The sequence below is a fragment of the Aeromonas caviae genome (assembly GCF_000819785.1).
GTDB lineage: Bacteria > Pseudomonadota > Gammaproteobacteria > Enterobacterales > Aeromonadaceae > Aeromonas > Aeromonas caviae.
On record NZ_CDBK01000047.1, the window covers coordinates 1 to 57260 of the forward strand.

50 protein-coding genes and 1 pseudogene (1 of these 51 running past the window's edge) are annotated in these 57260 nt (G+C 62.1%); 29 read left to right on the forward strand and 22 right to left on the reverse strand.

Annotated features, from left to right (window positions below; translation table 11 throughout):
* Window positions 1-321: 321 nt before the first annotated feature.
* The 3 genes from BN1120_RS07950 to BN1120_RS07960 form a co-directional block, all read right to left on the reverse strand.
* On the reverse strand, window positions 322-558 hold the full coding sequence (locus BN1120_RS07950) for a DUF2789 domain-containing protein (RefSeq protein ID WP_039039420.1): 237 nt from the start codon (window positions 556-558) through the stop codon (window positions 322-324).
* A 59-nt stretch (window positions 559-617) separates the two neighbouring features.
* Window positions 618-914 carry a DUF3301 domain-containing protein gene (locus BN1120_RS07955; protein ID WP_039039421.1) on the reverse strand — a complete coding sequence of 99 codons (297 nt, stop codon included), beginning with the start codon at window positions 912-914 and terminating at the stop codon, window positions 618-620.
* 68 nt (window positions 915-982) lie between these two features.
* The gene (locus BN1120_RS07960) at window positions 983-2011 is read right to left on the reverse strand and encodes a DUF3549 family protein (RefSeq protein ID WP_039039422.1); all 1029 of its coding nucleotides are present in this window, start codon (window positions 2009-2011) and stop codon (window positions 983-985) included.
* A gap of 197 nt (window positions 2012-2208) precedes the next feature.
* Between BN1120_RS07960 and BN1120_RS07965 the strand changes: the two genes are divergently transcribed.
* From BN1120_RS07965 to BN1120_RS07975, 3 genes are all read left to right on the forward strand, one after another.
* The gene (locus tag BN1120_RS07965) at window positions 2209-2544 is read left to right on the forward strand and encodes a YqcC family protein (protein WP_010673392.1); all 336 of its coding nucleotides are present in this window, start codon (window positions 2209-2211) and stop codon (window positions 2542-2544) included.
* The gene (truC, locus tag BN1120_RS07970; RefSeq protein ID WP_324046314.1) at window positions 2544-3320 is read left to right on the forward strand and encodes a tRNA pseudouridine(65) synthase TruC; all 777 of its coding nucleotides are present in this window, start codon (window positions 2544-2546) and stop codon (window positions 3318-3320) included. The genes BN1120_RS07965 and truC overlap by 1 nt, the downstream gene beginning before the upstream one ends.
* Before the next feature lie 184 nt (window positions 3321-3504).
* Entirely contained in the window at window positions 3505-3945 is a 441-nt protein-coding gene (locus tag BN1120_RS07975) for a flavodoxin (RefSeq protein ID WP_039039423.1), read from the forward strand.
* Between the two features lie 71 nt (window positions 3946-4016).
* Here BN1120_RS07975 and BN1120_RS21205 read toward each other — a convergent pair whose 3' ends face one another.
* A complete protein-coding gene (locus BN1120_RS21205) occupies window positions 4017-4157 on the reverse strand; it encodes a hypothetical protein (protein WP_154109896.1) in 141 nt (46 codons plus the stop codon).
* Between the two features lie 315 nt (window positions 4158-4472).
* Between BN1120_RS21205 and BN1120_RS07980 the strand changes: the two genes are divergently transcribed.
* The 4 genes from BN1120_RS07980 to ptsG all read left to right on the forward strand — a co-directional run bounded on the left by BN1120_RS07980 (window position 4473) and on the right by ptsG (window position 8723).
* Window positions 4473-5795 (forward strand): maltoporin, encoded by a 1323-nt coding sequence (locus BN1120_RS07980; protein WP_041214686.1) that lies wholly within the window; start codon window positions 4473-4475, stop codon window positions 5793-5795.
* 90 nt (window positions 5796-5885) lie between these two features.
* The gene (locus BN1120_RS07985; RefSeq protein ID WP_042015533.1) at window positions 5886-6860 is read left to right on the forward strand and encodes a MalM family protein; all 975 of its coding nucleotides are present in this window, start codon (window positions 5886-5888) and stop codon (window positions 6858-6860) included.
* 151 nt (window positions 6861-7011) lie between these two features.
* A complete protein-coding gene (locus BN1120_RS21690) occupies window positions 7012-7242 on the forward strand; it encodes a hypothetical protein (protein ID WP_145983737.1) in 231 nt (76 codons plus the stop codon).
* Window positions 7243-7289: 47 nt separating this feature from the next.
* Window positions 7290-8723 (forward strand): PTS glucose transporter subunit IIBC, encoded by a 1434-nt coding sequence (ptsG, locus tag BN1120_RS07990; protein ID WP_010673398.1) that lies wholly within the window; start codon window positions 7290-7292, stop codon window positions 8721-8723.
* A 164-nt stretch (window positions 8724-8887) separates the two neighbouring features.
* Here ptsG and BN1120_RS07995 read toward each other — a convergent pair whose 3' ends face one another.
* From BN1120_RS07995 to map, 4 genes are all read right to left on the reverse strand, one after another.
* Window positions 8888-9271, reverse strand: coding sequence for a DUF3461 family protein (locus BN1120_RS07995; protein WP_039039426.1), 384 nt, complete (start codon window positions 9269-9271; stop codon window positions 8888-8890).
* A 276-nt stretch (window positions 9272-9547) separates the two neighbouring features.
* The gene (gene dapD / locus BN1120_RS08000; protein ID WP_010673400.1) at window positions 9548-10375 is read right to left on the reverse strand and encodes a 2,3,4,5-tetrahydropyridine-2,6-dicarboxylate N-succinyltransferase; all 828 of its coding nucleotides are present in this window, start codon (window positions 10373-10375) and stop codon (window positions 9548-9550) included.
* 178 nt (window positions 10376-10553) lie between these two features.
* Window positions 10554-13196 carry a bifunctional uridylyltransferase/uridylyl-removing protein GlnD gene (gene glnD, locus BN1120_RS08005; protein ID WP_042015535.1) on the reverse strand — a complete coding sequence of 881 codons (2643 nt, stop codon included), beginning with the start codon at window positions 13194-13196 and terminating at the stop codon, window positions 10554-10556.
* A 64-nt stretch (window positions 13197-13260) separates the two neighbouring features.
* Complete coding sequence (map, locus tag BN1120_RS08010) at window positions 13261-14049, reverse strand: type I methionyl aminopeptidase (protein WP_042015536.1); 789 nt, start codon at window positions 14047-14049, stop codon at window positions 13261-13263.
* Between the two features lie 358 nt (window positions 14050-14407).
* Here map and rpsB point away from each other — a divergent pair, with 358 nt between their 5' ends.
* From rpsB to accA, 17 genes are all read left to right on the forward strand, one after another.
* Window positions 14408-15136: a 30S ribosomal protein S2 gene (gene rpsB, locus BN1120_RS08015; protein ID WP_010673403.1), complete on the forward strand. Its 729-nt coding sequence runs from the start codon at window positions 14408-14410 to the stop codon at window positions 15134-15136.
* A gap of 104 nt (window positions 15137-15240) precedes the next feature.
* Window positions 15241-16122 carry a translation elongation factor Ts gene (gene tsf / locus BN1120_RS08020; protein WP_010673404.1) on the forward strand — a complete coding sequence of 294 codons (882 nt, stop codon included), beginning with the start codon at window positions 15241-15243 and terminating at the stop codon, window positions 16120-16122.
* Between the two features lie 71 nt (window positions 16123-16193).
* Complete coding sequence (gene pyrH, locus BN1120_RS08025; protein ID WP_010673405.1) at window positions 16194-16928, forward strand: UMP kinase; 735 nt, start codon at window positions 16194-16196, stop codon at window positions 16926-16928.
* A gap of 95 nt (window positions 16929-17023) precedes the next feature.
* On the forward strand, window positions 17024-17581 hold the full coding sequence (frr, locus tag BN1120_RS08030) for a ribosome recycling factor (protein WP_010673406.1): 558 nt from the start codon (window positions 17024-17026) through the stop codon (window positions 17579-17581).
* A 72-nt stretch (window positions 17582-17653) separates the two neighbouring features.
* Complete coding sequence (uppS, locus tag BN1120_RS08035; protein ID WP_039039427.1) at window positions 17654-18430, forward strand: polyprenyl diphosphate synthase; 777 nt, start codon at window positions 17654-17656, stop codon at window positions 18428-18430.
* Window positions 18431-18457: 27 nt separating this feature from the next.
* A complete protein-coding gene (locus BN1120_RS08040) occupies window positions 18458-19315 on the forward strand; it encodes a phosphatidate cytidylyltransferase (protein WP_039039428.1) in 858 nt (285 codons plus the stop codon).
* A 67-nt stretch (window positions 19316-19382) separates the two neighbouring features.
* On the forward strand, window positions 19383-20579 hold the full coding sequence (gene ispC / locus BN1120_RS08045; RefSeq protein WP_042015541.1) for a 1-deoxy-D-xylulose-5-phosphate reductoisomerase: 1197 nt from the start codon (window positions 19383-19385) through the stop codon (window positions 20577-20579).
* Window positions 20580-20655: 76 nt separating this feature from the next.
* Entirely contained in the window at window positions 20656-22008 is a 1353-nt protein-coding gene (gene rseP / locus BN1120_RS08050) for a sigma E protease regulator RseP (protein ID WP_039039430.1), read from the forward strand.
* A gap of 34 nt (window positions 22009-22042) precedes the next feature.
* The gene (bamA, locus tag BN1120_RS08055; protein ID WP_041214690.1) at window positions 22043-24466 is read left to right on the forward strand and encodes an outer membrane protein assembly factor BamA; all 2424 of its coding nucleotides are present in this window, start codon (window positions 22043-22045) and stop codon (window positions 24464-24466) included.
* Window positions 24467-24613: 147 nt separating this feature from the next.
* Window positions 24614-25126, forward strand: coding sequence for an OmpH/Skp family outer membrane protein (locus tag BN1120_RS08060; RefSeq protein ID WP_029313943.1), 513 nt, complete (start codon window positions 24614-24616; stop codon window positions 25124-25126).
* 3 nt (window positions 25127-25129) lie between these two features.
* Window positions 25130-26149, forward strand: a complete 1020-nt coding sequence (lpxD, locus tag BN1120_RS08065; RefSeq protein WP_039039449.1) for a UDP-3-O-(3-hydroxymyristoyl)glucosamine N-acyltransferase — start codon at window positions 25130-25132, stop codon at window positions 26147-26149.
* A 24-nt stretch (window positions 26150-26173) separates the two neighbouring features.
* Complete coding sequence (gene fabZ / locus BN1120_RS08070; RefSeq protein ID WP_010673414.1) at window positions 26174-26635, forward strand: 3-hydroxyacyl-ACP dehydratase FabZ; 462 nt, start codon at window positions 26174-26176, stop codon at window positions 26633-26635.
* Between the two features lie 2 nt (window positions 26636-26637).
* A complete protein-coding gene (gene lpxA / locus BN1120_RS08075) occupies window positions 26638-27429 on the forward strand; it encodes an acyl-ACP--UDP-N-acetylglucosamine O-acyltransferase (protein ID WP_010673415.1) in 792 nt (263 codons plus the stop codon).
* Window positions 27422-28561, forward strand: a complete 1140-nt coding sequence (lpxB, locus tag BN1120_RS08080) for a lipid-A-disaccharide synthase (protein WP_042015544.1) — start codon at window positions 27422-27424, stop codon at window positions 28559-28561. The genes lpxA and lpxB overlap by 8 nt, the downstream gene beginning before the upstream one ends.
* A gap of 78 nt (window positions 28562-28639) precedes the next feature.
* On the forward strand, window positions 28640-29230 hold the full coding sequence (gene rnhB, locus BN1120_RS08085) for a ribonuclease HII (RefSeq protein ID WP_039039433.1): 591 nt from the start codon (window positions 28640-28642) through the stop codon (window positions 29228-29230).
* A 53-nt stretch (window positions 29231-29283) separates the two neighbouring features.
* Window positions 29284-32763: a DNA polymerase III subunit alpha gene (gene dnaE, locus BN1120_RS08090; RefSeq protein ID WP_042015569.1), complete on the forward strand. Its 3480-nt coding sequence runs from the start codon at window positions 29284-29286 to the stop codon at window positions 32761-32763.
* A gap of 16 nt (window positions 32764-32779) precedes the next feature.
* Window positions 32780-33730 (forward strand): acetyl-CoA carboxylase carboxyl transferase subunit alpha, encoded by a 951-nt coding sequence (gene accA / locus BN1120_RS08095; RefSeq protein ID WP_010673419.1) that lies wholly within the window; start codon window positions 32780-32782, stop codon window positions 33728-33730.
* Window positions 33731-33810: 80 nt separating this feature from the next.
* On the opposite strand, the gene BN1120_RS08100 is transcribed toward accA, so the two are convergent.
* Window positions 33811-35202, reverse strand: coding sequence for an MATE family efflux transporter (locus BN1120_RS08100; protein ID WP_042015547.1), 1392 nt, complete (start codon window positions 35200-35202; stop codon window positions 33811-33813).
* Between the two features lie 106 nt (window positions 35203-35308).
* On the reverse strand, window positions 35309-36214 hold the full coding sequence (locus tag BN1120_RS08105; protein ID WP_039039436.1) for a LysR family transcriptional regulator: 906 nt from the start codon (window positions 36212-36214) through the stop codon (window positions 35309-35311).
* A gap of 495 nt (window positions 36215-36709) precedes the next feature.
* Here BN1120_RS08105 and BN1120_RS08110 point away from each other — a divergent pair, with 495 nt between their 5' ends.
* Window positions 36710-38002: an HAAAP family serine/threonine permease gene (locus tag BN1120_RS08110; RefSeq protein ID WP_039039437.1), complete on the forward strand. Its 1293-nt coding sequence runs from the start codon at window positions 36710-36712 to the stop codon at window positions 38000-38002.
* 125 nt (window positions 38003-38127) lie between these two features.
* The gene (yjeH, locus tag BN1120_RS08115; RefSeq protein WP_042015548.1) at window positions 38128-39408 is read left to right on the forward strand and encodes an L-methionine/branched-chain amino acid transporter; all 1281 of its coding nucleotides are present in this window, start codon (window positions 38128-38130) and stop codon (window positions 39406-39408) included.
* Between the two features lie 43 nt (window positions 39409-39451).
* Here yjeH and BN1120_RS08120 read toward each other — a convergent pair whose 3' ends face one another.
* From BN1120_RS08120 to BN1120_RS08135, 4 genes are all read right to left on the reverse strand, one after another.
* Entirely contained in the window at window positions 39452-39988 is a 537-nt protein-coding gene (locus BN1120_RS08120) for a GNAT family N-acetyltransferase (RefSeq protein ID WP_042015550.1), read from the reverse strand.
* A gap of 72 nt (window positions 39989-40060) precedes the next feature.
* Window positions 40061-41788: an ABC-F family ATP-binding cassette domain-containing protein gene (locus BN1120_RS08125; protein WP_042015551.1), complete on the reverse strand. Its 1728-nt coding sequence runs from the start codon at window positions 41786-41788 to the stop codon at window positions 40061-40063.
* 350 nt (window positions 41789-42138) lie between these two features.
* A complete protein-coding gene (locus BN1120_RS08130; RefSeq protein ID WP_010673427.1) occupies window positions 42139-42576 on the reverse strand; it encodes a PliI family lysozyme inhibitor of I-type lysozyme in 438 nt (145 codons plus the stop codon).
* A 112-nt stretch (window positions 42577-42688) separates the two neighbouring features.
* The gene (locus BN1120_RS08135) at window positions 42689-44719 is read right to left on the reverse strand and encodes a M13 family metallopeptidase (protein WP_042015552.1); all 2031 of its coding nucleotides are present in this window, start codon (window positions 44717-44719) and stop codon (window positions 42689-42691) included.
* A gap of 129 nt (window positions 44720-44848) precedes the next feature.
* On the opposite strand from BN1120_RS08135, the gene tilS reads away from it, so the two are divergent.
* Window positions 44849-46183 carry a tRNA lysidine(34) synthetase TilS gene (tilS, locus tag BN1120_RS08140; protein ID WP_042015554.1) on the forward strand — a complete coding sequence of 445 codons (1335 nt, stop codon included), beginning with the start codon at window positions 44849-44851 and terminating at the stop codon, window positions 46181-46183.
* 42 nt (window positions 46184-46225) lie between these two features.
* Here the strand turns inward: tilS and BN1120_RS08145 are convergent, their stop codons facing one another.
* Window positions 46226-47152: a GGDEF domain-containing protein gene (locus BN1120_RS08145; protein WP_041214696.1), complete on the reverse strand. Its 927-nt coding sequence runs from the start codon at window positions 47150-47152 to the stop codon at window positions 46226-46228.
* A gap of 187 nt (window positions 47153-47339) precedes the next feature.
* Between BN1120_RS08145 and BN1120_RS08150 the strand changes: the two genes are divergently transcribed.
* The gene (locus BN1120_RS08150) at window positions 47340-49292 is read left to right on the forward strand and encodes a monovalent cation:proton antiporter family protein (protein WP_042015556.1); all 1953 of its coding nucleotides are present in this window, start codon (window positions 47340-47342) and stop codon (window positions 49290-49292) included.
* Between the two features lie 27 nt (window positions 49293-49319).
* On the opposite strand, the gene BN1120_RS08155 is transcribed toward BN1120_RS08150, so the two are convergent.
* The 5 genes and pseudogenes from BN1120_RS08155 to BN1120_RS08170 all read right to left on the reverse strand — a co-directional run bounded on the left by BN1120_RS08155 (window position 49320) and on the right by BN1120_RS08170 (window position 53135).
* Window positions 49320-50480, reverse strand: a complete 1161-nt coding sequence (locus BN1120_RS08155) for a patatin-like phospholipase family protein (RefSeq protein WP_042015557.1) — start codon at window positions 50478-50480, stop codon at window positions 49320-49322.
* 117 nt (window positions 50481-50597) lie between these two features.
* A complete protein-coding gene (locus tag BN1120_RS08160) occupies window positions 50598-51455 on the reverse strand; it encodes an alpha/beta hydrolase (protein WP_042015571.1) in 858 nt (285 codons plus the stop codon).
* A 72-nt stretch (window positions 51456-51527) separates the two neighbouring features.
* Window positions 51528-52109 (reverse strand): TetR/AcrR family transcriptional regulator, encoded by a 582-nt coding sequence (locus tag BN1120_RS08165; RefSeq protein WP_042015559.1) that lies wholly within the window; start codon window positions 52107-52109, stop codon window positions 51528-51530.
* Between the two features lie 159 nt (window positions 52110-52268).
* Window positions 52269-52372 (reverse strand): annotated as a pseudogene (locus tag BN1120_RS21950) (DNA-binding response regulator); the annotation flags it as partial.
* Window positions 52373-52490: 118 nt separating this feature from the next.
* A complete protein-coding gene (locus tag BN1120_RS08170) occupies window positions 52491-53135 on the reverse strand; it encodes a response regulator transcription factor (RefSeq protein WP_010673435.1) in 645 nt (214 codons plus the stop codon).
* A gap of 158 nt (window positions 53136-53293) precedes the next feature.
* On the opposite strand from BN1120_RS08170, the gene BN1120_RS08175 reads away from it, so the two are divergent.
* Window positions 53294-53920: a glutathione S-transferase gene (locus tag BN1120_RS08175; protein WP_042015561.1), complete on the forward strand. Its 627-nt coding sequence runs from the start codon at window positions 53294-53296 to the stop codon at window positions 53918-53920.
* A 63-nt stretch (window positions 53921-53983) separates the two neighbouring features.
* Here BN1120_RS08175 and BN1120_RS08180 read toward each other — a convergent pair whose 3' ends face one another.
* Together BN1120_RS08180 and BN1120_RS08185 are read right to left on the reverse strand one after the other, a co-directional pair.
* Window positions 53984-56107 (reverse strand): alpha-amylase, encoded by a 2124-nt coding sequence (locus BN1120_RS08180; protein ID WP_042015563.1) that lies wholly within the window; start codon window positions 56105-56107, stop codon window positions 53984-53986.
* Between the two features lie 207 nt (window positions 56108-56314).
* Window positions 56315-57260 carry the 3' portion of a membrane protein gene (locus BN1120_RS08185; protein ID WP_029313951.1) on the reverse strand. Its footprint extends 221 nt past the window's final position, so only the last 946 of its 1167 coding nucleotides appear in the window; the start codon falls outside the window, past its right edge — the gene reads right to left on this strand; its stop codon occupies window positions 56315-56317.

The window sequence follows — 57260 nt, forward strand, 5'->3', positions numbered from 1 at the left end:
CTGTCGACGCGGGCTGGGGTTGTTGCTTCCACTGGCTCAACACCTTGAGCAGCTCGGCCATGGGCACGGGATGGCTGAGGCGGGCCTTGACCATGGCGGTAGAGGGGGTGATCCCCCTGGCACTGAGTTCGTTGGCTATCTGGATGATCTCTTGGGCTGACATCTTGGCTCCTGCACGGCCGTCTTGCTGCGGGTGGATAGTGGCACAGAGCTTAATCAAAGCCTGTCCATCAGGAAAGCGGAGCGAAGGGCGTGGGTGGCGAGAGGGAGGGGATTGGCGGCTCCGCGTCTACCCAACGCTGGCCGCCGGGAGTGCGGGGATCAGGTCCCCTGGCGCAGCATCACATCCAGCTGGTCGATGGCTTCCGCCCAGTCGGCGTCGTGGCTGAGGGCATCGCGCAGAAAGCCTGCCTGGGAAGGAGTCCAGAACGGCGCGTCGGGCAACTGGGTATGGCGATCGATGGGATGGTCGCGGATAAAACGCTGCTGGCTGATGTCGTCACTGGCCAGCCCCAGCTGGGCAAACAGGGCGGCCATGTCATGGGTGAGCAATTCCATGTTGGTACTCCTTGGAAGGGGGCTGTGGAAGAGTATAGCCAGCCCCCGTGCTCTCAAATCTAGGAGGGGAGACGATGGGGTGGCAGCTCGACACCGGCGACATGCAGCCCCTGCATGCAGAGCTGTCCCTGATAATGGCTCTCTCCGTCGCTGGAGAACTCGAACTGGTAGTAGGTGAGCAGGCGCAGGGGCTTGTGCCCCAGGGCGCGGTGTGTCCGCGCCAGCGACAGCAGTTGCAGGTCATGGTGCTGGCAGTAGCGGCGCATGTATTGCCAGGCCAGCTCCGCCTGGCGGCGCTGTTGCCAGAAGGCCCAGCCAACGAGGCCGAGCAGCAAGATCCCAAGCATTTCTCCCATCAGCGGGTTCCTTCTGTGATGTGTGTGGGGCCCTGTTCACCCCAGGCAACAGGGCCGTCGTGCCGGGCCTAGGTGGCAGCGAACAGGCGACCGATGGCCAGACCCAGGGCCTCGCTGCGTTCGGGGTCACGCAGTTTTGCCAGCATATCATTGCGCAAGGCCGGTAGCGTGACGAGCTCGGCAAATACCTGGTTGAAGAACTGGGTGGGTTGCAGGGCGAGCTGCTCCAGAAACAGGCCGAGCAGTTCGGGGTGTTTCAGATCGGGCCAGAGGCGGCCAGCGATGGCGAGGAGCAGGGAGGGACTTGGCCGGGTTTGCAGCAGGGTCAGCAGCTTGTTGGTGCGCAGTCCGTTGCCCGGGCAGGAGGCCAGTGCCCGGCACAGATAGGCCAGGGTTTCGGGGTCAGGCTCGGCGCACTCCTGCTCCTTGCCGATGCGCTCCAGCAATGCGCCTTGCAGGGCAGGAGGCAGGGGGGCGTTCTCCAGGCTCTGGCACAGGGCGTAAAGAGGGGCCTGCGGCAGCATGGGCAAGGCCTTGCAGACCAGTGCCAGGTTGCGTTCAACCTGCAGCCGCTCAGCGAGATCTGCAAACCCTTGCAGTCCCAGGGCCTGCCACCCCTCTTCCCCCGGCGCCGCCAGATAGTGGCAGAGGGCCTCGTAGTAAGCGGAAGGGGCTTGTTCCAGCTGGCGGGCCAGCTTGGCGTGCACACTGGCCATCTTGGCCTCGGCCGGACGGAAGGTGTAGGGGTTGTCCGCCAGACGCTGGGCCTTCTCTTCGTCCAGTTCACCGGTGAGCTTGTAGCCCAGAGTCTCTACCACCTGATCCATGAAATGCTTGGGGCCGCTGGAGATGAGCAGGCCGCGCTCATCGAGGGCGAACTTGAGGAACCAGAGGTAGTGCCTGGATTCGGTGGGCTGGAAGAAGTGCACGCCGAGCCAGGCGTGCTGCTGCAACGGCCAGGGGTAGGGCTCCTGCTGCTGCTCGATGCGCACGAAGAGGTCGCTGGGGAGCGGGCGCACCTGGCGGCCCAGATCGAACAGCTGAAACTGGGTATCGGCCTGGGTCAGAAACTCGGTCAGGGTGTTGATGGAAGACATGAAGAGATCCCGCTTGAAGATAATGCGGGCGATTATAAGGGGGCTGCACCAGATAGCCAGAGGCGGTGATGCAGGGTATGAAGGTGACGGCAACATGGCAGCCATTGCGGGGTCGGTGTATAGTAGCGCCCCTTTTTGATGGCCGTATTGAGTGGGGCCCCGTCGCAGACCGGGCCCGCGATGAGGAAGTGAGCGAGATGAATCAATATCTGCTGGTTGCCGGTCTGCTGGGAGAGCTGACTGCCGAGTTGCAACGTCTGGAACGCTGGCAAGCCGACCATCCGGGGAGCGAGGCGCTGGCAAGCGAGCTGCCGTTCTGTGTCGATACCCTGAGTTTCGATCAGTGGCTGCAGTTCGTGCTGATCCCGCGCATGGAGCAGCTGGTGCTGCTGCAGGCGCCGCTGCCGACCAGCGTCTCCCTCTATCCCATGGCGAGTGAGGTCTATAAAGAGGAGCTGGCGGAGGTCGAGGCCCTGCTTCGTCTGATCGCCCGTTTCGATCTGCTGCTCTCCGGCAAAGTGGTCGAACAATGATGGACGAGCAGACCCGGACAGCGGATGCCTTGCAGCCGACTCTGCTCTATCAGGATGACTGGCTGGTGGCGGTGAACAAACCGTCCGGTCTCCTGGTGCACCGCAGTTGGCTCGACAAGGCCGAGACCCGTTTCGCCATGCAGATGACCCGGGATCTGATCGGGGGTCGTCATGTCTACCCCGTGCACCGACTGGACAGGCCCACTTCGGGTGTGCTGCTGTTTGCTCTCGATCCTGCCGTGGCCCGCACCCTGACCGAGGCCTTTGCTGCCCGTCAGGTCCACAAGGAGTACCTGGCACTGGTGCGGGGATGGGCCCCCGAAGAGGGGCTCATCGACTATCCGCTCAAGGAGCAGCTGGACAAGATTGCCGATGCCTTCAGCGACCCGGATCGCCCCGCCCAGGAGGCTGTGACCGCGTTTCGTCGTCTGCATCAGGTCGAGCTGCCCTTCGCCGTCTCCAAGAAGCATCCCACCAGTCGCTACAGCCTGGTCCGCCTCTTTCCCAAGACGGGGCGCAAGCACCAGCTGCGCCGCCATCTGGATCACCTGTTCCACCCCATCGTTGGTGATACCACCCACGGGGATGGCCGGCACAACCGCTTCTTTCGCGAGCACTACGGGTGCGACCGCCTGCTGTTGATCGCGCACCGTCTGAGCTTCGAGCATCCGGTGCTCAAGGTGCCGATGCGGATCCAGGCGCCCCTGGGCCCCGAGGTGCTGGGTCTGTTCGCCCGTCTGGGCTGGCCTGCCAGCGAGCAAGACTACGGCGCCTGAGCCTCTTTCCATCTGTTGCCTCTGACCGGGCTGTGGCATGCTGTAGCCCAGGTACGTCAGAGGAATGACTTATGGCTCAACGAGATATCGCCTGCGCAATCGCGTGCCCCCCGCCTGTTCAGGGGGGCTCTTCCTACCCATCCCGGTCTTGCCGGGTCCAATATCTGTCCCTGAGGAGTCGCTGATGGCCGAGATCGATATCCTGGTCGGCACCGTCTACGGCTCTGCCATGCTGGTGGCCGAGACCCTCTGTGACCACCTGCAAGCCAATGGCCATGTTTGCCAGATCTTCGATGACGCGGCGCTGACCGACATCGATGCCTCCCGCTTTCTGCTCATCGTGACCGCCACCACGGGGCAGGGGGATATACCGCCCAATTTGCAGCCCTTTGCCAGTGCCCTGGCCGATCGTGCTCCTTATATGAAGGGATGGCGCTATGCCCTCATCGCCATGGGAGACAGCAGCTATGAACACTTCTGCGGAGCGGGGCGAACGCTGGATGCTCTGTTGCAGGAGCTGGCTGCCGAGCCACTGGTTGTGCGCCTGGAAATCGATGCGACGGTAGAAGATGAGCCTGAAGTGGCAGCGCTTGCCTGGTTGAAAACCTGGGAAAATAGACTGTAGCCAGACCCTTCTCTCCGAGAATAAATTCACCTCCGTGAGTGTGCTGACGGGGGTGTTTTATTTTTGGGGCGTCACGCCTCAGCCTCCAAATATATCCTCTCTTTCGTCCGGTTATTTTTCTCGCCAATGATGATAACCGGTTGGCCATATTCATCATCACCCACGACAAATTGAAAAATTAAAAGTTCCGCATTGAAAGCGATTTCAGTCATGTTTTTGCTACTGCGACACGGATTTATCACTTAACTCTCGTCGCGAATTAATATTTGAAAGCGCTTTCTTTGGTTGTTGTTTTTCTTTTTTGTGCTTTTCATGGGTGATTGTCGCCAACAAATGCAAATTTATTGACCTGTTGTTGCTGTAGTCGTGGGTGGCGTGCGATTTGTCATCGTTTTGTGAATCAGCTCATGTTTGCAGGGAATTTGGGTACATATAATCGACCTCGGTTATCACCAAAACGTTTTTCCGGTGATAAGAACTTGAATATCAGGATCACACTCCTCTCAGCGGGAATAAGGAAAATGAAAATGAAAGCAAAGTGGCTCCCGATCGCTGCAGCAGTAACCGCAGCCCTGGCTTCCCAAGCCGCCTTCGCCGTTGATTTCCACGGCTACTTCCGTTCAGGTGTCGGTGTTTCCGGTGACGGGGACATGGTCAAATACAACGTCAACAAGGTTGGTCGTCTGGGTAACGAAAATGATACCTACGGCGAAGTTCAGCTGGGTCAGGAAGTCTTCAACAAAGATGGCAAGACTTTCTACGTAGACTCCATGTTCGCCATGGCGTCCAACGGCTCCAACGACTGGGAAGGTACCGGCACCGTCTGTAACTTCGATGCCAAGCAGTGCAACGGCGATTCCGACTTCGCCCTGCGTCAGTTCAACGTGCAAGCCAAGGGGCTGCTGGGCTTCGCGCCGGAAGCCACCCTGTGGGCCGGTAAGCGTTACTACCAACGTCACGACATCCACATCTCTGACTTCTACTACTGGAACATCTCCGGTGCCGGCGCCGGTATCGAAGGCATCCAGGCTGGTCCTGGCAAGCTCTCCCTGGCCTGGGTCCGCAACGACCGCAGCGCGGGTGATGTCTTCGGTCAGTACACCCAGACCGGTGTAGATGGCAACGGTGATCCGGTTTATCAGAAGAACGAAGATCTGAACGTCAACACCCTGGATGTGCGTTATGCCGGCATCCCGCTGTGGCAGGACGGTTCTCTGGAAGTGGGCGCCATGTATGCCCTGGTCAATGAGACAGACGCCCAGAAAGATCTGAAGAACGACAACATGAAGAACGGCGTCATGCTGACTGCCGAACTGACCCAAGGCATCTTCGGTGGCTTCAACAAGACCGTGCTGCAGTACGGTACCGAAGGCTACTCCAAGACCATGGCCTTCTACGGTGACGGTTCCTGGTATGGTGCCGAAGCCAAAGCCGGTGCCGATGGCTACCGTATCATCAACTGGGGCGTCATCCCGATGGGCAACTCCTGGGAAATGGGTCACCAGCTGGTCTACGGGGTAGGCAACGAGATGTGGAACGGCAACGACAAGTACGAAACCATGTCTGTCGTCGCTCGCCCGATGTACAAGTGGGATGACTTCAACAAGACCATCTTCGAAGGCGGCTACTTCCAGGACAAGAACAAGTCCACTTCCGGTACCACCGACAAAGATGGCGCTTACAAGCTGACCCTGGCTCAGGCCTGGTCTGCCGGCTCCAGCTTCTGGGCCCGTCCGGAAATCCGCGTGTTCGCCACCTACCTGAAGAACACCGAAGACCAGAACGCCTTTGAAGGCAACACCTCCAAAGACACCTATCAGGTTGGCGTACAAGCAGAAGCCTGGTGGTAAGCAATATCTTCAGTTAAGTTAGTCACTGCCCCCTTATGGGGGCAGTTTTGTTTCGCATGATGTGGCAACCGGGTTATGGAGATAAGAAGAATGAAACTGGTAAAGATGTCTATCGCGGCCATGGTTACCGCGCTGCTGGCCGGTTGTTCCGGTAGCATGGTGGTGCCCGTGCAGGAGCACGCCTCCATTCTGAGTAATGCCGATCAGGCCAAGCAGGCGCTCTCCCAGGCAACCAGTTGTTGCACAGGGTTCAACGAATTCAATTATGTCTCCCTGCCGGAAGGCGAGACGCTGCTGGCCATCGACGGCAAGCAGCCCAGTTATCAGTTTGACGAGGGCATGAGCTATTTTGCCGCCTATCGTCTGCCGGCCAATACCGGCAATCTGGCCATCACCCTGGCCTCCCAGGTCAGCAAGACGGTCCTGGTTCCCAAGGTGATCATGCTGGATGCCCAGTTCAAGGTGACTCGCGTGCTGGGTGAGTCGGTCTTTGCCTATCAACCAGCCCACCTGCTCGACAACGACAGGATTGAGGGGCGTGTGTTCGTGGACCGCAGCATGCCGGGCAATCCCGCCACTGAAACCTATATGGTGGTCTATGCGCCGGCCAACGAGACGGCGGGCAGCACCACCATCTTGCACCCCGCGAAGGCCTTTGCCCGTGCCAACGGCACGGTCGAGCCGGATATCAAGGACCCCGTGATCCCCCATTCGCCCTGGGGTCTGGTACAGATAAAGGTCACGGACATGGCCAAGGGACAAGGCCTGGAAGCCGTGTTCAAGCCTGAATACGCCGACAAAGTGGCGATGAGCCAGGCCAAGCCTGCTACCACTGCCGTGGCTGCGACGGCGGCCACCACGGCAGCCGTTGCCGCAGCGCCGAGCAAACCGGCTCCCGCCATGCTGAGCGAGACCGAGAGCTTCTACAACGCCCAGATCGAGAAAGCGGTGAAGGCCGGTGACATCGACAAGGCGATGCAACTCGTGAATGAAGCCGAGCGCGCCGGTTCAACCAAGGCGAAATCGGTCTTTATTGATGCAGTGAAACGTTCACAGAAGAACTAAATATCTCGGTTTATTAAAATCGATATTTATTGGAGGCCTCCCTTGTTGGAGGCCTTTTTAATCGGTAGACTGGATAATATAAATCCGCAATAAGTTACATTTGGTTACAGTGAGTATCGTTGGGTATTGTTTGGTTTCTTTGTGATTTATTTTGAAGTGGTTTATTTCTTTTTGCGGCGAAGCTATAACAATACGAAATAATATTCAAGGCAGCCCCCTCTCTGCTTATTTATTATCTTGTGATCTCTCCTCCAAATTTATTATTCCCTTGTTTCCGGCAGAGGCATTTCCACCCCCGCTGGGTTATATTCTGCTGGTCAAAATAAGCAACCCGGAAAACGCATTTGGCGCAGTGACGGATGAAGCACATCGTCATCAATAAACTGCCCTGAGTCGTTGTCGGAAAAAAATCCATTCAGGAGCGCACACATGTTAAAAAATGCTTTCTCTAATCTGCAAAAGGTCGGTAAGGCGCTGATGCTGCCCGTATCGGTCTTGCCCGTTGCAGGTATTCTGCTGGGGGTGGGGGCTGCCCACTTCAGCTGGTTGCCGGAAATCGTCTCCCAACTGATGGAGCAGGCCGGTGGTTCCGTATTCGGCCAGATGGCTCTGCTGTTCGCCGTGGGCGTCGCCCTTGGCTTCACCAATAACGACGGTGTGTCCGGCCTGTCCGCCATCGTCGGCTACGGCATCATGACCGCTACCCTGACCGTGATGGCGCCTGTGATGGGTGTCGAGAAGATCGATACCGGTGTGCTGGGTGGTATCCTCGCCGGTGGCGTGGCTGCCTGGGCGTTCAACCGCTTCTACAAGATCCAGCTGCCAGAGTACCTTGGCTTCTTCGCTGGCAAGCGTGCCGTGCCCATCATCACCGGTTTTGTTTCCATCGGTCTGGGTGTCGTGCTCTCCTTCATCTGGCCGCCGATTGGTGGTGCCATCGGTGCCTTCTCCGACTGGGCTGCCAACCAGAACCCGGTCCTGGCCTTCGGTATCTACGGTGTGGTTGAGCGCTCCCTGATCCCGTTCGGTCTGCACCACATCTGGAACGTGCCGTTCTTCTATCAGGCTGGTACCTGCGTCAACGCCGCCGGTGAAACCGTACACGGCATCATGACCTGCTTCCTGACTGCTGATGACGCTTCTCGTGCTGCCGGCAACGGCTTCGGTCAGCTGGCGGGTGGCTACCTGTTCAAGATGTTCGGTTTGCCTGCTGCTGCATTCGCCATTGCGCACTCCGCCAAGCCGGAAAACCGCGCCAAGATCGTAGGTATCATGGCTTCTGCTGCCCTGACCTCCTTCCTGACCGGTATCACCGAGCCTATCGAATTTTCCTTCCTGTTCGTGGCCCCGGTTCTGTACGCCATCCACGCCCTGCTGGCCGGTCTGGCATACGTGCTGACCAACATGCTGGGTGTCGTTCACGGTCACACCTTCTCCAACGGCTTCATCGACTTCGTGGTGCAATCTCCGCGTGCCGACAACATGCTGCTGCTGGTGGGTCTGGGTCTGGTCTACGCAGTCATCTACTACGTGGTCTTCACCGTGGTCATCCGTGCCATGAACCTGAAAACCCCGGGTCGTGAAGACGAAGCTGCCCAAGAGTCCTCTGCCGGTCAGAGCAAGGACGAGATGTCTGCTGCACTGGTCTCCGCCTTCGGTGGCAAAGAGAACATCGCCTCTCTGGACGCCTGCATCACCCGTCTGCGTGTCGGTGTGAAGGATGTGGCCAAGGTTGACCAGGCTGGTCTGAAGAAACTGGGTGCCGCCGGTGTGGTGGTGGCTGGTTCCGGTGTACAAGCCATCTTCGGCACCAAGTCCGATAACCTGAAAACTGAAATGGACATCTGGATGAAGAGCAACTGATTGTCGCTCCGATATCCGAGTTCCGAAAAGGGAGGCGCAAGCCTCCCTTTTTGCTGGGTTGCGTTTGGTGGCGGGACATGTGCGGGGGCTTTCCTTGGCGGCGCCAGCATGGTGTGACCCAATGAAAAAGGCGCCCCTGGGCGCCTTTGCTGCATCAGACCGGCTTAAAGCTTTTCGAGATCCCGTTCTATCTCGCTGATCTTGTTCTGCACCACTTTTTCCAGATGACGCAAGTCGCGCAGTATTTTCTGCTTGATGTCCGGATCGGCGGAAGGCTGGCCGCCCTGGGTCAGATTGTCCAGCTCATCCACCACGTATTTGAGGTTGGCGTTGATCTCGGTGACATCCTTGTACTCATGGGTCCCCGAGTCGACCAGCATGGTCTTGCGCTGGCGGGGGTATTTGAATTTGACGCTCTTGGCGAAGAATTCACCCTTCTGCTTCTTGAAATAGATCTTGAGGATGTCGTGGTTGGCTTCCTGGCGCAGGGTGTAGCTGTCCACCGAGGTGGGTTCCTGGATCCCCAGGCTCTTGAGATTCTCGTACATCGGGCTTCCTTGGTTTGAAACGATCCTGACCCCTCTATCTTACCCGAGTCCGGACGCCTTGCCTGTGACAGGCGCGCCAAATTCAAATTGGTGTCAAAAAGGTCTTCTTTAATTAATGAGCCAAGGGGAGGGGTGAACGCCTTGCCAGCACTGCCATAAGCGGTATCGTCTCATGGGGGTGTGCAGTGCTGGTGGGGCAGGGGGGAGTTGGCGCCCACCCATGAGAGTGGGCATGAAAAAGGGCACCAGAGGTGCCCTTGATGACATCGGCGTGGATTACTCGTCGATGGAGCGCAGCAGGGCGTTGATGCCGACCTTGGCGCGGGTCTTTGCATCCACCTTCTTGACGATGACGGCGGCGTAGAGGCTGTACTTGCCGCATTTGGAGGGCAGGGAGCCGGAGACGACCACGGAGCCGGCCGGGACGCGGCCGTAGTGGATTTCACCGGTTTCGCGGTCATAGATGCGGGTGGACTGGCCGATGAAGACCCCCATGGAGATGACGGAGCCCTCCTCGACGATCACCCCTTCAACCACCTCGGAACGGGCACCGATGAAGCAGTTGTCTTCGATGATGGTCGGGTTGGCCTGCAGTGGCTCCAGTACGCCGCCGATGCCGACGCCGCCGGAGAGGTGCACATTCTTGCCGATCTGGGCGCAGGAGCCCACGGTGGCCCAGGTGTCGACCATGGTGCCTTCATCGACGAAGGCGCCGATGTTGACGTAGGAGGGCATCAGCACTGTGTTCGGGGCGATGAAGGAGCCTTTGCGCGCGGTCGCGGGCGGCACGACGCGTACACCGGCAGCCTTGAACTGCTCTTCGGTGTAGTTGGAGAACTTCAGGGGAACCTTGTCGTAGTACTGGGCATCGTCGCCCTTGATGATGCCGTTGTCGTTGATGCGGAAGGAGAGCAGCACGGCCTTCTTCAGCCACTGGTGGACGACCCACTCGCCGGCAATCTTCTCGGCAACCCGGGCTTTGCCGGAGTCCAGCAGGTCGATGGCTTCCAGAATGGCTGCCTTGGTGGCGGCATCGACGGAGCCGGGGGTGATGGAGTCACGGCGCTCGAAGGCCGCTTCGATGGTCTGTTGCAACTGGGTCATGACAGGTTTCCTTTATAAAATTCTGTTTGTTGTATCACACTTTTCCAATCGTTTTTAAGGGCTCTCGCCGATTTCTTCAGAATCAGGGCGATTTATTGTACTTGAGTGGTCCAACCATTTGTTCTGATTGAGGAATCAATACGTCAAAAAGCCTCTTTCGAGGCTTCATCCTAGCGTGTCAGGCACTCTCGCCAACCGGTTCCTGGGGGTTGAGCTGATTGACCAGCCTCTCCTCGAGGGCTTGCTGCTCCTCCGGGTTCAGCGGCTCTCCGGCCAGGGTGGTGAGGCTGAAGAAGTCCTCCACCCGCTCACCGATGGTGGTGATCTTGGCGGCATGGAGGGAGAGGCCGCACTGCTGGAACACGGCACCGATACGGGCCAATAGGCCCGGAGTGTCCAGGGCCGTCAGCTCCAGCAGGGTGTGGCGGTTTTCCCCCTTGTGGGGCAGGAAGACCACCCTGGTCGGCACGCTGAACTGGCGGTGGCGTCTGGACAGGGGCTTGCTGCGCAGCACCAGCTTGCCCGGCTCTTGAAGGGCTTTCTCCAGCGCCTTCTTGATGGTGGCGGTACGGTTGGGGCTGATGGGCTCGCCGTTCGGTTCCAGCACGATGAAGGTGTCGAGCACGTAGTCGTTGCGCGAATTCATGATCTGGGCGTCGTGGATGCTGAGGTTCTTCTGATCCAGCGCCGAGGCCACGGTGGCAAAGAGGTTGGGAGTATCGCGACAATAGATGAACACCTCGCTACCGCCCCGTATGGGGTGCTTGCCGATGAGCACCAGGGGGGCCGGGTTGTCACCGTGGGCGATGATCTTGCGGCAGTGCCAAGCGATCTGCTCCGGGCTGTGGCGCAGGAAGTAATCGGCCTTGAAGTCGTTCCAGAGGGCGGTGACCGCCTCCTGTGGCACCTCGCGCTGGGTCAGGATCTGCCTGGCCTGGCGCTGGTTTTCACGGATCTTGAGGCGCATGTCCGGCGGGTTTTCCAACCCCTGGCGCAGGGCCTTCTGGGTGGCGAAGTAGAGTTCGCGCAGCAGGGTGCCCTTCCAGTCGTTCCACAGACTGTCGTTGGTGGCACAGATGTCGGCCACGGTCAGGCAATAGAGCAGGTCGAGGTGCAATTCATCCCGCACCTTCTGGGCGAAGTCGGTGACCACGTCCGGGTCGTAGATGTCGCGGCGCTGGGCGGTGACCGACATCAGCAGATGGTGGCGCACCAGCCAGGCGACCAGTCGGCTCTCGTAGCGATCCAGCCCGTGCAACTGGCAGAACTCCAGCGCATCCACGGCCCCGAGTTCGGAATGATCGCCGCGCCTGCCCTTGGCGATGTCGTGGAAGAGGGCGGCGATGCTGAGCAGCTCGGGCTTGCGCAACTGGGTGAACACCTCGTGGCAGAGCGGGTGAGTCTGGCGGCTGGCCGGATTCGGGAAGCGATGGATGTTCTGCAGCAGCCTGTGGGTATGTTCGTCCACCGTGTAGGCGTGGAACATGTCGAACTGCATCTGGCCGACGATGAGGTTCCACTGGGGCAGGTAGGCCGCGAGGATCCCGTACTTGTGCATCAGGGTGAGCGGCTGGCCGATGCCGTTGGGGTGGCGCAGGAGCGCCATGAAGAGACGGCGGCACTCGGGTAGATCTTGCAGCCAGCAGTTGAGGGTGCGTCTGGCCTCGCGCAACTGGCGCAAGGTGGCGGAGTGGATGCCGGCAATCTCCGGGTGCTGGGCTATCTGGTAGAAGAGTCGCAGGATGGCGGCAGGATCCCGGCCGAACAGCTCGGAGTCCACCGCATCGATGAGGCGGCCGCGCAGCTGGAATTCGTCGCTGATGCGGCGCACGTCCATGGCGGTGTTGCCGAGAATGGCCTCGTCAAAGAGTTGCAGCAGCATCTCGTTGAGTTCGGCCACCCGCCGCACCGTCTGGTAGAAACGCTTCATCATCTGCTCGACCGGGCCGTTACCTTCCCCCTCGAACCCCAGCATCTGGGCCACGGTGCGCTGGCGGTCGAACAAGAGACGGTTGTCCCCCTTGTTGATGGCCATGTGCAGGGCGAAGCGCACCTTCCACAGGAAGTTCTGACAGTCGAGCAGCTCCCGGTACTCGGCCCGGTTGAGAAAACCGTGGCTGGTCATCTCGAACAGGGTGGTGGCGCCGAAGTGGCGGCGGGCGACCCAGGCCAGGGTCTGGATGTCGCGAAGGCCCCCGGGATTGTTCTTGAGATCCGGCTCCAGCTTGTAGGCGGTGCCGAGAAACTGCTGGTGGCGCAGGGCCTGCTCTTCGCGTTTGGCACGAAAAAAGGCTTCGCTCGGCCAGAAGTGCTGGGGCTGGGTGGCCGCCTGCAACTGCTCGAATCCCGCCAGGCGACCCGTGATGTAACGGGCCTCGATGAGGTTGGTGGCAACCGTGATGTCGTTGCGGCCCTGCTCGATGCACTCGGCCACGTTGCGCACCGACTGCCCCACTTCCAGCTTGAGATCCCACAAGAGGGTGATGAACTCGCCGATGCGAAGCCCCAGCACCTCGTCCAGTTCATCTCCTTCGTAGAGGATCAGCAGGTCGATATCGGAGTGGGGATGGAGTTCGCCGCGGCCATAGCCGCCTACCGCGATCAGGGTGAGCTCGGTCCTGTCGAAGCCGAACTTGTGCCAGAGCCTGGTCAGCAGCGCGTCCATGTATTCGGAGCGGGTGGCCACCAGTTCGATGATGTTGTCACCGGCGTCGAAGCGCTCGTGCAGCCAGGCGAGAAAGCGGCTCAGGTACTCCTTGCAGTTGTCACGGGTGAGCTGATCGTCTGGGAGCAGATGGGGAGAAAGCAGGCTGGCATCCATGGCATGTCACACTCTCGGTCGGGCCGGGTAAAGAGCAACCCCGGCGCGCGGCCGGGGTTGAATGTCAAACGTGGCGGATAAAACGCTCGATAGTGTCGTCGGGGCGCAGGGTCAGGACCTCGCAGCCATCCTCGGTCACCAGCAGGGTGTGCTCCCACTGGGCGGAGTCGCCGCCGTCCTTGGTGGTCACGGTCCAGCCATCCTTCGGATTGACCTTGCAGTGGTACTTCTTGCTGTTGACCATGGGCTCGATGGTGAAGCACATGCCCGCTTTCAGCTCCAGCTTGCCGCCGTTGCGGTAGTGGAGGATCTGCGGCTCTTCGTGGAACTCGGCACCGATGCCATGGCCGCAGTAGTCGCGTACCACGGAGAAGCCGGCCTGCTCGACGATGGGCTGGATGATGGCGCCGATCTCGGTGATGCACATGCCCGGACGCACCTGCTTGATGGCGGCATAGAGGCTATCCTGGGCCACCTTGCAGAGCTGGCGACGCAGGGGGGTGGTCTGACCCACGATGAACATGGCGGAGGTATCGCCGTGATAACCATCCTTGATGACAGTGATGTCCAGATTGATGATGTCCCCTTCCCGCAGCTTCTTGTGGTTCGGGATGCCATGGCAGATGACATCGTTCACTGAAGTACAGATGGACTTGGGGAAGCCGTGGTAATTGAGCGGCGCGGGGATGGCCTGTTGCACGTCGACGATGTAATCGTGGCAGAGGGTATTCAGTTCGTCTGTGGTGACGCCCGCCTTGACGTGGGGGGCGATCATGACCAGCACGTCGGCGGCCAGCTGGCCGGCGACACGCATTTTCTCAATCTCTTCCGGTGTCTTGATTTTAATGGACATGGGATCTCTCTTGGGGCCTGATTGCGCATCCTGCCGATGCCCAACAACCAGGTAATGAAAAATAGATGCGTTTGCAATCAGGGCGAAATTTTATCCCCAACCCCCGTTTACTTCCAGTGTGATCGTCATCGCAACGTCATCAGGCGGTCGCACCATGGTCCGGGATCCATTTTTAGCACCCGGGCTGGTGGTGTCATGACCAAAGTTATGGTATAAAGCGCGCCGGAATGGGGAACTCGTGTCCTCATGCCATCACCCTTACTCAACAACACACACACATCGACACATATGCCGGGGTGCCTTAACGGGTCGGTTATATGGGATGTGTGGAGGCCTAACCCCAATACAGAGGTATAAAATGGCTAAAGTTTCTATGCGCGACATGCTGCAAGCCGGCGTTCACTTCGGTCACCAGACTCGTTACTGGAACCCGAAAATGAAGTCCTACATCTTCGGCGCCCGCAGCAAAGTTCACATCATCAACCTGGAAAAAACCGTTCCGATGTTTGACGATGCCATGAACTTCATCAGCTCCGTAGCTGCCAAGAAAGGCAAGGTACTGTTCGTAGGTACCAAGCGTGCCGCGTCTGAAGCCGTCAAAGAAGCCGCTGAGCGTTGCGACCAGTTCTATGTTAACCACCGCTGGCTGGGCGGCATGCTGACCAACTGGAAAACCGTTCGTCAGTCCATCAAGCGCCTGAAAGATCTGGAAACCCAGAGCGAAGACGGTACCTTCGACAAGCTGACCAAGAAAGAGGCGCTGATGCGTACTCGCGAAATGGAAAAGCTGGAGAAGAGCCTGGGTGGTATCAAGAACATGGGCGGCCTGCCTGACGTTCTGTTCGTTGTCGATGCCGACCACGAGCACATCGCTATCAAAGAAGCCAACAACCTGGGTATCCCGGTAGTTTCCATCGTTGATACCAACTCCAACCCGGACGGCGTTGACTATGTCATCCCGGGTAACGACGACGCTATCCGTGCCGTACAGCTGTACCTGAACGCTGCTGCTGACACCGTTCTGGAAGCCCGCGAGCAGGACATCGTTGTTCAAGCCGAACAAGATGGCTTCGTTGAAGCTGAGTAATTGATAAGGACTGAAAAGCCCTTATTAACCAAGCTGATGTAATTGGTTAGCAGGGGCCCTTGTGGCCCCTGTTTCTTGTCAATTCAAGACCGAGGATACTGGACATGGCAAACATTTCTGCCGCCCTGGTAAAAGAACTGCGCGAGCGCACCGCCGCTGGCATGATGGATTGCAAAAAAGCGCTGGAAGAAGCCAACGGTGATATCGAGCTGGCTATCGAGAACATGCGTAAATCCGGTCAGGCCAAGGCCGCCAAGAAAGCTGGCCGTATCGCCGCTGAAGGTGTGATCTTCGCCCGTACCGAAGGCAACGTTGCCGTCATGATCGAGCTGAACTGCGAGACTGACTTCGTTTCCAAGGATGCCGGTTTCCTGGCCATGGGTCAGAAGATCGTTGAGATCGCTGCTACCCAGAAAATCGCTGACGTTGACGCGCTGAAAGCCGCCGACTTCGGCAACGGCGAGTCCGTCGAGCTGACCATCACCAACCTGATCGCCAAGATCGGTGAGAACATGAACCTGCGTCGCGTGATGCTGGTTGAAGGTGACAACCTGGGCACCTACGTTCACGGCTCCCGCATCGGTGTTATCACCAAGCTGGTTGGCGGTACCGACGAGCTGGCCAAAGATCTGGCCATGCACGTTGCTGCCAACAGCCCGCAATTCGTCAAACCGGAAGACGTGTCTGCCGAAGTCGTTGCCAAAGAGCGCGAAATCCAGATCGACATCGCCATCAACTCCGGCAAGCCGAAAGAGATCGCCGAGAAGATGGTTGAAGGCCGCATGAAGAAGTTCACCGGTGAGGTTTCCCTGACTGGTCAACCGTTCGTGAAAGATCCTTCCATGACCGTTGCCGAGCTGCTGAAGAAAGAAGGCGCTGACGTTGTTTCCTTCACCCGTTTCGAAGTGGGCGAAGGCATCGAGAAGCAAGAGACCGACTTCGCTGCTGAAGTAGCAGCCCAGATCGCGGCCGCTCAGAAGGCCTAATCGAACCGGTTTTTCCGTTTCCCCAGACCGCGACTTATGTCGCGGTCTTTATATGACCAGGAATCAGTGACATGAGTACCAATCCCAAGCCTGCATACAGACGTGTTCTTCTGAAGTTGAGTGGTGAAGCCCTGCAAGGATCCGAGGGTTTCGGCATTGATCCGGCGGTGCTGGAACGGATGGCCCAAGAGATCAAAGAGCTGGTTGAGCTGGGTGTTCAGGTCGGTCTGGTCATCGGTGGCGGCAACCTGTTCCGTGGTGCCGGCCTTGCCAAGGCAGGCATGAATCGCGTGGTGGGTGACCACATGGGCATGCTGGCGACCGTCATGAACGGCCTGGCCATGCGTGATGCCCTGCATCGTGCTTATGTGAATGCCCGCCTGATGTCGGCCATCTCCCTGCAAGGGGTCTGCGACTCCTACAGCTGGGCCGAAGCCATCAGCCAGCTGCGCGCCGGCAAGGTGGTGATCTTCTCTGCCGGTACCGGCAACCCCTTCTTTACCACCGACTCGGCAGCCTGCCTGCGCGGTATCGAGATCGAAGCCGACGTCGTGCTGAAAGCCACCAAGGTCGATGGCGTGTTCACCGATGACCCGGTCAAGAACCCGGATGCCGTGCTCTATCAGGAACTGAGTTATGATGAAGTTCTTGAAAAAGAACTCAAAGTGATGGATCTTGCTGCTTTTACCCTGGCCCGCGACCACGATCTGCCGATCCGGGTGTTCAACATGAACAAACCGGGCGCGCTGCGCCGCGTGATCATGGGTGAGCCGGAAGGTACCCTGATCCACCAGGCCAGCAAGTAAGGCAAGTGTGAGCCCCAGGCTCGCTTGTCCATTACGCCAGTCAACAAGATAGATACGAGCCGCCTGTCGGCTCGTTCGCCAAAAGGAAAACCACTGTGATCAACGAGATTAAAAACGACGCCAAGGACCGCATGGGCAAAAGCGTAGAGTCGCTGAAGACCCAGATGTCCAAGATCCGTACCGGCCGTGCTCACCCGAGCCTGCTCGACGGCATCCAGGTGGAGTATTACGGTGCTGCCACTCCTCTGAAGCAGTTGGCCAACGTGGTGGCAGAAGATGCCCGTACTCTCTCCATCTCCATCTTCGATCGCTCCATGATCCAGGCGGTGGAAAAAGCTATCCTGACCTCCGATCTGGGCCTGAACCCGTCCAGCAACGGCCAGACTCTGCGCGTGCCGCTGCCGCCGCTGACCGAAGAGCGTCGCCGTGATCTGACCAAGATCGTCCGTGCCGAAGCCGAAGGTGCCCGGGTTGCCATTCGCAACATCCGTCGCGATGCCAACGCCGATCTGAAAGCCCTGCTGAAAGAGAAAGAGATCTCCGAAGACGACGACCGTCGCGCCCAGGAAGAGATCCAGAAGCTGACCGATACCTTCATCAAGCTGGTGGATGACGCCCTGGTTGTGAAGGAAAAGGAGCTAATGGAAATCTAAGCCTCCGACAGGTATATTACGAGCGCCGTGTAGTGCCCCTGCACGGCGCTTTTGTCTTTGTGGGAGAAATGAATGTCGCTTTTGGCAGCGCTAGGCGATAGCGCCAGCTCGTCCTTGCCCCGTCACGTCGCCATCATCATGGATGGCAATGGTCGCTGGGCCCAGAACCGCGGCAAGATGCGGGTTTCCGGGCACAAGGCGGGCGTGAAATCCGTGCGTGAGGCCGTGGCCTTTGCCGCCCGTGCCAAGATGGAGGCGCTGACCCTGTTTGCGTTTTCCAGCGAGAACTGGCGCCGTCCGGAAGGGGAAGTAAACGCCCTGATGGAGTTGTTCATGACGGTGCTGGGTCGCGAGGTGAGCAAGTTGCACAGCAACGGCATTCGCCTTCGGGTGATTGGCGACACTGCCCGCTTCAGCGAGCGGCTGCAGGCCAAGATCGCCAAGGCCGAGGCCCTGACCGCCAACAATCAGGGATTGACCCTCAATATCGCCGCCAACTATGGCGGTCAGTGGGACATCGCCCAGGCGGCCCGGACCCTGGCACGGGCCGTGGCGGCGGGTGAACTGGATGCCGAGGCGGTCGATGAGGCGGCATTGGGTCGTCATGTCTGCATGGCTGATCTGCCCCCCGTGGATCTGTTGATCCGCACCGGCGGGGATCATCGCATCAGCAACTTTGTCCTTTGGCAGCTCGCCTATGCCGAACTCTATTTTACCCCGGTCCTGTGGCCCGATTTTGACGAGGCCGAGTTCAGTGGGGCAGTTGCCTCCTTCGTTGCTCGCGAGCGTCGCTTCGGGTGTACGGGTGAACAGATCCGGGAATTGATCGCCGCGCAACAGACCGGCTAAACCCCGCTCCCAAGAGAGAGGTTTCTTTTGCTAAAACAACGAATTATTACCGCATTACTGCTAGTACCCCTGGTGTTGGGGGCGCTGTTTTTTCTGCCGTTGAAATTCTTTGCCCTGCTCGCCGCCCTGGTCTTTCTGCTGGCCAGCCGTGAGTGGAGTGCCTTCGTCACTGCCCAGCCGCAACAGTGGTTGCCGCTGGTGTTCTGTCTGCTGCTGGGGGCCAGCCTGTTCTGGGTGCCCGTGGAGCAACTCTGGATCCCCCAACTGCATCCGCTGGTGATGGGCGTGCTCTGGACTGCCGTCAGCTGGTGGCTGCTGGGGCTGCTGCTGGTGCTGCGCTACCCGCAAAGCGCCAGGCTGTGGCGTGAATCCATCTGGCTCAAATCCCTGTTCGGTCTGGTGACTCTGGTTCCCTTCTTCTGGTCCCTGGTGGCCATTCGCGGTTACAACTTCTATCACGACCCCATGATGGGGGCCTGGATCCTGCTGTTCGTGATGGGACTGGTCTGGGCGGCAGATTCTGGCGCGTATTTTTTCGGCAAGGCGTTCGGCAAACACAAGCTGGCGCCGGCCGTGAGCCCGGGTAAAACCATCGAAGGCATGCTGGGTGGGCTGTTTACCGCCAGCCTGCTGGCCATCGGCGTGACCTGGTTCATGGGCTTCGTGCCTGCCAAGATGGGCACCGTGCTGCTCTGTTCCCTGCTGGCGGTGCTGGCCTCCGTGCTCGGCGATCTGGCCGAGAGCATGTTCAAGCGGGAAGCCGGCATCAAGGATTCCGGCACCCTGTTGCCGGGTCATGGGGGCATTCTCGATCGCATCGACAGCCTGACGGCGGCGCTGCCCGTCTTCCTGCTCAGCTACCTGTTGCTCGGTCCGGAGTTTTGATGTTTCGCGCACTGATGATCCCGGGAGCGTCCCGCTCCATCAGTCTGTTACCCAATCAGGAGTCTTGATGCAAAACCTGGTGATCCTGGGAGCGTCAGGCTCCATCGGTCAGAGCACCCTCAAGGTACTGCGCCACAACCCCGGGCGCTGGCAGGTGCTGGCGCTGACTGCAGCCCGCAGCGTGGATGCCATGGTGCGAGACTGTCTCGAATTCTCTCCCCGTTTCGCCGTCATGGTGGATGAGACCGCCGCCAGCGATCTGGTCGGTCGACTCAAGGCTCACGGCAGCACCACCCGGGTGTTGTCCGGTCAGGCAGCCCTGTGCGACGTGGCTGCTCACCCCGATGCCCACAGCGTGATGGCGGCCATTGTCGGTGCGGCGGGTCTGGCACCCACCATGGCTGCCGTGCGCGCCGGCAAGCGCATTCTGCTGGCCAACAAGGAGGCGCTGGTGATGTCCGGAGCCTTCTTCATGGAGGCGGTGCGCGAGCACGGCGCCGAGCTGCTGCCCATCGACAGCGAACACAACGCCATCTTCCAGTGCCTGCCGGTCGACGTGCAGCGCCAGCCCGGTTTCTGCGATCTGGCCGGGGCGGGGATCAGCAAGATCCTGCTGACCGGCTCCGGCGGACCTTTCCGCTATGCCGATGTGGGTGAACTGCATCATGTCACCCCGGCGCAAGCCATTGCCCATCCCAACTGGTCCATGGGGGCCAAGATCTCGGTGGACTCCGCCACCATGATGAACAAGGGGCTGGAGTACATCGAGGCGCGCTGGCTGTTCAATGCGGCCCCCGAGCAGATCCAGGTGGTGATCCACCCCCAGTCCGTCATTCACTCCATGGTGCAGTACAAGGATGGCTCCGTGCTGGCCCAGCTCGGCAACCCGGACATGTGTACTCCCATTGCCCACGCTCTGGCCTATCCGGAACGGATCGAGTCCGGTGTGGAACCTTTGGATTTCTTCAGTGTCGGAGAGTTCAGCTTTATCCGGCCCGACTATGAGCGCTATCCCTGTCTGGCGCTGGCCATGAGCGCGTGCCAGCAGGGGCAGGGGGCGACCACCTCCCTCAATGCCGCCAACGAGGAGGCCGTCGCGGCTTTTCTTGCAGAGCGGATCGGATTTATGGATATTGCCAGAGTCAACGAATCCGTCATGGCCGAGCTGGGCAGCAGTGCTGCCGGCTCTCTGGCGGATCTCATCGCCCTGGACGGTACGGCCCGAGCCCGTGCCCAGCAACTGATAAAGGAGCTTGCCGTATGAACGGACTGTGGTGGCAGCCAGCCCCTCTCCATGCTCTCGAGCGCAGGACTGGACATGACCGCGAGGTACGCGGCTGATGGGCGGGCTTCTGTGGAATATCGGCGCCTTCATCGTGGCCCTCGGGCTGCTGGTGGCGGTGCATGAATTTGGCCACTTCTGGGTGGCTCGTCGTTGCGGCGTCAAAGTGGAGCGCTTCTCCATCGGCTTTGGCAAGGCCATCTGGCGTCGCCTTGGCAAGGATGGCACCGAATACGTGCTGGCCCTGATCCCCCTTGGCGGTTACGTCAAGATGCTGGATGGCCGGGTCGATGAACTCAAACCGGGGGAGGAGGCGCAGGCCTTCAACCACAAGAGCGTCTGGGCCCGGATGGCCATCGTGGCGGCTGGCCCCATGGCGAACTTCGTGTTCGCCCTGTTCGCCTTCTGGCTGATGTTCATGATAGGGGTGCCGAGCGTCAAACCCGTGGTGGGCGAGGTGCGTCCCGCCTCCATCGTGGCAGAGGCAGGCATCCTGCCAGGCATGGAGATCGTCGGCGTCGGCGGCGAGGAGACCGGTGACTGGGAGAGCGTCACCTACGCCCTCATCAGCCACCTTGGCGATGACTCGGTCCAGCTCAAGCTCAAGGCGGCCAACACCAGCTATGCAGTGGATAAGACCCTGCAGCTGGCAGGCTGGAAGTTTGACCCCGACAAGGAGTCTCCCATTGGCAGCCTCGGGATAGTGCCCCTCGGTGGCAAGGTGCTGCCCGTGGTGGAGGCCGTGGTGCCGTCGAGCGCCAGTGAGAAGGCCGGCCTTCAGATAGGGGATCGCATCAAGGGGGTCGATGGAGAGGCCATCACCGAATGGGCCCAGTTTGTCGAGCGTGTCCAGCAGTCACCGGCGCAGCCGCTGCAGGTGACGGTGGAGCGCGGGGGCAGCGAGATGACCCTGACCCTGACCCCGGACGGGAAGAAAGTGAAGGGCCAGCTGGTCGGTTTTGTGGGCTTGTCGCCGCAACTGGTTCCATTACCGGATGAGTATCGAACTCTGTTACAGTATGGGCCTTTGCAAGCCCTGTGGCATGGGGTCCAGAAGACCTGGAGCCTGATCACCCTGACCTTCGACATGATAGGCAAGCTGATCGGTGGCATCGTCTCTTTGGACAACCTGAGCGGCCCCATCTCCATCGCCAAGGGGGCCGGCAGCAGCGCCGATTACGGGTTGGTCTATTTCCTCGGATTCCTGGCGCTCATCAGCGTCAACCTGGGGATCATCAACCTGTTCCCCCTGCCGGTGCTCGATGGTGGCCATCTGGTCTATTTCCTCATCGAGGCGATCACCGGCAAGCCGGTATCGGAAAAAATTCAGGAAGTTGGGTTCAGGATAGGCGCCGCCATTCTGATGTTACTGATGGGCATTGCGCTGTTTAATGATTTCGCTCGCCTCTGAGGCCAGAGCATCAACAAGGACACATAAGAACAAAATGGCTGTTAAAAAAGCATTGGTGTTGAGTTGCCTGCTGGGGGCCAGCTTCCTGGCTCAGGCTGCCCCGGCCTCTTTTGTGGTGCAAGACATTCAGGTCGAGGGCCTGCAGCGGGTGACCCTGGGTGCCGCCCTGTTGAATCTGCCGGTGCGGGTCGGTGATTCCGTCGACTCCGTATCCCTGGCGAACGCCATCAAGAAGCTCTATGCCTCCGGCAACTTCGAGGACGTCAAGGTCTATCGCGACGGTCAGGTGCTGCAAGTGGTGGTCAAGGAGCGCCCGACCATCTCCAGCATCGAGTTTTCCGGCAACAAGGACATCAAGGAAGAGCAACTGACCCAGAGCCTGGAATCCTCCGGGATCCGCGTGGGTGATCCGCTGGATCGCACCGTGCTGAGCTCCCTCGAGAAAGGGCTGGAAGATTTCTACTACGGCGTGGGCAAGTACTCCGCCAAGGTCAAGGCCATCGTCACCCCGCTGCCGCGCAACCGGGTCGACCTCAAGTTCACCTTCGTGGAAGGGGAAGCGGCCAAGATCCAGCAGATCAACATCGTTGGCAACAACGTCTTCCCGGAAGAGAAGCTGCTGGCCCAGCTCTCCCTCAAGGACGACGTGCCCTGGTGGAACTTCACTGGCGATCAGCGCTACCAGAAGCAGAAGCTGGCCGGTGACATCGAAGTGCTGCGCTCCTACTACATGGACCGCGGCTACATCCGCTTCACCCAGGAGTCCACCCAGGTCTCCATGACCCCGGACAAGAAGGGCGTTTACGTCACCCTCAACGTCAAGGAAGGGGAGCAGTACAAGGTTTCCGGTATCCAGCTCAAGGGTGACCTCATCGACCGCGGCGGCGAAATGAAGGGCCTTATCCCCATCGAGGCGGGCAGCGTCTACTCCGCCAGTCAGGTGACCCATACCGAAGAGGTGCTCTCCAAGTTCCTCGGCCGTTACGGCTACGCCTATCCGAAAGTGGTTACCTTCCCCCAGATCAACGACCAGACCAAGGAAGTGGAGCTCATCGTCAACGTGGAGCCGGGTCCCCGGGTCTATGTGCGCAACATCAACTTCAGCGGCAACGTCACCACCAAGGACGAAGTGCTGCGTCGCGAGATGCGCCAGATGGAGGGCACCTGGCTCTCCTCCGACAACGTCGAGCAGTCCAAGACCCGTCTCAACCGCCTCGGCTTCTTCGAGACCGCGGAAGTGGACACCAAGCGGGTGCCGGGCAGCGATGACCAGGTCGATCTGGACTTCAAGGTCAAGGAGCAGCCGGCGGGGTCCATCAACGCCGGTATCGGCTACGGCACCGAGTCGGGTCTGAGCCTGCAGGCGGGTCTGCAGCAGGACAACTTCATGGGGACCGGCAAGAAGATCGGCATCAACGCCAGCACCAACGACTACTCCAAGAGCGTCGACCTGAGCTATAACGACCCCTACTTCACCGTGGACGGGGTGAGCCTGGGCGGCCGTCTCTACTACAACAAGTTCAGTGCGGCCGACGCCAACATCGTGGACTACGAGAACACCACCGTCGGTTTCCGTCTCTCCAGCGGCTTCCCGGTCAACGAGAACAACCGTCTCGACTTCAGCCTGGGCTACGAGAACAACAAACTCTCCCAGCCCAACCCCTATGTACAGGTGGACGAGTTCTGGAAGGTCTACAGCGGCAATCTGGATGGCGACAACCGCATGGTGTTCAACACCGTGGACGTCACCGCCGGCTGGACCCGCTCCACCCTCAACAAGGGTCAGTTCCCGACCGCGGGTGACCGCCAGCGGGTGAACGCCAAGGTGACGGTGCCCGGCATGGATCTGCAGTACTTCAAGCTCAACGCCGAAGATGCCCACTACTTCCCGTTTGATGCCGACCACAAGTGGGTCATGCTGGCCAAGGCCCGTGCCTCCTACGGCGACGGCTATGGCAGCAATGGCGACTACGAGCACGTCCTGCCGTTCTTCGAGAACTACTACGCCGGTGGCTTCGACACCCTGCGTGGCTTCAAGAGCAACACCGTGGGTCCGAAGGCGCTCTACTACTACAACCTGGGCGGCAACGACGTGATCCAGGGCACTGACAGCTCGGTCGGGGGCAACGCCCTGGCGGTGGCCTCGCTGGAAATGATCGTGCCGACGCCCTTTGCCTCCGAGACCTATCAGCCTCAGCTGCGGACCAGCTTCTTCATCGACGCCGGTTCCGTGTGGGATACCCACTTCGACTACAGCCAGTATCAGAACCGTTGCTTCAGTGGTTGCAACTATCTGATGGACTACTCCGACCCGAGCAACATCCGGATGTCGACCGGCCTGTCGCTGCAGTGGCTCTCTCCCATGGGCCCGCTGGTGTTCGTGCTGGCAAGACCAATCAAGAAATACGAAGGGGACGACACCGAAGTCTTCTCCTTCAACATCGGCCGTACCTTCTAAGGGGAGCGGACGCCCCCCCGCCGTGGCGGGGGGAAGCATGATGGGTCGCGCGTTTGCGTGCCTCACCAGGTAACAAGACGATCTCGTGGATCGCTTGCACAATCAGGTAAATCAGGTAGCCCTCGACCGAGGGACCAAGGAGTAAGTGTGAATAAAGCGTTGAAAGTAGCTGGTTTGAGCTTTGCACTGATGGCTGCCGGCATGGGTTCTGCCTTCGCTGAGACCAAGATTGCCGTGGTCGACATGGGCGAAGTCTTCCAAAAGCTGCCCCAGCGTGAAGCCGTTGCCAAGAAGCTGAAGGGCGAGTTCGAGCCGCGCATGCGTGAACTGCAGAAGCTGGAGTCCGACGGTCAGGCACTGGTCGAGAAGTTCAAGAAGGACGAAGCCTTCATGAGCGCCGAGCAGAAGAAGCAGAGCCAGGAGAAGCTGGCCAAGCTGCAGATGGAGTTCAACCAGAAGCGTCAGGCGTTTGAACAGGACAACGGTCGCCGTCAGTCCGAAGAGCGCAACAAGATCCTGACCAAGGTGCAGGCTGCCATCGACGCCATCGCCAAGAGCAATGGCTACGATCTGGTGCTGGAGCGCAACGCCGCCCCGTATGCAGCCAGCAAGCTGGACATCTCCGGCCAGGTTATTTCTCAGGTTAGCAAGAGCAACTAATTGATGGCATTCACTCTCGCACAGCTGGCCCAGCAACTGGGGGCCGAGGTCCATGGGGATGGGACCCGGGAAATTCGCAAGGTCGCGACACTGGAAAAAGCCGGGGAGGGGGAGATAGCCTTCCTGTCCAACAAGAAGTACCGGCATTTTCTGGAGCAGAGCAAGGCCACTGCCGTGCTCATCACCGAGGCAGACCTGCCGTTTTGCCCCACCAACGCCCTGGTGCTCAAGGACCCCTACGTGGGCTTTGCACGGGTTGCCCAACTGCTGGACACCACCCCGCAGCCGGCCATGGATATCCATCCGAGCGCCGTCATCGCGGCGGACGTGCAACTGGGCGAGAGAGTGGCCATCGGGGCCAATGCGGTGATCGAATCCGGCGTCGTGCTGGGTGACGATGTGCGCATCGGCCCGGGCTGTTTCGTTGGCAAGGATACCCGACTGGGAGCGCGCTCCCGGTTGTGGGCCAACGTCACCCTCTATCACAACGTGACCCTGGGCACGGACTGTCTGGTACAGGCCGGCACCGTGATCGGGGCAGACGGTTTCGGTTATGCCAACGAGCGTGGCGAGTGGATCAAGATCCCCCAGCTCGGCGGCGTGACCATCGGCAACCGGGTCGAGATCGGTGCCTGCACCACCATCGACCGCGGTGCGCTGGAAGATACCCGCATCGCTGACAACGTCATCATCGACAACCAGTGCCAGATCGCCCATAACGTCGAGATCGGCTACGGCACTGCCGTGGCGGGCTCCACCGTGATGGCCGGTAGTCTCAAGGTCGGCAAATACTGTATCATTGGTGGTGCCTCCGTCTTTAACGGGCACATGGAGATCTGCGACCAGGCCACCGTCACCGGCATGGCCATGGTGATGCGTCCCATCACCGAGCCCGGTATCTACTCTTCCGGCATCCCCCTGCAAACCAATAAAGAGTGGCGCAAGACCGCCGCCCGGGTGATGCGTATCGAAGAGATGCACAAGCGGTTGAGCAAGCTTGAGAAAAAGCTGGATCAAGAATAATCACGATTGGTATAGGGTACTGTTTTGACTACTGAAAAGAAGAGCCTGGGCATCCAGGAAATCATGGATCTGCTGCCCCACCGTTATCCGTTCCTGATGGTGGACAAGGTGGAAAACTACGAGATCAGCGATGAGCGCAAGACCCTGCGCGCCATCAAGAACGTCTCGTTCAACGAGCCGATCTTCCAGGGCCACTTCCCGGCCAAGCCGGTCTTCCCCGGCGTGCTGATCCTGGAAGCCATGGCCCAGGCCACCGGTATCCTGGCCTTCACCATGGTGGGCAAGCCGTCCCCCAACGAGCTTTATTACTTTGCCTCCATCGACAATGCCCGCTTCAAGCGCCCGGTGGGCCCCGGCGATCAGCTGGTGCTGGATGTGGAGTTCCTGAAGGAGCGTCGCGGCATCGCCAAGTTCACCGGTGTCGCCACCGTCGACGGTGAAGTGGTCTGTACTGCCGAACTGATGTGCGCCAAGCGCGAGGTATAACCGTGATCGATCAGACTGCCATCATCCACGACACCGCCATCGTCCATGAGTCTGCCGTCATCGGCAAAGGGGTTGAAATCGGCCCCTTCACCGTCATCGGCGCCGAGGTGGAAATCGGTGACAACACCTGGGTGAGCTCCCACGTGGTGATCAAGGGCCCGACCAAGATCGGTCGCGGCAACAAGATCTTCCAGCACACCTCCATCGGTGAGGATTGCCAGGACAAGAAGTACGCCGGCGAGCGCACCTTCCTCGAGATCGGCGACAACAACGTGTTTCGCGAGAACTGCACCGTGCACCGCGGCACCACCCAGGACCAGAGCCTGACCAAGGTGGGTAGCGGCAACCTGTTCATGGTCAACGTTCACGTGGCCCACGACTGCATCATCGGTGACAACTGCATCTTCGCCAACAACGCCACCCTGGCGGGCCATGTGCACATCGGTGACTTCGTGATCTTCGGCGGTCTGTCTGCCATTCACCAGTTCGGCCGCGTCGGCTCTCACGCCTTCGTCGGTGGCTGCGCCGCCCTGAACAAGGACGTGCCGCCCTACGTGATGGCCGCCGGCAACTACGCCAAGCCGTTCGGGGTCAACTCCGAAGGCCTGCGTCGTCGTGGCTTCAGCGCCGAGGCTATCTCCGCCGTCAAGCGCGCCTACAAGGAGATCTTCCGCTCCGGCAAGACCATTGAAGAGGTGTTGCCCGTGCTGAGCGAGATGGCCCAGAGCGAACCGGCCATCCAGCTCTATGTGGATTTCCTCAAGGACAACGAGCGCGGGATCATCCGTGCCTGATCCCATTCGCATCGGCATCGTCGCCGGAGAGACCTCCGGCGACATCCTGGCCGCAGGGCTGGTGCGCGAGCTGCAAGCCCGCTACCCGGATGCGCAGTTCGAAGGGATCGCTGGGCCGCGGATGCAGGCTCTCGGCGTGAAGGCGCTGTTCGAGATGGAGGAGCTCTCCGTCATGGGCATCACCGAGGTGCTGGGCCGTCTGCCCCGCATCCTCCAGGTGCGCCGCGAACTGCTGCGCCACTTCATCGCCAATCCCCCCGACATCTTCGTCGGTGTGGATGCACCGGATTTCAATATCGGGGTGGAGCTGAAACTGCGCCGCGCCGGTATCAAGACGGTCCACTATGTCAGCCCCTCCGTCTGGGCCTGGCGTCAGGGCCGCATTCACAAGATCAAGGCCGCCACCGACATGGTGCTCGCCTTCCTGCCGTTCGAGAAAGCCTTCTACGACCGTTTCGATGCCCCCTGTCGCTTCGTCGGCCATACCATGGCGGACGACATTCCGCTGGTGCCGGATCAAGGGGCGGTGCGCGAGGCCCTCGGCATCGATCCCGCCCGTCGCTGGCTGGCGGTGCTGCCGGGGAGCCGCACGGCGGAAGTGGGCTTCATGGCGCCGGTCTTCCTCGAGGCGTGCAAGCACCTGACGGTGCACAACCCGGATCTCGGTTTCATCGTGCCTCTGGTCAACCAGAAACGGCGCGAGCAGTTCCTCGCCATCAAGGCCGAGGTGGCCCCGGAGCTCGACATGGTGCTGCTGGACGGCCAGGGCCGCGAGGCCATGATCGCCGCCGACGTGGTGATGCTCGCCTCCGGCACCGCGGCCCTCGAGGCCATGCTGGTGAAAAAGCCCATGGTGGTGGGTTACAAGCTCAAACCGTTCAGCTACTTGCTGGCCCAGTGGCTGGTGAAGACGGATTATGTCTCCCTGCCGAACTTGCTGGCGGGCAAGATGCTGGTGCCCGAGCTCATCCAGCACGAGTGCACCCCGGCCAACCTGGTGGAAGAGGTGAGCAAGCTGCTGGACCATGACAACAGCGAGCTCATCGCCACCTTCACCCGGTTGCACGAGAAGATCCGCTGCAATGCGGATGTGCAGGCAGCGGAAGCGGTTGCCGCGCTGCTGGAACGCTAGTGGGCTCTGCCTGTGTGTCAGGCGTGATGTTGTGCTGATACTGGCCCTGCGGGGCCGGTTTTGATTCAAGGCTATGAGATGACGATCGATATTCCCGAAGACAAGCTGATTGCCGGGGTGGACGAAGTGGGTCGCGGCCCCCTGGTGGGTGACGTGGTCACCGCCGCGGTGATCCTGGATCCTGCCAATCCCATCCTTGGCCTCGCCGATTCCAAGAAGCTCTCCGAGAAGAAGCGGCTCGCCCTGTTTGGCGAGATCAAAGAGAAGGCGCTGGCCTATGCCATCGGCCGCGCCAGCCCGGCGGAAATCGACGAGCTCAACATCCTGCACGCCACCATGCTGGCGATGCAGCGCGCCGTGGCGGGGCTCAAGGTGACGCCCGAGCTGGTCTTCATCGACGGCAACCGCTGCCCCAGATTGCCGATGGAGGCCCGCGCCGTGGTCAAGGGTGACAGCCTGGTGGCCGCCATCAGCGCCGCCTCCATCCTCGCCAAGGTGACCCGGGACGCCGAGATGACCGAGCTGGACAGCCGCCATCCCGAGTACGGTTTCGCCCGCCACAAGGGCTACCCGACGGCGGAGCACCTCGCCATTCTGGCCGAACGTGGCCCGCTGCCCGAATACCGTCAGAGCTTCAAGCCGGTGCGCCGCGCCCTGGGGATCGAATAACCGATGCCGATCTGTCTGAACGATTTCTGCTTGCGCAATGAGAGGGCGTGACCATGGCTGATCCCCGTTTCATCCACCTGAGGGTGCACTCCGACTTCTCCATGGTCGACGGCCTGCAGAAGATCGGTCCCATCGTCTCCGCTGCCGCCGCCAACAACATGCCGGCCCTGGCCCTGACGGACCAGATGAACATGTGCGGCCTGGTGCGCTTCTACGGCTCTGCCCACGGCAAGGGGATCAAGCCCCTGGTCGGGGCGGATTTCTGGGTGCAGAGCGACGAGCTTGGGGACGAGCAGTTTCGCCTCACCCTGCTCGCCATGGACAACGACGGCTACCAGAACATCACCCTGCTCATCTCCCGCGGCTATCAGCGCGGTCATGTGCAGGGGCGCCCCGTCATCGACAAGGCCTGGCTTGGCGAACATGCCAAGGGGGTGATCGTCCTCTCCGGCGGGCGCGAGGGGGATGTGGGCAAGTTCCTGCTCAAGGGCAACCGCCAGATGGTGGAGCATTGCCTCGCCTTCTACCAGACCCACTTCCCGGATGCCTACTACCTGGAGCTGCTGCGTACCGGCCGCCCGGACGAGGAGGTCTACCTCCACATGGCGGTGGCCATTGCCACCGAGTTCGAACTGCCGGTGGTGGCCACCAACGAGGTGGTGTTCCTCACCGCCGATGACTTCGATGCCCACGAGATCCGGGTCGCCATCCACGACGGCTACACCCTGATGGACAAGCGCCGACCGCGCCGCTACAGCCCCCAGCAGTACCTGCGCAGTCAGGAGGAGATGGCGGAGCTGTTTGCTGACATCCCGGAAGCCCTGGAAAACACGGTGGAGATCGCCAAGCGCTGCAACGTGACGGTGCGCCTTGGCGAGTATTTCCTGCCCAACTTCCCCACCGGCGACATGACCACCGAAGACTTCCTGGTCATGAAGTCGAAGGAAGGGCTGGAGGAGCGGCTGGCCTTCCTGTTCCCGGATCCGGCGGTGCGGGCCGAGCGTCGTCCCGAGTATGACGAGCGTCTCGACATCGAGCTGAAAGTGATCAACCAGATGGGCTTCCCGGGTTACTTCCTCATCGTGATGGAGTTTATCCAGTGGTCCAAGGACAACGGCATCCCCGTCGGTCCGGGCCGGGGCTCGGGGGCGGGGTCGCTGGTGGCCTACGCCCTCAAGATCACCGATCTCGATCCGCTGGAATTTGACCTGCTGTTCGAACGTTTCCTGAACCCCGAGCGGGTCTCCATGCCCGACTTCGACGTCGACTTCTGCATGGACAGGCGCGATGAGGTGATCGATCACGTCTCCGAGATGTATGGCCGGGAGGCGGTATCCCAGATCATCACCTTCGGCAGCATGGCAGCCAAGGCGGTGGTGCGGGACGTTGGCCGGGTGCTGGGCCACGCCTACGGCTTTGTCGATCGCATCTCCAAGCTGATCCCGCCCGACCCCGGCATGACCCTGGCCAAGGCGTTCGAAGCCGAGCCCAAGCTGCCCGAGCTCTACGAGCAGGACGAGGAGGTCAAGGACCTCATCGACATGGCGCGCCGCCTCGAAGGGGTGGTGCGCAACGCCGGCAAGCACGCCGGTGGCGTGGTGATCGCGCCCACCAAGATCACCGACTTCGCGCCGCTCTATTGCGACGACGAGGGGCATCACCCGGTCACCCAGTTCGACAAGAACGACGTGGAGTACGCGGGCCTGGTGAAGTTCGACTTCCTGGGGCTGCGAACGCTCACCATCATCGATTGGGCCCTTGGCATGATAAACCCCCGTCTTGCCAAAGAGGGCAAGCCGCCGGTGGACATCGCCGCCATCCCCATCGACGACAAGAAGTCGTTCGCCCTCTTGCAGCGTTTCGAGACCACGGCGGTGTTTCAGCTCGAATCCCGCGGCATGAAGGACCTCATCAAGCGGCTGCAGCCCGACTGCTTCGAAGACATGATCGCGCTGGTGGCCCTGTTCCGCCCGGGCCCGCTCCAGTCGGGCATGGTGGACAACTTCATCGAGCGCAAACACGGCAAGGAGGCCATCTCCTACCCGGACGAGAAGTGGCAGCACGAGAGCCTCAAACCCATACTCGAGCCCACCTACGGCATCATCCTCTACCAGGAGCAGGTGATGCAGATCGCCCAGACCCTGGCGGGGTATACCCTGGGTGGCGCGGACATGCTGCGCCGGGCCATGGGCAAGAAAAAACCCGAAGAGATGGCCAAGCAGCGGGCGGGCTTCGAGGAGGGGGCGGTCAAGAACGGCGTCGACGGCGAACTGGCGATGAAGATCTTCGATCTGGTGGAGAAGTTTGCGGGCTACGGCTTCAACAAGTCCCACTCCGCTGCCTATGCGCTGGTCTCCTACCAGACCCTCTGGCTCAAGACCCATTTCCCGGCGGAGTTCATGGCGGCGGTGATGACCGCGGACATGGACAACACCGACAAGATAGTGACCCTGGTGGACGAGTGTCAGCGCATGGGGCTGACTGTGATCCCGCCGGACGTCAACACCGGTCGCTACCGCTTCAGCGTCAACGAGGACGGCCACATCGTCTACGGCATCGGCGCGGTGAAGGGAGTAGGGGAAGGGCCCATCGAGGCGATCCTGGACGCGCGGGATCGGGACGGTCCATTCCGCGACCTGTTCGATTTCTGCAACCGGGTCGACATCAAGAAGCTCAACAAGCGGGTGATGGAGAAGCTCATCCTCTCCGGCGCCATGGACAGGCTCGGCCCCCACCGCGCCGCCCTGATGGCGACCCTGGAGGAGGCGATGCGCGCCGCCGAGCAGCACGCCAAGGCCCAGGCGGTGGGGCAGGTCGACATGTTCGGCGTGCTCACCGAAGAGATCGACGACGTCAAGAAGGCGTTCGCCAACGTGCCGCACTGGCCCGACAAGGTGTGGCTGGAAGGGGAGCGCGAGACCCTCGGGCTCTACCTCACCGGTCACCCCATCAACCAGTACAGCAGCGAGCTGCGGCGCTACACCTCGGGCCGACTGTGCGATCTGCATCCCACCTCCCGCGATACCGTGACCACGGCGGCGGGGTTGGTGATCGCGGCGCGCAGCATGGTGACCAAGCGCGGCAACAAGATGGGGATCTTCACCCTGGACGACAGATCCGGCCGTCTGGATGTGACCCTTTTCAGTGAAGCGCTGGAAAAATACGAAGAATTGATGCAAAAAGACCGTATTTTAGTGGTTTCTGGACAGGTCAGCTTTGATGACTTCTCCGGTGGCCTTAAAATGTCGGCCCGCGAGTTGCTGGATATCAACGATGCGAGGGAGCGTTTTGCCAGGGCAATCCGCATCTCCCTCGATGAACAACGCATTGACGAGCGCTTTTTCCCGCGTTTGTGCGAGATTTTGGAGCCCGCCCGTGCCGGAGTCTGTCCGGTTCAGGTAAACTATCGTCGCCCCGGTTCCCGGGTGCGATTGACGCTCGGTACCGAGTGGCGGGTGACGCCCACCGATCAACTGATAGATGACTTGCGAGTCCTGCTTGGACGAGAGCGGGTTGAATTGGTTTTTGATTAGAGGATCTATTGTCCCTATGAGTCTTTTTCTGGATTTTGAACAGCCGATCGCCGAGTTGCAGGCACAGATCGATGAACTGCGCCATGTGAGCGAGCACAACAGTGCCGTGGATCTCAGCGAAGACATTCGCCGGCTGGAGAAGAAAAACGAAGAGCTGACCAAGAAGATCTTCGGCGATCTGGGTGCCTGGCAGGTATCCCAGATGGCACGTCATCCCCAGCGCCCCTACACCCTCGACTACATCGAGCAGATCTTCACCGATTTCGACGAGCTGGCCGGGGATCGCGCCTATGCCGATGACAAGGCCATCGTCGGCGGCATCGCCCGTCTCGACGGCGAGCCCGTGATGATCATCGGTCACCAGAAGGGTCGCGAGACCAAGGAGAAGATCAAGCGCAACTTCGGCATGCCGCGCCCGGAAGGGTACCGCAAGGCCCTGCGCCTGATGGAGATGGCCGAGCGCTTCAAGATGCCGATCATCACCTTCATCGACACCCCGGGTGCCTACCCCGGCGTGGGCGCCGAGGAGCGTGGCCAGTCCGAAGCCATCGCCCGCAACCTGAAAGTCATGGCCGGCCTGACCGTGCCGGTGGTCTGCACCGTGATCGGTGAAGGCGGCTCCGGCGGCGCCCTCGCCATCGGCGTGGGCGATCGGGTCAACATGCTGCAGTACTCCACCTACTCCGTCATCTCCCCGGAAGGGTGCGCCTCCATCCTGTGGAAGAGCGCCGAGAAGGCCTCGGTGGCGGCGGATGCCATGGGCATCACCGCCCAGCGCCTGAAGGAGCTGAAGCTCATCGACAACATCGTCGAGGAGCCTCTCGGCGGTGCCCACCGCGACGTGGAGAAGATGGCCAAGCACCTGAAAGCGCGCATCAAGCAGGATCTGGATGCCCTGCGCCCCCTCGACAGCGAGCAACTGCTGGAGCAGCGCTACCAGCGTCTGCTGGGTTACGGCTACTGCTGATCTGCCGCTTCCAATAAAAAGTCCCCGCATGCGGGGACTTTTTTTATGGGCGACGTTTGTGGGGGGACGCCGGGCGGGCCTCAGGAGGCGGTCAGCACCCGGTGCATGGGGGCGGAAGCACGCCCTCCGGCAGGGCTCAGGGCCCGCCACTCCCGCCACAGCAGCCAGCACAGGGGGGGCGTCAGCAGCAGCACGGTGGCGGGCTGTGCCATCAAGACCCCGTCGCGCCCCCACCAGAGGGGCAGCAGGAAGATGAGGGGCAGCAGCAGCACCGTCTTGGCCACGGAGATGACGAGGGCCTGGCGGGTGCGGGCCATGGCCTGCAACAGCACGATGCCGAACATGACGATCCCCTCCAGGGGCAGGGCAGCGAGGTTGAGGGTCAGGCTGCTGATGGCGGCGGCGAGCAGCTCTGCGTCCTGATCCCCGGTGTAGAGCATGGCGACCGGCTGCGGCAGCAGCTGGACAATCAGCCAGACCCCCAGGCCATAGACCAGGGTGATCTTGAGCCCCATCGCCATCAGGAACTGGAGGTCGCGATGGCGGCCGGCCCCGGCTGCCTGGCTCACCAGGGGCTGGATGCCAAACGCCAGTCCCTGCAGGATGACGATGAAGACTGCCTCCGTGTATCCCGCCACGGTGAAGCCCGCCAGATCCTTGACCGTGCCGTGCATCATCAGCTGGCTGTTGTGCAGCAGCAACAGTAGCCCCAGGTTGAACTGGGCGATGAGGCTCGGCAGCCCGGTGAAGAGCAGGCCGGGCATGGCCGGGAAGCGGGGCACCAGCTGGCGCCAGGTCAGCCGCAACCGGGCGTGGCGGGTGAAGAAGTACCCCAGGCCGAGCAGGCTGACCACGGCCTCCGAGAGGAGGGTGGCCTGGGCCGTGCCGGTGAGGCCGAGCCCGAGCCGGCCCACCATGATGTAGTTGAGCAGGATGTTGAGGAGGGCGCCGCCGCTCACCAGTACCATGGCGAGGCGAGGGCGGCCGTCGTTGCGAAGCAGGTAGGGCACCGCCAGGTTGCTGGCGAGCAGCAGGGTGCCACCGCCAATCCAGGTGAGGTAGTCGCTGGCCTGCTGCCAGGTGTCGGTGCCGGGGGCCATTCCCAGGGCCTGCAGGATATCGGTGTGCCAGTGGTGCAGCAGCAGCGGCGCTACCGTGCCCAGGATCAGCAGCAGCCAGAGGGCGCTGACCAGAGCCTGGCGGGCCAGAGCGAGGTTCCTGGCGCCCTGCTGGAAGGAGATGGCGGTGGCGGCCCCCATGGCGATCATGGCGGCGAGGCCGATGAGCACCATGATGACCGGATAGACCAGGTTGATGCCGGCAAGGCCGGCGGCCCCCACGTAGTGGCCGACGAAGATGCCGTCTACCAGGTAGTAGGCGCCGGAGACCAGCATGGCCATGACGGAGGGGAGGGCATAGCCCCAGAAACGGCGGGCCATGGCCCGTTGACGCAGGCGGAAGTAGGCGGACATATCTGTACTCGGGAAAAGGGCCGGAATCGAGCAGACAGTCTAGTTTCTTATGGTTTAATTGATAATCAGGCTTTCATTTGATGAATTGCTGAATTTATTTCATCAATCAGCGGATCCTGTGATACTCCTTCAACATGTCGATCAGGGCTCGCAGCCCTTGCCCCAGCTGGTGCCGGCCCGGATAGAAGAGGTTGAACCCGGCAAAGCTGGGGCTCCAGTCATCCAGCACGCTCACCAGCCGCCCCGATGCCAGGGCGTCGAACACCTCCCCCTCATGGCAGTAGGCAAGCCCGAGCCCCGCCTCGGCCGCCCCCAGGTAGAGCGCGGGCGTGCTGGTGGTGAGCGGGCCCGTCACTTCGATCTCCAGCAGTTCCCCCTCGGCGGCAAAGGCCCAGCGATAGTGGTGATGGGGCGTGAGCCGGTAGCCGATGCAGTCGTGCTGGCGCAGATCCGAGGGGTGGCGAGGGGTGCCACGCCGTGCCAGATAGTCGGGGGAGCCCACCACCAGATAGCGCTGCTGCGGGCCCAGGGGAACCGAGATCATCTCCTGGGGCAGCAGGTCGCCGTAGAAGAGGGCGGCGTCGTAGCCATCCTCGATGAGGCGGGGCATCAGCTCCAGCTCCTCCACCTCCACCTGCATGCGCGGGTAGCGCACCAGATAGTCGATGAGCACCGGGGCCAGCACCTCCTGGATGGCGGCTCGGGGGGCACAGAGCCTGAGCCTGCCCACGGGTTCGCCCGCGTGGCGCGTCAGCTCCGCCAGCGCCGCCTCCAGTTGCCCCAGGGTCGGCAGTACCTGGGCCAGCAGCCGTTCGCCCGCCTCGGTCGGCACCACGGCCCGGGTGCTGCGATTGAGCAGCCTGACGGCCAGGCGACTCTCCAGCCCTTTGAGGGCATGACTCAGGGCCGAGGCGGAGACCCCGAGCTCGAGGGCGGCCTTGCTGAAACTGCGGTGACGGGCGACGGCGGCAAACACGGCCAGCTCGGCGAGATCGGTGCGGGAGAGGGTCATGGTCGGTACGCAGAAAAGGGGCGGACACAAAGGGTACGCCATGGGGCGACGGGAGACAATCGGGGGGCAATGAGGGGGTTGTGACAAAATTGTTGCGCGTCTCAAGGTGAGGTGGATCACACCAAAAAGTTTATATGTTAAAAAAAAATCGCAATATGGCGATTCAAGTGTGATCTGAAGCGACGGAAAGGCGATTCCAATCAAACTTTGGTTGATTAATTCAAAAAAACGCTGTGATTAATAGTGCCTTTTAACTAGAGTCATCTCATCGGATGAGGTGAGCGTTATCCCGTTGTTAACGAGCGAGCACGATCCCCTCTGTATTACGACTCCCCGCCCGTGTTTGTTGCAATCAGGTTGCCACAGGGAGTGGCGGCCGGATGGCCGGGGCGGAGGAACAAACAGGACGAATAGCTGGAGTTCCAGGGAAAGGAACCGGGCCCAGGCCCACTGACAAGTTAAGATCCCACTTTCCTTGATGACAGGAACACCCCTATGTCTGACATGAACATTGCAGTTGAAGGCAGCTTGAGCAAAGCCTCCTCCCGTGGCATCAACAAGGCCGACGTGGTCTGGATGCTGGGTCTGTACGGTACCGCCATCGGCGCCGGTGTCCTCTTCCTGCCGATCAATGCCGGTGTCGGTGGCCTGTGGCCGCTGGTCGCCATGCTGATCCTGGCCCTGCCGCTGACCTTCTTCGCCCACCGTGGCCTGACCCGCTTCGTGCTGTCCGGCTCCACCCGTGACGGCGACATCACCGAGGTGGTGGAAGAGCACTTCGGCAAGACCGCAGGCAAGTTCATCACCCTGCTCTACTTCTTCGCCATCTACCCCATCCTGCTGATGTACTCCGTGGCCATTACCAACACCGTCGAGAGCCTGATGGTGCACCAGCTGGGCATGACGGCACCTCCCCGTGCCATCCTCTCCCTGGTGCTGATCCTGGGCCTGATGGCGATCGTTCGCCTGGGCGGCCAGGTCATCGTCAAGGCGATGAGCGTGCTGGTCTTCCCGTTCGTGGTCACCCTGATGGGCCTGGCGGTCTACCTGATCCCGCACTGGAACGGTGCCATCATCACCGAAGCCCCGGCGCTGGGTGAGGCCTTCAATGGTGACTTCATCAAGACCCTGTGGCTGGCCATCCCGGTGATGGTGTTCTCCTTCAACCACTCCCCGATCATCTCCTCCTTCGCGGTGGACAACAAAGGCCGCTACGGCGCCAACGCCGAGAAGAAGTGCAGCAACATCCTGCTGGGCGCCCACGTCATGATGGTGATGACAGTGATGTTCTTCGTGTTCAGCTGCGTGCTGAGCCTCTCCCCGGCTGACCTGGCGGCGGCCAAGGAGCAGAACATCTCCATCCTCTCCTACCTGGCCAACCACTTCGACAACCCGGTGATCGCCACCGTGGCACCGCTCATCGCCATGGTTGCCATCAGCAAGTCCTTCCTGGGTCACTACCTGGGTGCGCAAGAGGGCATGAACGGCCTGATGGCCAAGTCCCTGCGCGAGAAGGGCAAGAACGTCGACGTCAAGCAGCTGAACAAGGTGACCGCGGTCTTCATGATCCTGACCACCTGGGCCGTGGCCACCATCAACCCGAGCATCCTCGGCATGATTGAAGATCTGGGCGGCCCCATCATCGCCATGCTGCTCTTCCTGATGCCGATGTACGCCATCGCCAAGGTACCGGCCATGCGCAAATATGCCGGCAACCTCAGCAACGGCTTCGTCACCCTCATCGGCCTCATCGCCATGTCCGGCATCATCTACAAGCTGATTGCCTGATGACAGCGTTCATCCCTGTGAGAAAGCCGCCCCCCGGGGCGGTTTTTTTATGGGCACAAATGCTTAACAAAGCGGTGGTGGCGGCCTAACATGGCGGGATGTTTTTCTAGACGGGACAACAGGATATGTCTGGGTTGAAAAAGGATCTCGGGCTCTGGCAGGGGATGGGGCTGCTCGCCACCTCCCTGCTCGGTACCGGGATCTTCGTGGTACCGGCCACCGCCGCCTCGCTGGCGGGAGGGGCGTCGCTGTGGGCCTGGTTGCTGCTGATTGCCCTGGTGCTGCCTATCGCCTTTACCTTCGCCCGCCTTGGGCGGCGTTATCCCCACGCGGGTGGCGCCCCCCATCTGATTGGCCTCGCCTTTGGCAACGGCGCCGAGCGCTTCTCCGCTTTCCTCTTTCTGGCGGTGCTGCCGGTGGGCCTGCCTGCTGCCCTCACCATCGCCGCCGGTTTCTGGCACGCCCTGTTCGACATGGGGGAGTGGACCCTCTGGGGCATCCAGCTGCTTACCCTGCTCGGGGTCTTTCTGCTGGGGCTGCGGGGAGCGCGCTCCTCCGGCAACCTGCAACTGCTGATCGCCCTGGCCATTCTGGGGCTCACCCTGCTTATCTGGGTCAAGGGGGATCTCAGCTGGCGCGATGCCGCCCAGCCTCTGCCAACGGCGAGCGAGTGGCCCGCCATGGGCTCGGCGCTGGCGGTGATGTTCTGGTGTTTCGTGGGGCTCGAGGCCTTCGCCCACATGGGGGAGGAGTTCAAGCGGCCAGAGCGGGACTACCCCCTTGCCCTGCTGGGGGGCGTGCTGCTGGCGGGGCTCATCTACTGGGTGCACTCGCTGGTGGTGCTCAAATATGACCTCTACGGGGACGAGGCGACCAATGCCACCGCCATTCCGGCCCTGCTCTCCCTGTTGTTCGGCCCCACCGCCAAGTGGCTGGTGGCGGTGCTGGGCTATCTCTCCTGCTTCGCCAGCATCAACATCTACCTGCAAGGTTTTGCGCGCCTTATCTGGAGCATGGCGCGGGAGGGCAAACTGCCGGTCTCCCTCTCTCGCCTCTCGGCCCGGGGCGCTCCCCTGCATGCCCTTGCCTGGGTGCTCGCCATCTGTTTCGTCTCCATCACCCTGATCCTCTGGTTACGTCTGCCCCTCGATGCGTTGATCCGCTACGCCAATGGCAACTTCGTGCTGGTCTATCTGCTCTGCATGGCGGCCGGCTGGCGCTTGTTGTCGGGTACCGGCAAGGGGCTGGCGGGCCTCAGCGTGCTGCTCTGTGCCTTGGTGCTGCTGGCCCTCGCCACCCAGGTGCTCTATGCCGTCGTGCTGAGCCTGGGGTATGGCGGCTTCTCCCTGTGGCGGCGCAGACGCCGCCGCTCGGCGTCCGATGAGGGTGTCTGCGCCATCAAGTAACTCCCGAAAAAAAGCCCCGCAGTGCGGGGCTTGTTGTTGCGGGTCACAGGCTGGCGGGCAGGTCGCTGCGCAAGATGGCGTAGTGGCGCAGGGAGATGAAGCCATCCCCCTTGCGCTCGCACTCCCGCGCCGTTCCCTCGTAGTGAAAACCGGCCCGCTCCAGCAGGCGGGCGGAGGGGCGGTTGGGCTCCTCCACCACCGCCATAAGCCGGTGCAGGTCGGTGGTGCGGTAAGTGAGCGGCAGCCAGAGTTGCAGCGCCGCGCTCATCACCCCCTTGCCCCAGTGTTCGGGATAGAGCCAGTAGCCCAGCTCGGCACACCGGTGAGTCGGGTCGGCATCGTTGTAGCCGATGGCCCCCAGCGGTTCGTCCGTGTGCCGGTCGCGAATGAGATGCCAGGCGCCACGGCCGGTGCGGGTCAGCTCGGCATACCAATCCATCTGTGCCCGGCATGCCGCCAGGCTGTCGTAGCTGACGCCGTAGTAGGCGACGACCCGGGGATCGGAGAGGCCGCGGAAGATATGGGGCAGGTCGGTGTCGGTGACGGGATCCAGCCTGATGTGGGGTGGTGCTGATGTCATGATGACTCCTTGCGGCCAGCCGTGGCTGGCCGCGTGTGTTGCGTCATAAGAGATAGATGATCCGGGCTGGCGTCAGGCAAAGCCGAGGCGCTCGGCAAGGTGCGCCAGCTCGTCACGCCACTGCTGCTGCAGGCGCGGGGTCTGGTGCCTGGGCTTGCGGGCCAGATCGGCGGCGAGCAGGGCATCGAGCTCATACCAGCGTGCCAGCAGCGCCTCTTCGTCATCCCCCGTGGCGGCCGCGGTCTGCGGGTCACCTGATCGAGCCGGGCTGCCCGCCTGCGGCAAGGGGGCATCGCCCAGCAGCTCGGCATAGGCCCGCTCGGCACTGTGAGCCTCCTGGATGCGCCCGTCCTGTATCAGCCAGAAGCGGTTGCAACTGCGCTCGATCAGCTCCCGGTCGTGGGAGACCAGCAGCACGCCCCCCGGGAAGGCGGCAATCGCCTCGGCCAGCTCCTCCTTGCCCGCCAGATCCAGGTGGTTGGTGGGTTCGTCGAGCCAGAGCATGTGGTGGCTGCCGAGGGACAGGGCGAGAAACAGCAGCCGTGCCCGCTCGCCCCCGCTCAGGGTGTGCACCTGCTGGCCGTGGCGGGCATAGGGGAAGCCCGCCCGGATCAGCGCCTGTCGCCGCGTCACCTCAGGCAGAGGGGCCAGGGGGTACAGCGCGTCGCTCAGGGTGGCGTCGTCAGCCAGCTGCTGCAGGGACTGATCGTAATAGGCGATGCTGGCGCCGGGGTGGCAGTACCAGCCCGCCTGCGGACTCAGGTCAGTCAGTTCGCGCCAGCACTGGCGCAGCAGGGAGGACTTGCCGGTGCCGTTGGCACCGAGCAGGGCAACCCTGTCCCCCGCTCGCAGCCAGAGCCCCTCGGCACGCAGCAGCGGCGGCAGTGCCGATGCCGGCGATACGTCGAGGGCCTCCAGTCGCAGCAGGGTGTCGGCAGGCAGGCTCACTCCGCGCAGCTCGAGCCGCCAGGGGGCCAGCGCCGCCACCTGGCTCTGCTCCTCCTGCAGGCGGGCGATGCGCTTTTCCATGGACTTGGCCTGGCGCACCAGCTTCTCGTTGTCATGCTCCCGCCCCCAGATGGCGAGGCGCTTGCTGCTGGCGCTCAGGCGGTCTATCTCCTTTTGCTCATCCGCCCGGCGCAGGCGGGCCTGCTCATCCTCGGCAGCCAGCGCCGCCCTGGCCTGGCTGCAGGGCAGGGCGAAGCGGTGCAACTGGCCATCTCGCAGGATCAGGGTCTGATCCGTGACGCGGTCCAGCAGGCGAGCGTCGTGGGAGACCAGCACGAAGGCGCCGCGCCAGCCCAGCAGAAACTGCTCGAGCCAGAGCAGGGCGGGCAAGTCCAGGTGGTTGCTGGGCTCATCGAGCAGCAGCAGGTTGGGTTGGCGCAGCAGGGCGCGCCCTATCTGCAGCCGGCTGTGCTGGCCACCGCTCAGTGCACTGACCGGCAACGTGGCCTGGGCCTCCAGCTGCAGTTCGGCCAGCAGCTTGTCCACCTGCCATTCGGCGGCGGGGTCATTGCCCAGTGCATCCAGCAGCACGGCGCGGGTGCTGAGGGTGGAAAGCCCGGCGGGCAGTTGCTGGGCCACGAACTCGCAGCGGCAGGCGGCGGCCTGCACGACCCGGCCGGCCTGGGGCGTGCGCTCGCCCGCCAGCAGCGCGAGCAATGTGCTCTTGCCGCAGCCGTTGGCGCCGATCAGGCCGAGTCGGTCGCCTGCGCGAATGCCGAGTTCGAGATGGTCAAATAAGGGAAGGTGCCCCGCACTCATCTGCAGGGAATGGGTACTCATCAGGGTTGTCATGCTCTTGCTCTCTTAAATCGCGGGATAGGAAATCCCTGTCATCAGGAGCGCTGGCGACAACGGCAGAGTCGAGAAAGGTCTCGGTATGGAAGGGAGTCGGCTTTGCTCGAACCCGCTATCGCAGCGCGATGGTATGCAGGCAAGAGCACTTGAATGTGCCGAACAGGCGAGCCGAGAACATCGGACACGCTTGGATAACCATTTTTTACCTCCTTGTGTTTCGTTATGGCAGGGTGCGGCGATTATAGGCACAGAAAAAAACAGGCGTCCATCCGCCCTGTGGGGGGCCGTGGGCACCGCATCGGGAGGCGCGGGGTAAAAAAACGCCCCGTGATACGGGGCGTGGGGGGTCAGTCGCGGGGGGTCTTGAGGGCCTCAATCACATCGTCACTGGGGGCCAGCCCCTCTACGTGGTTGAAGCTCTCCAGCCCCTCCTGGGGATTGATGGTGAGGGCGTCGGCGCTCAGGTAGCTGCCGCTGCCGGCGCTCTCCACCACGACGATGACTTCAGGCTGCTTGTCGCCGTTGAGATCCAGCAACTTGATCTCCTTGATGCTGCCATCGCGCGGCAGCACCTTGCCGTCGATGAACTGATCCAGCGGAAACTGGGGGTTGGCACCGGAGTAGAGGCGCACGTCGTAGCTGCCGGTGGAGGCAGGCTCGCCGCGCCCTTCGCTGACGGTCACCACCTGGCCGGAGGGGAGCGTCAGCTGCTTGAAGAAGCCGTCCGCCGCCTGGCTGGCGAGGGGCAGGGTGAGCAGGCCGAGAGTAAGGAATAAGGCTTTCATGGAGAGGACCCTTGTTGCTGCTTGTGTGTCTGTGACGGGCAGGGGACGCTTCCCTGCCACGTCGGAAGCGGGCAGGGGGCCGCTGGTCGGCCGCCCCCTGCCCGGGTTGTCATCACCATATCTTGACCCGTTTGGCCGGGTCCAGATAGAGCTTGTCGCCGGGCTGGATCTTGAACGCCTCGTAGAAGGCGGGGATGTTCGGTACCACGCCGTTGACCCGGTATTCCGGCGGCGAGTGGGGATCCGAGGCGAGCAGCATCTGCATCAGCTCGGGGCGATACATGCCCTTCCACACCTGGGCCCAGCCGAGGAAGAAGCGCTGCTCGCCGGTAAAACCGTCCAGCACCGGGGCCTCCTTGCCATCCAGGGAGAGCAGGTAGGCCTTGTGGGCGATGGTGAGGCCGCCGAGATCGCCGATGTTCTCCCCCAGGGTGAACTGGCCGTTGACGTACTGGCCCTTGATGGGCTCGAAGCGGTTGTACTGGGCCACCAGCCGGCTGGTGCGAAAGCGAAACTCCTTGAGATCCGCCGGCGTCCACCAGTCGCGCATCACGCCGTCACCGTCGGATTTGGCCCCCTGATCATCAAAACCGTGGCCCATCTCGTGGCCGATCACCCCGCCGATGGCGCCGTAGTTGACCGCATCGTCCGCCGTCATGTCGAAGAAGGGGGGCTGCAAAATGGCGGCCGGGAAGACGATCTCGTTGTTGCTCGGGTTGTAGTAGGCGTTCACCGTCTGGGGCGACATGTGCCACTCGTCCCGATCGACCGGCTTGCCGAGGCGCGCCAGGTTGTCGGCGTATTCGAAGGCGCGGGCCCGCTGCAGGTTGCCCACCAGATCGTCGGGGCGAATGGTGATGGCGCTGTAGTCCTTCCATTTGTCCGGGTAGCCGATCTTGGGTCTGAACTTGGCGAGCTTCTCGAGGGCCTGGGTCTTGGTGGCCGGGGACATCCAGTCCAGCTCCTGGATGCTCTGGCCGTAGGCGGTGCGCAGGTTCTCCACCAGCTGCTCCATGCGGGCCTTGGCCGCTGGCGGGAAGTAGCGCTCGACATAGAGCTTGCCCACCGCCTCCCCAAGATTGTTGTCCAGCACCCCAAGGGCCCGCTCCCAGGGGGCGCGCTGCTTGGGCGTGCCGCTAAGAGCGGTGCCGAAGAAGGCAAAATTCTGGGCATCGGTCTGGCTGTCGAGGTAGGGGGCGTAATCGGTGATGAGCTGCCACTTGAGGTAGGCCTGCCAGTCAGCGACCGGGGTCTGCTGCATCACCTCGTTCAGGGCCGAGAGATAGGTGGGCTGGCCGATGACCAGGCTCTGCTGCCCCGCAAGGCCAGCCTGGGCCAGGTAGGCGTCCCAGTCGATGGCGGGGGCGAGGCGCCCCAGCTCGCTCACCGGGCCCTTGTTGTAGTTCTTCTCTCTGTCTCGCAGGGCCACGTTGTCCCACTGGATCTGGGCGAGCCTGGTCTCGAGGGCCAGGATGCGTTTCGCCTTGGCCTGGGCATCCGTCTCACCGAAGCGGCTCAGCATGGCGGCGATGTGTTGCTCGTACTTGTGCAGCAGCGCCTGGCTGTTGGGGTCGCGCTTGAGGTAGTAGTCCCGATCCGGCAGGCCGAGGCCGGCCTGGTAGAGGTAGACGGCATAGCTGTCAGGGGCCTTGGCGTCGGCGTCTATCCAGAAACCGAAGGGGGAGCCGCCACCGGTGCGGGCGCTCTGGGCGAAGGCCCGGGCGAGATCCTGCGGTGTGCTGATCTGCTCTATCTCGCTCAGCATTGGCAGCAGGGGCGTGGTGCCCTTGGCGTTGCGGGTCGCCTGATCCAGATAGCTCTGGTAGAGGTCGTGGATCTGCTGGGCCGGGGTGCCGGTGGCGGCCTTGCCATCCAGCCCCTCCACCAGCACCCGCACGTCCGCCAGGGATTTGTCCCGCAGCAGGTAGAAGGCGCCGTCGGCGGGCCTGTCATCGGGGATCTTGGCCGTGGCGAGCCAGTGGCCGTTCACGTAGCGGAAGAAGTCGTCACCAGGCTTGACGCTGGTGTCCATGTTGGCCAGCGCAAGGCCGGAGTGTTTGTCCGGTTGGCTCGGTGCCTGACTGCAACCGGCCAGCAGGGCCAGTCCGACGAGGGTGGCCAGGATGTGTTTCTTGTTGTTCATTATGGTTTTATTCCAATTCGGGTTATATGGCTTCCTTGCCCACGCAGGGAGCGATTCACTCTAGCAGCCGGGTTAGCGCTTGATAAGCCCGACTCTGCTAAGATCGGCCTGGTCGTATTGGGGAAGCCTATGATTTCTCGTATTTATTCTCGTTTTTGTCAGACCCTGCCCGCGCCGGAAGGTTCCCGCGGTCTGCTGGTGGCTTTCAGCGGCGGGCTCGACTCCACCGTCTTGCTGGTGCTGGCGGCCCGTTTTGCCCGCGCCCACGGCCTCGCCCTGAACGCCCTGCACGTTCATCACGGCCTGAGCCCACATGCCGACGACTGGGTGGCTCACTGCGAAGGGGTGTGCCGGCAACTGGCGGTGCCCCTCATCGTGGAGCGGGTGCAGCTCTGTCGGGGCAACGGGGAGAGCCTGGAGGCCCAGGCGCGGGCGGCGCGTTATGAGCGACTCGCCGCCCACCTGGGGGAGGGGGAGTGGCTGCTCACCGCTCACCATCAGGACGATCAGCTGGAGACCCTGCTGCTGGCGCTCAAGCGGGGTGCCGGTCTGCGCGGGCTGGCGGGCATGGTGGCGAGCCAGCCTTTTGCCGCAGGCCATCTGTTGCGCCCCTTGCTCGACATGAGCCGGGCCGAGCTGGCGCAAGCCGCGCAGTCACTTCCTTATGGCTGGGTTGAGGATGAGAGCAACGAGGACCCGAGCTATGACCGCAACTTCCTGCGCCAGCAGATCATCCCCCTGCTCAAGGCCCGCTGGCCCGCCATGGCCCGGACGACGGCGCGCACCATGGCCCTGTGTGCCGAGCAGGAGGCGCTCATCAGCGAGCTGGCCGAGGCGGACTGGCAGGCGGTGGGTGAGGGAGAAGGGCTGCGCATTGACGGACTCCTCTCCCTCTCCCCCGTGCGGCGCAACAACCTGCTGCGCCACTGGATCCGCCGCCAGGGGGGAGAGATGCCCTCCCGCGAGCTGTTGGGCCTGCTGTGGCAGGAGGTGGCGCTGGCGCGCGATGACGCCAACCCCAGGCTGAGCCTGCAAGGGTTGGCGTGTCGCCGCTATCAGGGGCGCCTCTACCTGGTGGCGCCGGATCTCGCCCCCCGTGAGGAGGTGCTGCCCATCCGGATGGAAGAGACGCTCACCCTGCCGGACGGGCTCGGGCAGTTCAGGCTCTGGAGAACGGATGGCGAAGGGTTGCGGACACCGAGGGGGGACGAGCCGCTCTCGGTGCGTTTTCAGGTCGCCCCCGGCGTCATGCTGAAACCGGTGGGGCGGGTGGGCAGCCGGCGGCTCAAGAAGCTGCTGCAAGAGTACGGGGTGCCCTCCTGGCAACGGGGGCGCATTCCCATCCTCTACTACGGTGAACAGGTGGCACTGGTGGCCGGGCTCTTTGTCTGCGACGGATTTCTGGCGCCAGAAAAGGGGGTGGCGTGGGAGTGGCGGCCCCCCGTCACCCCGGATGCGGATTGACATCGCAGAGTGACAGGGGGCCGGGAGGTGAAGGGTGATGCCCTATTCGGGCAGGCCGGAGCCCCCGGCTTTCTTGCGGGCGTAAAGATGAGTATCGGCCGTCTCGTAGAGGCGCTGCACATCCATGCCCGACTGCCAGCTGGCGGCTCCCAGGCTGCACCCCACCGAGAAGGCGCTGAGCTCCTTGTGGCTGTGGAGCACATGTTGCAACCGCAGCCAGACCGGGCGCCAGGCCTCGGGGTCCGCGGGTTGCAGCAGCAGGGCAAACTCGTCCCCGCCGAGGCGAAACGCCTGATCCGTCCCGCGAATGCACCCCTGCAGCAACTGGGCGAAGCGGCTTAGCACCAGGTCGCCCACCGGGTGGCCCCAGGTGTCATTGACCTGCTTGAATCTGTCGAGATCCAGCAGCACCAGCACCAGGCCGTGGGGTTCCCGGCTGTGTTGCTCCACCGCCCGGCCGATGGCCTCGTCGAAGTAGGCGCGATTGCCAAGCCCGGTCAGGTGGTCGAGCCGCACCTGCTGTTCCAGCCGATCCAGCCGCAGATAGAGGGGCAGGGTGAGACTGAACAGCTGATGATATTGCTCAAGCAACCGCCTCTGGCCGTCGCTCAGGGGGTGCTCCAGCTCGTAGTGCAACTGGCCGAGCAACTGCTCGTGTCGTCCCCGCAGCTCGAAGCGATAGGCATGCAGGGTCAGCCTGGCCTGGGGCGGGTGCGAGATGAGGGGATGGGGCTGGCCACAGTCGAACTGGAGCGAGTGGATCCGGACAATGTTTGCCACCCGCTCGGCAAAGATTGCCAGCAGGGCGTCAAGATCCCGTTGCCCCAGCAACTGCTCTATCTGCTGATAGCGGTCCTGCCCGGTCAACGGCGCAAGCCGCTCCATCTGCTGTACCCACTGCTCTATGCCATGTCCGAAGCCGTTCAATGACGATGTGTTTTCCACGTTACAGCCCTTACACCTCTCCATTCATTGCGCAGGCTCTTGCAAGCCCTGTGCCTAAAATATGTCCGATGAAAAACAAGGGGGCTGGCTAGGCTTAACGGGATGAAACGGGAGGGGAAATCCCTGCCGCTGAGCGAGTGGCGTGCCATATGGGGAGCGGGCGCTGTGCTTGCAGGGAAGAGAGTGCCGGGCAGATGAAGGAGAGGGATGGGTGTACACCGATGTGTTGATCCTGCTGATCTTCGCCGTTGTGCTGGTGGCCATTTTCCGGCGCCTCGGCCAGCCGGTGATCCTTGCCTATCTGTTTGCCGGCATGCTGCTCGGCCCCCATGGCGTGGCCATCGTCACGGGTCAGGCCATGATGCAGACCATAGGAGAGCTTGGCATCGTGTTCCTGATGTTCTCCCTCGGGCTCGAGTTCTCCCTGCCGCGTCTGCTCGCCATGCGCAAGCTGGTGCTGGGGGTCGGCAGCCTGCAGGTGCTGCTCACCTCACTGCTGTTTTTCGGGCTCGGCTGGTGGTGGGGGCTGAGCCTGGCCCAGGCGCTGGTGGTGTCAGGCACCCTGGCGCTCTCCTCCACCGCCGTGGTGATCAAGCAGCTCGGCGAGCTCAAGCAGCTCCATACCCGGCGAGCCCAGCTCGGGGTGAGCGTGCTGCTGTTCCAGGATCTTGCCGTGGTGCCCCTGCTGGTGATGATCCCCATCTTGGCCCAGCCCGAGGTGCAGGGCAGCGCCCTGCTGGCGGAGGTCGCCTGGGCCTCCCTCAAGGGGTTGTTTGCGCTCTCCGTGCTGCTGGCGGTGGGGAAGTGGCTGCTGCCCATGCTGTTTTTCGAGGTGGCGCGCGCACGTTCAGATGAACTCTTCGTACTGAGTGCCCTGCTGGTGGCATTGCTGGCGGCCTCCCTGACCCAGTGGATGGGGCTCTCCATGGCGCTCGGTGCCTTTCTGGCGGGTATGATGCTGGGGGAGTCCCACTATCGTCATCAGCTCGAGGTGGACATCAAGCCGTTTCGCGACGTGTTGATGGGGCTCTTCTTCATTACCATCGGCATGACCATGGACTGGGCGCTGGTGGCGGACGCCTGGTGGCAGGTGCTGGCCTGTGTGACGGGGCTCATCCTGTGCAAGTCGCTGCTCATATTGCTGGCGGGCCGCCTGATGGGGGAGCGCAAGCGTGACGCCATGGCCGCCGGCATCATGTTGGGCCAGGTCGGGGAGTTCGGTTTTGTGCTGCTGGCGCTGGCGAGTCATCACGGCTTGCTGGATCACCAGCTGGTCTCTCTGCTGATCGGCATCGGTGTCATCTCCATCGCCCTCACCCCCTGGCTGGTGTTGCGGGCGCTGGGACTTGCCCACTCCCTCACCGACAGTGCCCTGCTCTCTCGCGCCGAGGTGGCCCAGTCGGGCCTGAGCAAACACCAGCACGTCATCATCGCCGGGTTCGGACGCACCGGCCAAACCTGTGCCCGCTTTCTCAAGCTCGAAGAGATCCCCTTCCTGGCCCTGGATCTCGATCCCGAGCGGGTGAGCGAGGCCAAGCTGGCGGGGGAGCAGGTGGCGTTCGGCGATGCCAGTCGGCGCGACATCCTGCTGGCGGCCGGTCTGCTGCGGGCGCGGCTGGTGATCATCACCTTCGACGATCAAAAGCGGGTCGATGCCATGCTGACGCTGATCCGGGAGCTGGCGGGGGAGATCAAGGTGCTGGTACGCACCCGGGATGACAGCTTCCTTGAACACTACAAGCAGGCCGGCGCCTTCGAGGTGATCCCCGAATCCCAGGAGGGAGCCCTGATGCTGGTCTCCCACCTGCTGCTCAACTGCGACATTCCCATCGGCCGGGTGATCCGGCGCATGGAGCACGAGCGCAGCAGCCAGTATCGCTTTCTGCACGGTTTCTACTGGGGCGGCAAGAGTGCGGGCAATCTGGAGACGGATCAACAGCTCGAGCGGCTACATCCCGTGCTGCTGCACGACCAGGCCTGGGCGGTGGGACACAGGGTACGGGATCTCGCCCTGGGAGAGGTGCGCATCAAGGCGATTCATCGCGGGGAGCGCAGCCTGGATCCCAGGCGCGAGCTGGTGCTGGCGGCGGGAGATACCCTGGTGCTTTTCGGCACGGCCGTGGCCATGGAACAGGCCGAGCAGCGCCTGCTGGAGGGACGCTAGGATCTCCTTCCCATGGGATAAGGCCCCTCAGGCCTCTTCGCGAAACTGCTCCTGCTTCCCGCTGCCCGGCAGGTCGAGGAAGGCCTCGATGCGCTGGCGGTGATCCAGCGCGTCCTGGTATCCCAGCTTGATGAGCCGCTGGCAATGGCCGGGATCAAACATCAGGAAGCTGGCCAGGCTGCTGCTCTCTTCGCCGTTGACCCCGAGCACTCGCAACAGACGGCGCAGCTGGGTCGGCAACCGTGGGAGGTATTCGAGGGCGATGAGGTCGAGATCCTGGCTGGGGCGGATCACGCAGGTCTCCACCTGGCGCAGTTTCAGCCGACTGCGCTCCCGTGCCGGAATGAGGGAAAGGGTCTGGTTGATGCGCCCGAGCCGCTCCAGATCCGAATTGAGGGTGTCGGAGAAGACGGTGTTGAGCAGATGGCTCGCGATGTTGGAGCTGGTCAGGTGCCCCTGGCGGGGAGTCGGGTTCTCCCTGTGAGGGGAGTCCAGGGTCACCAGCAGTATCCGCTCCGCCCCCAGGTGGATGGCGGGGCTGAGTGGGCTCAACTGGTGGATGGATCCATCCCCGTAGACGCGATCGCCGATGGGGGTGGCGGGAAAGACGAAGGGCAGCGCCGACGAGGCCAGCAGGTGATCCGAGGTGAGCAGGGTACGCAGGCCACGTCGTCTGGCGCGCTCCCAGGGCTGATGTTCGGCCCGCCCCTGGAAGAAGGTGGTGGAGAGGCCGTCATCGTAGTCGGAGGCCGTGATGGCGATGGCCTCCAGGCTGCCGTAGAGAATGTTGTCATCGATGCGGTGATAGTCGATGAGCTGATCCAGCAGACGGCGCAGGGGGGCGTTGTCAAACAGGTGAAAGGCGCGGTTGCTCTGGGGGGTGATGAGGCCGGCCGAGCCCTGATAGAGGGTGCGCCACAGCAGTTGGCAAGGGTGGAAGTCGAAGATGTGGTGGGTCTCGAAACGTCGCCAGACCCACTCCAGCTTGCGCACCCCCAGATGGAAACAGGAGGCGTAGCACGCCAGCGCCGTGATGTTGAGAGCCCCCGCCGAGGTGCCGCACAGAATGGGGAAGGGGATGCCGATGTTGCGGGGGTAGAGTTCGGCCACCGCCTTGAGTACGCCGACCTGATAGGCGGCGCGGGCACCACCACCAGTCAGCAGAAGAGCAGTATTGGGTCTGGCCATGAGGGTGCGCCTTATCGTGATCGCCAGGGCGGGTTGCCACCGCGCAATTCAACTATAAGACGTTGTATACCGGATAAAAATGGGCCGCACGCTCAATTTTTGCGGCCCGTTTCATTTTCAGTTTGCCAAGGGGGTCTGGCTCAGTTGATCGAAGGCGGCGAAGGCTGGAGGGCTTGCCAGAATACGGCCATGGCCGAGACCCCGGGTGCTCACCAGCCGGGTGCGGCCATCCTGGGCCGCGCGCAGGGAGTCCCGGTGGGGGGCGAAGCGGTCTTCCTCATCGTGCACGATGAGGGCGGCGCCGCTGCGCCGGGCGAGCCGGCCAAGGGGGTCAACCGTGCTGAGCGGGTGCTGGTATTCGTGTTCTATCTCCTTGACCACCGCATCGAACAGCCGGATGGAGTAGCCGGAGCGCGCCACCATGCCGTAGAGCTGGGGCACGTAGTCGAGCACCGGGGAGATGAGCAGCAGCGGCAGCGCATCCATGGCAGGGTGACGGCTGCTGAGGGTGACGGCGCCCCCCATGCTGTGGGTGATGACGCCCTGGACGGGGCCGACCCGCTCGAGGATCTCGTCGAAAGCGCGCACGAAGCGGGGCAGGTGACCCCTGTTCCCTTCGCTCCGGCCGTGGGCGGGGTGATCGTAGGCGAGCGCCGTATAGCCCTGGGCGGCGATGTGGCTCATCAGCGGATAGAACTGGCTGGCACTGCCTGACCAGCCGTGCATCAGCAGCCAGACCGGCCCCTGGCCGAGCCGGTAGCTCATCAGGGTCCCTTCACTGGTGTGGATGGCCTGCTCGACCAGGCCAGCCGGGGCTGCGACGTCCCGGGTCGCCCGCTGCGGGGTGAGCAGCAGCTTGCTGGCGGTGCGCTTGGCGTGGGTGGGCGCGAGCACGTGATGCAGGCGGGTGCCGAGGCCCAGCAGCAACTTGCTCGGGCTGAAGCGGCGTGTGTTGAAATAGATCTTGCTGCTCATGGTCATCCTGTGTCTTTTGTGTGCGAACGATCGTGCTTTTTTGCGATTTTTTAAAAAGAAGAGCCCGTCGGGTCAGCGCCAGCTGGCCAGCAGAGCGGTGACCTCCGGCCAGAAGTGGCGGGCCGGATCCTCGCTGAGCGCCAGGGCATGGAACACCTGATCCCCGAGATAGAGGCCATAAAGGCGATAGACGGCGCGCCAGGGGTCGAGATCGCTGCGCCACTCCCCTCTGGCCTGCCCCTGCACTACCTGGCGTGCCAGGTAGTCGAGCCAGAAACGGACCAGCTCGCGTGCCGCCTGCTGGACCTCACCCTCCTGGGCGGAGGTCCAGGCATCGAGGAACATGCAGCGGCCGGCAAAACTCTGGTTCCAGGCCAGCCAGGCCTGCAACAGGGCGAGCAGTTTCTCCTGCTGGGTGGCGTGCCCCTGTTGGCGCACCGGCTGGATCACCCGCTCCCGAAATACCTCGGCGGAATGGGTGAGCACGGCGATTTGGAGGTTGTCGCGGGACTGGAAGTGGGCGAACAGACCGCTTTTTGACATCTCGCAGGCCGTTGCGAGGGAGCCTATGGTGAGGCTCTCCAGCCCCTGCTGGCTCGCCTGCTCGAATGCAGTCTGCAAAATGGTGTCGCGGGTCAGACGTCCCTTGCTCATCCGGCTCTCCTCTCTCTGGGCTGGCAGCATAAAGTACGACCGTGCTAATTGTCGAGCCGCAAATGGTGCAGGGAGGCCGTTTCCGGCTGCCGCGGGGGGCCAGAGAGTCTTCTGGGAGGCGGTTGTGGCTGGCTTGTTACGAGCCAGCCGGGGACGAGCTCAGTCGTCCTTGATATCCATCAGCTGGAGGGCGATGACCGCCTGGGTGCAGTGCTTGACCCCGAGTTTGCGGAAGGCGGAGTGATATGGGCTCTGATGGTGGCAAGGGGCTCAACTGTCCTTGATATCCATCTGCTGGAGGGCGATGACCGCCTGGGTGCGGTGCTTGACCCCGAGTTTGCGGAAGGCGGAGTGATATGGGCTCTGATGATGGCAAGGGGCTCAACTGTCCTTGATATCCATCTGCTGGAGGGCGATGACCGCCTGGGTGCGGTTCTTGACCCCGAGTTTGCGGAAAATCGCGGTGATATGGGCCTTGATGGTTGCTTCGGAAACGTTGAGCTCCCAGGCGATCTGTTTGTTGAGGCTGCCATCCCGCAACATGATGAGCACCTTGTATTGCTGGGGGGTGAGGCTGGCCAGCTTGGTGGCGAAATCGGGCCCTTCGCTGGGCTCGGGATGGAGGGAGATGCCTTCCGGCACCCAGTTGTCCCCCCCGATCACCGTATTGAGGGCGCTGACCAGCTCTTTCATGGGGACGGACTTGGGAATGAAGCCGAGCGCGCCCAGGCGCAGCACCTGCTGGATGATGGCGGGATCCTCGGAGGCCGAGACCACGACGATGGGGAGATCCGGGTGATGTCCGCGCAGATAGGCCAGCCCCTCGAAGCCGTTGGCCCCCGGCATCTTGAGATCCAGCAGCAGCAGGTCGACGTCGGGATGTTCGTCGAGCAGGTGGCTCAGGCTGTCGATGGAGTCAGCCTCCAGCAATCTGGCGTCGTCGATGGCCATGTGCACCGCTTGATAGAGGGCGCCCCGAAACAGGGGGTGGTCATCTGCGATGACGATGGTAAATTGGCTGTCCATAGCTCACATTGTTGCTAACTGATTGTTTTGAAAAATCAAACTAGCACTGCTACCCAAGTGGGTCAAACCCGCCAGTACGCAAATGTGAGGTGGTCATCGGATGTCGTGCCACGGGGCCGGCGGGATGGCCAGTAAACAACCCATGCAGGAGGCAATCGATGGGATCCCTGGTTTTGACGGTGGGCACGGGCTCCACCTGGGCAATGAGAACGGCGCTGGTGCTGGCCATGAGCGGGCTCAAGTGGCAGGAGCAGGTCTTCGATCTGGAAGATACCAAGGAGCTGCAACGGCTCAAGCGCACGGCCCCCGCCGGCCTGGTGCCCTGGCTCGACGACGGTGAGCTGCGTATTCACGACTCTCTGGCCATCGCCGAATATCTCTACGAGTGTTGCCCGGAGCGTCACCTTTATCCGGTGGACAAGGCCGATCGGGCCCTGGCCCGCAGCCTGTGCGCCGAGCTGCACGCCGGTTTTCGCCAGATCCGCACCCTGCTGCCCTTCTTCCTGGGGGCGCCCACCCAGAGTGAACCGCCGGTGGAGGTCATTGACGAGCTGGCCCGGTTGCAGACCCTCTGGTCCCAGGCGCGGGGGCCCTTCTATTTCGACGAGGCGAGCATTCTGGATGCCTTCTATGCGGTGATGGCCTATCGACTGGCAAGCTATGGCATTTCGCTGCCCGGTCAGGCTGGCGCCTATCAGCAGGCCTTGCTGGCCTGGCCCCTGTGGCAGGAAACCCTGCTCAGGGCGAGGTTGCAGTGGCCAAAGGCGGCCCGCCAGTCTGATTGATGCGGGCGTCGGCAAGACAAAAAAGGGGAGCCATCGGCTCCCCTTTTTATTCAGGCCAGGTCGCTATTTCTGCCGACCCGCGAAGACCACGACCACTTTGTCTTCTCCTTTCTCCCGCACGAAGCCGTAGGGGGCATCGGAAATCTTCTTGTGGCTGCCCGCCGCGATGGCAGGGTGGGCGGCACGGAACTGGCCGAGCCGTTGCCAGTGCTTGACCAGCTCCGCCTTCTCGCCACTCGCCAGCTCCTGCCAGTTCATGTCCGAGCGCACGCTCTGATCGAACACGCCGCCATCCTTGGCCAGTCCCCGGCCGGACTCGTCGCCATAGTAGATCTGGATGCCCCCCGGCAGCAGCATGAAGCTGTTGGCCACCCGCCGTTGCAGCGCCACGTCCTGATAGTCGCCGAAGAAGAGCTTGGTGTCGTGGGAGCTGATGTAGCTCAGCACGTTGAACTCGGGATCCTGGTTGATGCGGCTGGCGTAGCTCGCATAGGTGGGCTCTGCCCCCGCCATGCACTGGGCCTGGGGCAGGGCGAATTCACGCTGGTAGTCGAAGTTGATCAGGGAATCGAAGCCGTGCTGGTACCAGAAGTCCTTGGCGACCCCGTGATCCCACACCTCGCCCACCATGTAGAAGGGAAGGTCATCGAGGGCCTTGCCCGGGTTGGCGGCCTTCCACTCCTTGAGCGCGTCGGTGCCCGCCTGCTTGAGCCTGGCCCAGACCGCGGGCTCCAGGTGCTTGACGGTGTCGGCACGGAAGCCGTCGATGCCGAAGCGGCGCACCCAGTCGGTGTGCCAGGCAATGAGGTAATCGGTCACGGTGGCGTTGGGCAGGGCCTTGGCCCTGGTGTCTTTTTTGGCAGCGAGCAGCGGTGGCAGCCCCACCGATCTGGTGGATTCGGTCAGGAAGTCCGGCAGTCCCGCCACCGAGCCGGTGACGTCGTCGGTGCCGGGTTGCGGGTAGCCGGGCAGGCCGGCCCGCACCCAGTCAGGGCCCCACCACTTGTCCCAGTGGGATGACTGGTAGTCGATGAACTGGTTGTAGCCATGCCAGTTGAGGCCGCCGCTCGGGCGCCATTCGTTCCAGCGACTCGGCAGCTTGCCGGTGTTCTGGGTGAGATCGGTGAGCCCCAGATCCTGCAAGTCGGCGAGGGTGGCGTAGCCTGCGTGGTTCATCACCACGTCGAGGATGATCCGCATGCCTCGCTTGTGGGCCTCGTCCACCAGGGTTTTCAGGCTCTCTTCGTCGCCGTAGTTGGGGTCGATTTTGGTGAAGTCGAGCGCCCAGTAGCCGTGGTAGGCGTAGAAGGGGAAGTTCCCCTGTTCGCCACCGCCGATGAAGCCGTGGACCTGTTCCACCATGGGGGTGATCCAGATGGCGTTGATGCCGAGTTGCTTGATGTAGTCGAGCTTCTCGGTCAGCCCCTTGAAGTCACCGCCATGCCAGGTGGCCACTTCGTCCTGACCATCCTTCTGACGACCGAAGCTGTGATCATTGGCGGGATCGCCGTTGTGGAAGCGGTCGGTCAGCAGAAAATAGACGCTCGCCTGATCCCAGCTGAAGGGAGCAGGCTTGGCGGCCTTGACCGGCTCGAGCAGCAGCAGGCCGCCGCTCTCCTTGCTCGGTGTCAGGGTGATCTTGCCGCCCTTGACCACGGCTTCCTGTCCCGAGTAGGCATCCCGCAACCGTGTGCCGTCGGGCCAGACGCCCTTGAGTGATGTCGTGACCGGGCCGCCATCCCAGCTGATGCAGGGCTCTTCCGGGGGCTGGCGTTTGAACTCGCTCTTTTTGGTTGCCCGCAACACCTTGAGGCTGGGGGTATCGGGGTTGAAGGTGAACTCGTAGTCCCCCGCCAGCATCACCCTCAGATTGAAGTCTGTCCCCTTGCTGCACTTGTCCATGGGCTGGGCGGTGCCGAAGGGAAGGGGCCTGGCCTCGGTTGGCCCGAAGCTGGTGCCGCAGCTGTTGCCCGCATCGCTGATGCGGATCTGGTGGCTCCCCTTGTCCAGTCTGTGGGTCAGGGTGACGGTGCCCTTGTCCAGCGTCAGCGCCTCGGCCACCGGTTTGCCATCCACATGGAGATAGACCTCGGGGGCGGCCATCGCCTGACCGATGAACAGCGGTGTGGCGAGCACGGCCAGCCACAGGGGTGATGGGCGAAGAGCGGGGCGCGAAGAGAGACGCATAAGCCATTCCTTGAGCAGAGTGTGAGGAGCAGGGTCCGTTGAGGCACTCATTCTAGGGCGCGCTGGGGCAGGCTTGGACCGGTAAAATACCGATTTGTGACGTCAGTTCAAATGGTTACGTTTTCAAGAATGGAAAAGTGTGAACCGGGTGTCGCGGCCATGAAAAAAGCCGGTCAGTTGACCGGCTTGTAGGCATTCGGGGTGGCGTCACACGGTGAAGAACTTGAAGTTGACGAAGGCCACCGCGATGAAGGAGGCAACCATGCCGCTGATGCAGAGCACCGCAGGGCGGATGGCAGGCCAGCGATGGGCCAGCAGCACGATGGCCAGCAGGGTCGGATAGAGGCCGAACATGTAGCGGGGCATGGCGTTGAGTCCGGTCATCAGGGGGATGGTGCAGCAGATGAACATCAGGGTCGCTTCGGCCCAGCGTTTCTGGCTGAACAGGTAGCCATTCAGGCACCAGCCGAAGATCACCATGATGGAGAGATAGGCCTTGCGCCCCCCCAGCTCGAAGCCGCTCAGCCACCAGTCCAGGGGGCTGTCCATATAGCGGCCCCAGGCCACCTGGATATGCTTGAAGGCCAGGGCATCCCCGGTGAGGTGATAGAGATAGACCATGTAGGAGAAGAGGCCGAGGGGAATGAGCCAGAGGGTGAACACCACCTTGAAGGCCCGCTCGGTGAAGCGGAAGAACTCGCGCCAGCCGTAGGCCTGCAGGGCCAGGATCAGCACCGGGAACACCATCATCACCCCCAGGTTGCGGGTGGCGGAGATGAAAATGCCGAGGAAGGCGACCATGAGCCACTGTTCGCGGTAGGCGAACAGGAACATTCCCAGCATCAAGGCCATGAACATGGGCTCGGTATAGCCAGAGACGAAATAGGCGGAGAAGGGGGAGAAGGCCAGCAGCCAGACCCCGAAGCGGGCGGTGTCGTCCCCCAGCTTGAGCTGGCGCAGCACCAGCAGCATCAGGGGCAGGCTGATGAAGAAGGCGATGTTGGCCACCAGCATCAGGCCGATGAGGCTCTCCATGTCAAACAGGCTGGAGAGACCGCCGGCCAGCATGGGATAGAGGGGCATGAAGGCCCAGTTCGCCGCATTGCCCTTGCTCAACCAGCGTGGATAGAGGTCGTAACCATTCTCGATGATG

Bases quoted from the DNA above. Each gene is read 5' to 3' on its own strand.
- BN1120_RS08105 (WP_039039436.1), bottom strand. From the start codon at position 36,214: ATGACCCTCTCCCGCACCGATCTCGCCGAGCTGGCCGTGTTTGCCGCC.
- tilS (WP_042015554.1), top strand. From the start codon at position 44,849: ATGATTTCTCGTATTTATTCTCGTTTTTGTCAGACCCTGCCCGCGCCG.
- BN1120_RS07980 (WP_041214686.1), top strand. From the start codon at position 4,473: ATGAAAGCAAAGTGGCTCCCGATCGCTGCAGCAGTAACCGCAGCCCTG.
- rnhB (WP_039039433.1), top strand. From the start codon at position 28,640: ATGACGATCGATATTCCCGAAGACAAGCTGATTGCCGGGGTGGACGAA.
- dapD (WP_010673400.1), bottom strand. From the start codon at position 10,375: ATGACCCAGTTGCAACAGACCATCGAAGCGGCCTTCGAGCGCCGTGAC.
- ptsG (WP_010673398.1), top strand. From the start codon at position 7,290: ATGTTAAAAAATGCTTTCTCTAATCTGCAAAAGGTCGGTAAGGCGCTG.
- BN1120_RS08100 (WP_042015547.1), bottom strand. From the start codon at position 35,202: ATGTCCGCCTACTTCCGCCTGCGTCAACGGGCCATGGCCCGCCGTTTC.
- BN1120_RS21205 (WP_154109896.1), bottom strand. From the start codon at position 4,157: ATGACTGAAATCGCTTTCAATGCGGAACTTTTAATTTTTCAATTTGTC.
- BN1120_RS08125 (WP_042015551.1), bottom strand. From the start codon at position 41,788: ATGACAACCCTGATGAGTACCCATTCCCTGCAGATGAGTGCGGGGCAC.
- BN1120_RS08175 (WP_042015561.1), top strand. From the start codon at position 53,294: ATGGGATCCCTGGTTTTGACGGTGGGCACGGGCTCCACCTGGGCAATG.
- tsf (WP_010673404.1), top strand. From the start codon at position 15,241: ATGGCAAACATTTCTGCCGCCCTGGTAAAAGAACTGCGCGAGCGCACC.
- glnD (WP_042015535.1), bottom strand. From the start codon at position 13,196: ATGGATGCCAGCCTGCTTTCTCCCCATCTGCTCCCAGACGATCAGCTC.
- BN1120_RS08180 (WP_042015563.1), bottom strand. From the start codon at position 56,107: ATGCGTCTCTCTTCGCGCCCCGCTCTTCGCCCATCACCCCTGTGGCTG.
- truC (WP_324046314.1), top strand. From the start codon at position 2,544: ATGGACGAGCAGACCCGGACAGCGGATGCCTTGCAGCCGACTCTGCTC.
- BN1120_RS08135 (WP_042015552.1), bottom strand. From the start codon at position 44,719: ATGAACAACAAGAAACACATCCTGGCCACCCTCGTCGGACTGGCCCTG.
- BN1120_RS08110 (WP_039039437.1), top strand. From the start codon at position 36,710: ATGTCTGACATGAACATTGCAGTTGAAGGCAGCTTGAGCAAAGCCTCC.
- BN1120_RS08130 (WP_010673427.1), bottom strand. From the start codon at position 42,576: ATGAAAGCCTTATTCCTTACTCTCGGCCTGCTCACCCTGCCCCTCGCC.
- lpxD (WP_039039449.1), top strand. From the start codon at position 25,130: ATGGCATTCACTCTCGCACAGCTGGCCCAGCAACTGGGGGCCGAGGTC.
- accA (WP_010673419.1), top strand. From the start codon at position 32,780: ATGAGTCTTTTTCTGGATTTTGAACAGCCGATCGCCGAGTTGCAGGCA.
- bamA (WP_041214690.1), top strand. From the start codon at position 22,043: ATGGCTGTTAAAAAAGCATTGGTGTTGAGTTGCCTGCTGGGGGCCAGC.
- BN1120_RS08155 (WP_042015557.1), bottom strand. From the start codon at position 50,480: ATGGCCAGACCCAATACTGCTCTTCTGCTGACTGGTGGTGGTGCCCGC.
- uppS (WP_039039427.1), top strand. From the start codon at position 17,654: ATGTCGCTTTTGGCAGCGCTAGGCGATAGCGCCAGCTCGTCCTTGCCC.
- pyrH (WP_010673405.1), top strand. From the start codon at position 16,194: ATGAGTACCAATCCCAAGCCTGCATACAGACGTGTTCTTCTGAAGTTG.
- BN1120_RS08145 (WP_041214696.1), bottom strand. From the start codon at position 47,152: ATGGAGAGGTGTAAGGGCTGTAACGTGGAAAACACATCGTCATTGAAC.
- BN1120_RS07960 (WP_039039422.1), bottom strand. From the start codon at position 2,011: ATGTCTTCCATCAACACCCTGACCGAGTTTCTGACCCAGGCCGATACC.
- BN1120_RS07965 (WP_010673392.1), top strand. From the start codon at position 2,209: ATGAATCAATATCTGCTGGTTGCCGGTCTGCTGGGAGAGCTGACTGCC.
- BN1120_RS08160 (WP_042015571.1), bottom strand. From the start codon at position 51,455: ATGAGCAGCAAGATCTATTTCAACACACGCCGCTTCAGCCCGAGCAAG.
- BN1120_RS07995 (WP_039039426.1), bottom strand. From the start codon at position 9,271: ATGTACGAGAATCTCAAGAGCCTGGGGATCCAGGAACCCACCTCGGTG.
- BN1120_RS07975 (WP_039039423.1), top strand. From the start codon at position 3,505: ATGGCCGAGATCGATATCCTGGTCGGCACCGTCTACGGCTCTGCCATG.
- BN1120_RS07955 (WP_039039421.1), bottom strand. From the start codon at position 914: ATGGGAGAAATGCTTGGGATCTTGCTGCTCGGCCTCGTTGGCTGGGCC.
- rpsB (WP_010673403.1), top strand. From the start codon at position 14,408: ATGGCTAAAGTTTCTATGCGCGACATGCTGCAAGCCGGCGTTCACTTC.
- yjeH (WP_042015548.1), top strand. From the start codon at position 38,128: ATGTCTGGGTTGAAAAAGGATCTCGGGCTCTGGCAGGGGATGGGGCTG.
- ispC (WP_042015541.1), top strand. From the start codon at position 19,383: ATGCAAAACCTGGTGATCCTGGGAGCGTCAGGCTCCATCGGTCAGAGC.
- BN1120_RS08120 (WP_042015550.1), bottom strand. From the start codon at position 39,988: ATGACATCAGCACCACCCCACATCAGGCTGGATCCCGTCACCGACACC.
- BN1120_RS08170 (WP_010673435.1), bottom strand. From the start codon at position 53,135: ATGGACAGCCAATTTACCATCGTCATCGCAGATGACCACCCCCTGTTT.
- map (WP_042015536.1), bottom strand. From the start codon at position 14,049: ATGTCCATTAAAATCAAGACACCGGAAGAGATTGAGAAAATGCGTGTC.
- dnaE (WP_042015569.1), top strand. From the start codon at position 29,284: ATGGCTGATCCCCGTTTCATCCACCTGAGGGTGCACTCCGACTTCTCC.
- rseP (WP_039039430.1), top strand. From the start codon at position 20,656: ATGGGCGGGCTTCTGTGGAATATCGGCGCCTTCATCGTGGCCCTCGGG.
- BN1120_RS08165 (WP_042015559.1), bottom strand. From the start codon at position 52,109: ATGAGCAAGGGACGTCTGACCCGCGACACCATTTTGCAGACTGCATTC.
- BN1120_RS07985 (WP_042015533.1), top strand. From the start codon at position 5,886: ATGAAACTGGTAAAGATGTCTATCGCGGCCATGGTTACCGCGCTGCTG.
- BN1120_RS07950 (WP_039039420.1), bottom strand. From the start codon at position 558: ATGGAATTGCTCACCCATGACATGGCCGCCCTGTTTGCCCAGCTGGGG.